Source organism: Sphingomonas flavida, from assembly GCF_036663655.1.
GTDB lineage: Bacteria > Pseudomonadota > Alphaproteobacteria > Sphingomonadales > Sphingomonadaceae > Sphingomonas.
The window spans coordinates 54658-109694 of record NZ_JAXOJH010000010.1 but is presented as its reverse complement, the minus strand read 5'-3'; the positions used below and the strand labels follow the sequence as shown (position 1 = coordinate 109694).

At 66.9% G+C, this 55037-nt stretch carries 58 protein-coding genes (2 of these 58 only partly in view); 36 read left to right on the top strand and 22 right to left on the bottom strand.

Going from position 1 to position 55037, the window contains the following annotated elements:
• The 10 genes from ctaD to U1703_RS12585 form a co-directional block, all read left to right on the top strand.
• Positions 1 to 1642: the 3' portion of a cytochrome c oxidase subunit I gene (gene ctaD / locus U1703_RS12630; protein ID WP_332785970.1), read on the top strand. 32 nt of this gene lie to the left of the window's left edge; 1642 of the gene's 1674 nt are visible here — the last part of the coding sequence; its start codon lies beyond the left edge, outside the window; it ends in the stop codon at positions 1640 to 1642.
• A 222-nt stretch (positions 1643 to 1864) separates the two neighbouring features.
• Positions 1865 to 2929 (top strand): NAD(P)-dependent alcohol dehydrogenase, encoded by a 1065-nt coding sequence (locus U1703_RS12625; RefSeq protein ID WP_332785969.1) that lies wholly within the window; start codon positions 1865 to 1867, stop codon positions 2927 to 2929.
• A gap of 264 nt (positions 2930 to 3193) precedes the next feature.
• On the top strand, positions 3194 to 4093 hold the full coding sequence (locus U1703_RS12620) for a heme o synthase (protein ID WP_332785968.1): 900 nt from the start codon (positions 3194 to 3196) through the stop codon (positions 4091 to 4093).
• Positions 4090 to 4224, top strand: coding sequence for a cytochrome c oxidase system small membrane protein (locus tag U1703_RS12615; protein WP_007406524.1), 135 nt, complete (start codon positions 4090 to 4092; stop codon positions 4222 to 4224). The genes U1703_RS12620 and U1703_RS12615 overlap by 4 nt, the downstream gene beginning before the upstream one ends.
• Positions 4224 to 4763, top strand: coding sequence for a cytochrome c oxidase assembly protein (locus tag U1703_RS12610; protein WP_320453614.1), 540 nt, complete (start codon positions 4224 to 4226; stop codon positions 4761 to 4763). Before U1703_RS12615 ends, U1703_RS12610 begins: the two co-directional genes overlap by 1 nt.
• A gap of 38 nt (positions 4764 to 4801) precedes the next feature.
• Positions 4802 to 5713 carry a cytochrome c oxidase subunit 3 gene (locus tag U1703_RS12605; RefSeq protein WP_332785967.1) on the top strand — a complete coding sequence of 304 codons (912 nt, stop codon included), beginning with the start codon at positions 4802 to 4804 and terminating at the stop codon, positions 5711 to 5713.
• Complete coding sequence (locus tag U1703_RS12600) at positions 5673 to 6113, top strand: DUF983 domain-containing protein (RefSeq protein WP_443025809.1); 441 nt, start codon at positions 5673 to 5675, stop codon at positions 6111 to 6113. The genes U1703_RS12605 and U1703_RS12600 overlap by 41 nt, the downstream gene beginning before the upstream one ends.
• Complete coding sequence (locus tag U1703_RS12595) at positions 6110 to 6730, top strand: SURF1 family cytochrome oxidase biogenesis protein (protein WP_332785965.1); 621 nt, start codon at positions 6110 to 6112, stop codon at positions 6728 to 6730. The genes U1703_RS12600 and U1703_RS12595 overlap by 4 nt, the downstream gene beginning before the upstream one ends.
• A gap of 13 nt (positions 6731 to 6743) precedes the next feature.
• Positions 6744 to 8132: a threonine synthase gene (gene thrC / locus U1703_RS12590; RefSeq protein WP_332785964.1), complete on the top strand. Its 1389-nt coding sequence runs from the start codon at positions 6744 to 6746 to the stop codon at positions 8130 to 8132.
• 9 nt (positions 8133 to 8141) lie between these two features.
• Complete coding sequence (locus U1703_RS12585) at positions 8142 to 9011, top strand: class I SAM-dependent methyltransferase (RefSeq protein ID WP_056438649.1); 870 nt, start codon at positions 8142 to 8144, stop codon at positions 9009 to 9011.
• Positions 9012 to 9102: 91 nt separating this feature from the next.
• Here U1703_RS12585 and U1703_RS12580 read toward each other — a convergent pair whose 3' ends face one another.
• Genes U1703_RS12580 through U1703_RS12565 form a run of 4 tightly spaced genes read right to left on the bottom strand, consistent with a single transcriptional unit; the run spans position 9103 to position 11501 of the window.
• Positions 9103 to 9855 (bottom strand): methyltransferase, encoded by a 753-nt coding sequence (locus tag U1703_RS12580; protein WP_332785963.1) that lies wholly within the window; start codon positions 9853 to 9855, stop codon positions 9103 to 9105.
• A gap of 4 nt (positions 9856 to 9859) precedes the next feature.
• Positions 9860 to 10498, bottom strand: a complete 639-nt coding sequence (locus tag U1703_RS12575) for a heme exporter protein CcmB (RefSeq protein ID WP_332785962.1) — start codon at positions 10496 to 10498, stop codon at positions 9860 to 9862.
• Positions 10495 to 11085 (bottom strand): heme ABC exporter ATP-binding protein CcmA, encoded by a 591-nt coding sequence (ccmA, locus tag U1703_RS12570; RefSeq protein ID WP_332785961.1) that lies wholly within the window; start codon positions 11083 to 11085, stop codon positions 10495 to 10497. Before ccmA ends, U1703_RS12575 begins: the two co-directional genes overlap by 4 nt.
• Positions 11082 to 11501: a metallopeptidase family protein gene (locus U1703_RS12565; RefSeq protein ID WP_332785960.1), complete on the bottom strand. Its 420-nt coding sequence runs from the start codon at positions 11499 to 11501 to the stop codon at positions 11082 to 11084. Before U1703_RS12565 ends, ccmA begins: the two co-directional genes overlap by 4 nt.
• 56 nt (positions 11502 to 11557) lie before the next feature.
• Here U1703_RS12565 and U1703_RS12560 point away from each other — a divergent pair, with 56 nt between their 5' ends.
• Positions 11558 to 11848, top strand: coding sequence for a 4a-hydroxytetrahydrobiopterin dehydratase (locus U1703_RS12560; protein ID WP_320453605.1), 291 nt, complete (start codon positions 11558 to 11560; stop codon positions 11846 to 11848).
• A gap of 42 nt (positions 11849 to 11890) precedes the next feature.
• Here U1703_RS12560 and U1703_RS12555 read toward each other — a convergent pair whose 3' ends face one another.
• Positions 11891 to 12892: a fumarylacetoacetate hydrolase family protein gene (locus tag U1703_RS12555; protein WP_332785959.1), complete on the bottom strand. Its 1002-nt coding sequence runs from the start codon at positions 12890 to 12892 to the stop codon at positions 11891 to 11893.
• A gap of 278 nt (positions 12893 to 13170) precedes the next feature.
• Between U1703_RS12555 and U1703_RS12550 the strand changes: the two genes are divergently transcribed.
• Entirely contained in the window at positions 13171 to 14559 is a 1389-nt protein-coding gene (locus tag U1703_RS12550) for a DEAD/DEAH box helicase (RefSeq protein ID WP_332785958.1), read from the top strand.
• Between the two features lie 197 nt (positions 14560 to 14756).
• On the top strand, positions 14757 to 15023 hold the full coding sequence (locus U1703_RS12545) for a hypothetical protein (RefSeq protein WP_320453603.1): 267 nt from the start codon (positions 14757 to 14759) through the stop codon (positions 15021 to 15023).
• Between the two features lie 129 nt (positions 15024 to 15152).
• Here U1703_RS12545 and U1703_RS12540 read toward each other — a convergent pair whose 3' ends face one another.
• Positions 15153 to 17114: a potassium transporter Kup gene (locus tag U1703_RS12540; RefSeq protein ID WP_443025812.1), complete on the bottom strand. Its 1962-nt coding sequence runs from the start codon at positions 17112 to 17114 to the stop codon at positions 15153 to 15155.
• A gap of 149 nt (positions 17115 to 17263) precedes the next feature.
• Here U1703_RS12540 and pdeM point away from each other — a divergent pair, with 149 nt between their 5' ends.
• Positions 17264 to 17926, top strand: a complete 663-nt coding sequence (pdeM, locus tag U1703_RS12535) for a ligase-associated DNA damage response endonuclease PdeM (protein WP_332785956.1) — start codon at positions 17264 to 17266, stop codon at positions 17924 to 17926.
• A gap of 131 nt (positions 17927 to 18057) precedes the next feature.
• Here pdeM and msrA read toward each other — a convergent pair whose 3' ends face one another.
• The 4 genes from msrA to pabB form a co-directional block, all read right to left on the bottom strand.
• A complete protein-coding gene (msrA, locus tag U1703_RS12530; protein ID WP_332785955.1) occupies positions 18058 to 18723 on the bottom strand; it encodes a peptide-methionine (S)-S-oxide reductase MsrA in 666 nt (221 codons plus the stop codon).
• A 165-nt stretch (positions 18724 to 18888) separates the two neighbouring features.
• Positions 18889 to 19137, bottom strand: coding sequence for a hypothetical protein (locus tag U1703_RS12525; RefSeq protein WP_320453599.1), 249 nt, complete (start codon positions 19135 to 19137; stop codon positions 18889 to 18891).
• Positions 19138 to 19282: 145 nt separating this feature from the next.
• Complete coding sequence (locus tag U1703_RS12520) at positions 19283 to 20482, bottom strand: pyridoxal phosphate-dependent aminotransferase (RefSeq protein ID WP_332785954.1); 1200 nt, start codon at positions 20480 to 20482, stop codon at positions 19283 to 19285.
• Positions 20483 to 20536: 54 nt separating this feature from the next.
• Entirely contained in the window at positions 20537 to 22294 is a 1758-nt protein-coding gene (pabB, locus tag U1703_RS12515) for an aminodeoxychorismate synthase component I (RefSeq protein WP_332785953.1), read from the bottom strand.
• An 82-nt stretch (positions 22295 to 22376) separates the two neighbouring features.
• On the opposite strand from pabB, the gene U1703_RS12510 reads away from it, so the two are divergent.
• A complete protein-coding gene (locus U1703_RS12510) occupies positions 22377 to 23060 on the top strand; it encodes an MBL fold metallo-hydrolase (protein WP_332785952.1) in 684 nt (227 codons plus the stop codon).
• A 112-nt stretch (positions 23061 to 23172) separates the two neighbouring features.
• Here the strand turns inward: U1703_RS12510 and U1703_RS12505 are convergent, their stop codons facing one another.
• Both U1703_RS12505 and U1703_RS12500 read right to left on the bottom strand, forming a co-directional pair.
• The gene (locus U1703_RS12505) at positions 23173 to 24801 is read right to left on the bottom strand and encodes a M28 family metallopeptidase (protein ID WP_332785951.1); all 1629 of its coding nucleotides are present in this window, start codon (positions 24799 to 24801) and stop codon (positions 23173 to 23175) included.
• On the bottom strand, positions 24801 to 25235 hold the full coding sequence (locus U1703_RS12500; protein WP_332785950.1) for an MAPEG family protein: 435 nt from the start codon (positions 25233 to 25235) through the stop codon (positions 24801 to 24803). Before U1703_RS12500 ends, U1703_RS12505 begins: the two co-directional genes overlap by 1 nt.
• A gap of 205 nt (positions 25236 to 25440) precedes the next feature.
• Here U1703_RS12500 and rpmF point away from each other — a divergent pair, with 205 nt between their 5' ends.
• The 5 genes from rpmF (at position 25441) to U1703_RS12475 (ending at position 28412) form a co-directional block, all read left to right on the top strand.
• Entirely contained in the window at positions 25441 to 25620 is a 180-nt protein-coding gene (rpmF, locus tag U1703_RS12495; RefSeq protein WP_042488281.1) for a 50S ribosomal protein L32, read from the top strand.
• Between the two features lie 40 nt (positions 25621 to 25660).
• A complete protein-coding gene (gene plsX, locus U1703_RS12490) occupies positions 25661 to 26689 on the top strand; it encodes a phosphate acyltransferase PlsX (RefSeq protein ID WP_320453593.1) in 1029 nt (342 codons plus the stop codon).
• Positions 26686 to 27654: a beta-ketoacyl-ACP synthase III gene (locus U1703_RS12485; RefSeq protein WP_332785949.1), complete on the top strand. Its 969-nt coding sequence runs from the start codon at positions 26686 to 26688 to the stop codon at positions 27652 to 27654. Before plsX ends, U1703_RS12485 begins: the two co-directional genes overlap by 4 nt.
• Before the next feature lie 88 nt (positions 27655 to 27742).
• On the top strand, positions 27743 to 28042 hold the full coding sequence (locus tag U1703_RS12480; protein ID WP_320453591.1) for an integration host factor subunit alpha: 300 nt from the start codon (positions 27743 to 27745) through the stop codon (positions 28040 to 28042).
• Positions 28026 to 28412 (top strand): MerR family transcriptional regulator, encoded by a 387-nt coding sequence (locus U1703_RS12475; protein ID WP_332785948.1) that lies wholly within the window; start codon positions 28026 to 28028, stop codon positions 28410 to 28412. Before U1703_RS12480 ends, U1703_RS12475 begins: the two co-directional genes overlap by 17 nt.
• A gap of 441 nt (positions 28413 to 28853) precedes the next feature.
• Here the strand turns inward: U1703_RS12475 and U1703_RS12470 are convergent, their stop codons facing one another.
• The 5 genes from U1703_RS12470 to pheS all read right to left on the bottom strand — a co-directional run bounded on the left by U1703_RS12470 (position 28854) and on the right by pheS (position 35451).
• The gene (locus tag U1703_RS12470) at positions 28854 to 29402 is read right to left on the bottom strand and encodes a hypothetical protein (RefSeq protein ID WP_332785947.1); all 549 of its coding nucleotides are present in this window, start codon (positions 29400 to 29402) and stop codon (positions 28854 to 28856) included.
• Positions 29403 to 29452: 50 nt separating this feature from the next.
• Complete coding sequence (locus tag U1703_RS12465; protein ID WP_320453588.1) at positions 29453 to 30979, bottom strand: peptide chain release factor 3; 1527 nt, start codon at positions 30977 to 30979, stop codon at positions 29453 to 29455.
• A gap of 161 nt (positions 30980 to 31140) precedes the next feature.
• Entirely contained in the window at positions 31141 to 32022 is an 882-nt protein-coding gene (locus U1703_RS12460) for an aldose 1-epimerase family protein (protein WP_332785946.1), read from the bottom strand.
• Positions 32015 to 34378, bottom strand: coding sequence for a phenylalanine--tRNA ligase subunit beta (gene pheT, locus U1703_RS12455; RefSeq protein ID WP_332785945.1), 2364 nt, complete (start codon positions 34376 to 34378; stop codon positions 32015 to 32017). The genes U1703_RS12460 and pheT overlap by 8 nt, the downstream gene beginning before the upstream one ends.
• Positions 34375 to 35451, bottom strand: coding sequence for a phenylalanine--tRNA ligase subunit alpha (pheS, locus tag U1703_RS12450; protein WP_332786016.1), 1077 nt, complete (start codon positions 35449 to 35451; stop codon positions 34375 to 34377). Before pheS ends, pheT begins: the two co-directional genes overlap by 4 nt.
• 265 nt (positions 35452 to 35716) lie before the next feature.
• On the opposite strand from pheS, the gene U1703_RS12445 reads away from it, so the two are divergent.
• On the top strand, positions 35717 to 36859 hold the full coding sequence (locus tag U1703_RS12445) for a GGDEF domain-containing protein (protein WP_332785944.1): 1143 nt from the start codon (positions 35717 to 35719) through the stop codon (positions 36857 to 36859).
• A gap of 197 nt (positions 36860 to 37056) precedes the next feature.
• On the opposite strand, the gene U1703_RS12440 is transcribed toward U1703_RS12445, so the two are convergent.
• Positions 37057 to 38268 carry an LL-diaminopimelate aminotransferase gene (locus U1703_RS12440; RefSeq protein ID WP_320453584.1) on the bottom strand — a complete coding sequence of 404 codons (1212 nt, stop codon included), beginning with the start codon at positions 38266 to 38268 and terminating at the stop codon, positions 37057 to 37059.
• 115 nt (positions 38269 to 38383) lie between these two features.
• Here U1703_RS12440 and U1703_RS12435 point away from each other — a divergent pair, with 115 nt between their 5' ends.
• From U1703_RS12435 to U1703_RS12395, 9 genes are all read left to right on the top strand, one after another.
• Positions 38384 to 40117, top strand: coding sequence for a PHA/PHB synthase family protein (locus U1703_RS12435; protein WP_443025808.1), 1734 nt, complete (start codon positions 38384 to 38386; stop codon positions 40115 to 40117).
• Between the two features lie 85 nt (positions 40118 to 40202).
• The gene (locus U1703_RS12430) at positions 40203 to 41096 is read left to right on the top strand and encodes a phasin family protein (protein ID WP_332785943.1); all 894 of its coding nucleotides are present in this window, start codon (positions 40203 to 40205) and stop codon (positions 41094 to 41096) included.
• Positions 41097 to 41394: 298 nt separating this feature from the next.
• Complete coding sequence (locus tag U1703_RS12425) at positions 41395 to 41742, top strand: hypothetical protein (protein WP_320453581.1); 348 nt, start codon at positions 41395 to 41397, stop codon at positions 41740 to 41742.
• 14 nt (positions 41743 to 41756) lie between these two features.
• Entirely contained in the window at positions 41757 to 42698 is a 942-nt protein-coding gene (ribD, locus tag U1703_RS12420) for a bifunctional diaminohydroxyphosphoribosylaminopyrimidine deaminase/5-amino-6-(5-phosphoribosylamino)uracil reductase RibD (RefSeq protein WP_332786014.1), read from the top strand.
• A 1-nt stretch (position 42699) separates the two neighbouring features.
• On the top strand, positions 42700 to 43302 hold the full coding sequence (locus tag U1703_RS12415; protein ID WP_332785942.1) for a riboflavin synthase: 603 nt from the start codon (positions 42700 to 42702) through the stop codon (positions 43300 to 43302).
• The gene (ribB, locus tag U1703_RS12410) at positions 43292 to 44443 is read left to right on the top strand and encodes a 3,4-dihydroxy-2-butanone-4-phosphate synthase (RefSeq protein ID WP_320453579.1); all 1152 of its coding nucleotides are present in this window, start codon (positions 43292 to 43294) and stop codon (positions 44441 to 44443) included. The genes U1703_RS12415 and ribB overlap by 11 nt, the downstream gene beginning before the upstream one ends.
• Positions 44443 to 44862, top strand: coding sequence for a 6,7-dimethyl-8-ribityllumazine synthase (gene ribH, locus U1703_RS12405; protein WP_320453578.1), 420 nt, complete (start codon positions 44443 to 44445; stop codon positions 44860 to 44862). The genes ribB and ribH overlap by 1 nt, the downstream gene beginning before the upstream one ends.
• Positions 44859 to 45407: a GNAT family N-acetyltransferase gene (locus U1703_RS12400; protein ID WP_332785941.1), complete on the top strand. Its 549-nt coding sequence runs from the start codon at positions 44859 to 44861 to the stop codon at positions 45405 to 45407. Before ribH ends, U1703_RS12400 begins: the two co-directional genes overlap by 4 nt.
• Entirely contained in the window at positions 45374 to 45826 is a 453-nt protein-coding gene (locus U1703_RS12395; protein ID WP_332785940.1) for a hypothetical protein, read from the top strand. The genes U1703_RS12400 and U1703_RS12395 overlap by 34 nt, the downstream gene beginning before the upstream one ends.
• A gap of 124 nt (positions 45827 to 45950) precedes the next feature.
• On the opposite strand, the gene U1703_RS12390 is transcribed toward U1703_RS12395, so the two are convergent.
• Positions 45951 to 47045: an alkene reductase gene (locus tag U1703_RS12390; RefSeq protein ID WP_332785939.1), complete on the bottom strand. Its 1095-nt coding sequence runs from the start codon at positions 47043 to 47045 to the stop codon at positions 45951 to 45953.
• Positions 47046 to 47110: 65 nt separating this feature from the next.
• Between U1703_RS12390 and U1703_RS12385 the strand changes: the two genes are divergently transcribed.
• The 6 genes from U1703_RS12385 (at position 47111) to U1703_RS12360 (ending at position 53340) form a co-directional block, all read left to right on the top strand.
• Positions 47111 to 48103, top strand: a complete 993-nt coding sequence (locus U1703_RS12385) for a DMT family transporter (protein WP_332785938.1) — start codon at positions 47111 to 47113, stop codon at positions 48101 to 48103.
• Complete coding sequence (locus tag U1703_RS12380) at positions 48093 to 48782, top strand: COQ9 family protein (protein ID WP_443025807.1); 690 nt, start codon at positions 48093 to 48095, stop codon at positions 48780 to 48782. The genes U1703_RS12385 and U1703_RS12380 overlap by 11 nt, the downstream gene beginning before the upstream one ends.
• 184 nt (positions 48783 to 48966) lie before the next feature.
• Entirely contained in the window at positions 48967 to 49218 is a 252-nt protein-coding gene (locus tag U1703_RS12375; RefSeq protein WP_414712072.1) for a FeoA family protein, read from the top strand.
• A gap of 16 nt (positions 49219 to 49234) precedes the next feature.
• The gene (feoB, locus tag U1703_RS12370) at positions 49235 to 51094 is read left to right on the top strand and encodes a ferrous iron transporter B (RefSeq protein WP_332785937.1); all 1860 of its coding nucleotides are present in this window, start codon (positions 49235 to 49237) and stop codon (positions 51092 to 51094) included.
• Between the two features lie 20 nt (positions 51095 to 51114).
• The gene (gene ssb / locus U1703_RS12365; protein WP_332785936.1) at positions 51115 to 51705 is read left to right on the top strand and encodes a single-stranded DNA-binding protein; all 591 of its coding nucleotides are present in this window, start codon (positions 51115 to 51117) and stop codon (positions 51703 to 51705) included.
• A gap of 87 nt (positions 51706 to 51792) precedes the next feature.
• Positions 51793 to 53340 carry a sensor histidine kinase gene (locus U1703_RS12360; protein WP_332785935.1) on the top strand — a complete coding sequence of 516 codons (1548 nt, stop codon included), beginning with the start codon at positions 51793 to 51795 and terminating at the stop codon, positions 53338 to 53340.
• 226 nt (positions 53341 to 53566) lie between these two features.
• On the opposite strand, the gene U1703_RS12355 is transcribed toward U1703_RS12360, so the two are convergent.
• From U1703_RS12355 to metX, 3 genes are all read right to left on the bottom strand, one after another.
• Positions 53567 to 53959 (bottom strand): response regulator, encoded by a 393-nt coding sequence (locus U1703_RS12355; protein ID WP_320453570.1) that lies wholly within the window; start codon positions 53957 to 53959, stop codon positions 53567 to 53569.
• Between the two features lie 67 nt (positions 53960 to 54026).
• Positions 54027 to 54620 carry a methionine biosynthesis protein MetW gene (gene metW, locus U1703_RS12350; protein ID WP_332785934.1) on the bottom strand — a complete coding sequence of 198 codons (594 nt, stop codon included), beginning with the start codon at positions 54618 to 54620 and terminating at the stop codon, positions 54027 to 54029.
• Positions 54617 to 55037: the final stretch of a homoserine O-acetyltransferase MetX gene (gene metX, locus U1703_RS12345; RefSeq protein WP_320453568.1), read on the bottom strand. The gene runs 740 nt beyond the window's last position; only the last 421 of its 1161 coding nucleotides appear in the window; its start codon lies off the right edge, out of view; the stop codon is at positions 54617 to 54619. The genes metW and metX overlap by 4 nt, the downstream gene beginning before the upstream one ends.

The window sequence follows — 55037 nt, the reverse complement described above, 5'->3', positions numbered from 1 at the left end:
TTTTGTCGGTCATGACGATCACCATCATGCGCATCATGACGCCGATCACAAACCCGGCTTCTTCGCGCGCTGGTTCCTGTCGACCAACCACAAGGACATCGGCACCCTCTATCTGATCTTCGCGATCGTGGCGGGCATCATCGGCGGCGGCATCTCCGGCCTGATGCGCGCCGAGCTGCGCGAGCCCGGCATCCAGTATCTGGGCCTGTGGGCCGGGATGCTGCATGGCGGTGCGCAGAGCCTCGACCAGTCGCTGCACCTGTGGAACGTGCTGATCACCGCGCACGGGCTGATCATGGTGTTCTTCATGGTCATGCCCGCGATGATCGGCGGGTTCGGCAACTGGTTCGTGCCGATCATGATCGGCGCGCCGGACATGGCGTTCCCGCGCATGAACAACGTGTCCTTCTGGCTGCTGATCCCGGCCTTCACGCTGCTGCTCGCCTCGCCCTTCTTTGGGTCGGGTGCGGGCGTCGGCTGGACCGCCTATGCCCCGCTATCCACCTTCGGCGAGCCGGGGCCGTCGGTCGACATGGCGATCCTGTCGCTCCACCTGGCGGGCGCTTCGTCGATCCTGGGCGCGATCAACTTCATCACCACCATCTTCAACATGCGCGCGCCGGGCATGACCCTGCACAAGATGCCGCTGTTCGTCTGGTCGGTGCTGGTCACCGCCTTCCTCCTGCTGCTCTCGCTGCCGGTGCTGGCCGCCGCGATCACCATGTTGCTGACCGATCGCAACTTCGGCACGACCTTCTTCGACCCCGCCGGGGGCGGCGATCCGATCCTGTACCAGCATCTGTTCTGGTTCTTCGGCCATCCCGAAGTGTACATCATGATCCTGCCGGGCTTCGGCATCGTCAGCCAGATCATCGCGACGTTCAGCCGCAAGCCGGTCTTCGGCTATCTCGGTATGGCCTATGCCATGGTCGCGATCGGCGTGGTCGGCTTCGTCGTCTGGGCGCACCACATGTTCGCCACCGGCCTGTCGGTGAACACCAAGATGTACTTCACCGCCGCGACGATGATCATCGCGGTGCCCACAGGCATCAAGATCTTCTCGTGGATCGCGACGATGTGGGGCGGCTCGCTGTCGTTCAAGACGCCGATGGTCTGGGCGATCGGTTTCATCTTCATGTTCACCGTGGGCGGCGTGACCGGCGTCGTGCTCGCGAACGGCGGCATCGACGACTATATGCACGACACCTATTATGTCGTAGCGCACTTCCACTACGTCCTGTCGCTGGGCGCGGTGTTCGCGCTGTTCGCGGGCTTTTATTACTGGTTCCCCAAGATGTCGGGGAAGATGTACAGCGAGCTGCTCGGCCAGCTGCATTTCTGGGTGTTCTTCGTTGGCGTGAACCTGTTGTTCTTCCCGATGCACTTCCTGGGCCTGCAGGGGATGCCGCGCCGCTATCCCGATTATCCCGACGCCTTCGAGATGTGGAACCGCGTCGCGACCCATGGCTATGAGATCATGGCGCTGGGCATGGTGTTCTTCTTCGTCAACCTCATCTGGTCGCTGGTCGCGGGCAAGCCCGCCGGCGACAATCCGTGGGGCGAAGGCGCGACGACGCTGGAATGGACGCTGTCCAGCCCGCCGCCCTATCACCAGTTCGAGACGCTGCCGCGGATCGACTGATCGTCCTCCATCATGCGACACAGGGCCCCGAGACCAGGTTCCGGGGCCCTTTTTCGTGGCCCCCTCCCCAACGTTACAATATAACATATTGAACTTGAGCAATTTCCCGATCGTCGTCGATCGGAAAAACTGAACGCCGCATCCCTCTGGCACGGACTTCCTACGGACCCATATGGACGCCGCGACCGTTCGGTTGCGCCACCGTTTTCCACAGGAGCTTCCATGCCCACTCCCGCCAAGGGTTATGCCGCGCAGTCGGCCGAGACCCCGCTTGCTCCCTATTCGTTTGAGCGTCGCGACTGCCAGCCCGACGATGTCGCGATCGACATCCTGTATTGCGGCGTCTGCCACTCCGACCTTCACACCGCGCGCGGCGAGTGGGAAGGTACGCTTTATCCTTGCGTACCGGGCCACGAGATCGTCGGCCGCGTGACCGAGGTCGGCGGCGAGGTCACCAAGTACAAGGTCGGCGATCTGGTCGGCGTCGGCTGCATGGTCGACAGCTGCGGCCACTGCCCGTCCTGCCATGACGGCGAAGAGCAATATTGCGAGACGACCGGTTTCGTCGGCACCTATAACGGCCCCGACCCCGTGCTGGGCGGCCATACGCTGGGCGGCTATTCCGACCATATCGTGGTCAAGGAAGACTTCGTCCTGAAGATCAACCATGACGAGGCCGATCTGGCCGCCGTCGCGCCGCTGCTGTGCGCCGGGATCACCACCTATTCGCCGCTTCACCACTGGATGGTCGGGCCGGGCCAGAAGGTCGGCATCGTGGGGCTGGGCGGCCTGGGCCATATGGGCGTGAAGATCGCCGCCGCGATGGGGGCCGAGGTCTATGTCTTCTCGACCTCGCCGAACAAGGCCGAGGATGCCAAGCGACTCGGCGCGAAGGAACTGATCGTGTCGAAGGACGCCGATCAGATGGCCGAGCACGCCAACAGCTTCGACTTCATCCTGAACACGGTCGCCGCGCCGCATGACCTGGATGCGTTCATGATGCTGCTGAAGCGCGACGGCACGATGACGCTGGTCGGCGTGCCCGATTCGCCGCACCCGTCGCCCTCGGTCGCCAATCTGGTCTTCCGCCGCCGTTCGCTGGCGGGCTCGCTGATCGGCGGCATCGCCGAGACGCAGGAAATGCTGGACTTCTGCCACCAGCACGGCCTGACCGCCGATATCGAGATGATCGCGATGGACGAGGTCAACACGGCCTATGACCGGATGCAGAAGAGCGATGTGAAGTATCGCTTCGTCATCGACATGGCGACGTTGAAGCAAGGCTGAAGCTGCTGAGTCCCACGCGCCTCCCGCTTGCGAGTTTCAGGTCGGTCATGCCCCCGGCATGACCTAAACGATGCGGGGGCATCGTTTACCTGAAACTGGGATGGGGGAGGGAATGCCACGGGCGATAGTCTCGGTGAGACACCCTGCCCTCCCCCCAGCCCCCTCCCGTTTACGGGAGGGGGTGCGCGTGTGGCGGCCGGTGTGCTTCTACTTCACCCACTTCGATTGCCCCACCTTTCCGCACGGCCTATATGCCGGACATCCATGTCCAGCATTCCCTCATCCGTCTTCGTTCCCGCCGACTGGCGCGACTTTCTGGCGCTCACCAAGCCGCGGGTGATGACGCTGGTGGTGTTTACCGGCCTGTGCGGGATGCTGGCCGCCCCGGTGGGGGTCGATCCGGTCATCGGTTTCACCGCGATCCTGTGCATCGCGCTGGGCGCAGGTGCCGCGGGGGCGCTGAACCAGTGGTATGAGGCGGATATCGACGCGCTGATGCGCCGCACCGCCAAGCGGCCGCTGCCGGCGGGCCGGATGAGCCGCGAATCGGCGCTGCATTTCGGCGTGGGCCTCGCCTGTTTCTCGGTCCTGCTGATGGGATTGGCGGTGAATTATGTCGCCGCGGGCATCCTGACGATTTCGATCCTGTTTTATGTCTTGGTCTACACCGTCTGGCTGAAGCGGCGGACACCGCAGAACATCGTCATCGGCGGCGCGGCAGGGGCGTTTCCGCCGCTGATCGGCTGGGCGGCGGCGACGGGTGAGGTCGCCCTGCTGCCCTTGCTGCTGTTCAGCCTCGTCTTTCTGTGGACGCCGCCGCATTTCTGGGCGCTCGCACTGTTCGTGAAGACCGATTACGCCAATGCGGGCGTGCCGATGCTGCCCGTAGTCGCGGGCGAGCGGATGACGCGCACGCAGATCGGGCTCTACACCATTCCGATGGCGATCGCCGCCGTCGCGCCCTGGCCGCTGGGGCTGACCGGCGCGATCTACGGCATCATCGCCACCGCCGGGACCGCGTTGTTCGCCGCCTATGCCGCCATCGTTGCGTTCCGCCACACCCAGGCGGACGACGCGATGAAGCCCGAGAAACGGTTATTCAAATACTCGATTCTCTATCTTTTCCTTCTCTTTGGCGCGCTGGTGGTGGATCGTTGGGCATGACGCCTGACGATTCGAATCGGATTCGCGCCAAGCAGCGCGCCCGCGCCACCGTGATGGCGCTGCTGCTCGGCTTCCTGGTGGTGCTGATCTTCTTCATCACCCTGTCGAAGATCCGGTCGGGCATGCACTGATGCGGCTGACCCGCCAGGGTAGGACGGTCGCCCTTGCGGTGTTCGGCGTGGTGTTCATGACCGGCCTCGCCTTTGCCAGCGTGCCGCTCTACCGCATGTTCTGCCAGGTGACGGGCTATCAGGGTACGACCCAGCGCGGAAGCCAGGCACCGGGCAGCGTCCACCGCCAGATCACGGTGAATTTTGACGCCAACGTCTCCTCGCGCCTCGCTTGGACGTTCAAGCCCGAGAACCCGCACGAAACCGTTGATATCGGCGCGCGCGACATGGTGTTCTTCACCGCGACCAACAATGCGAAAGTCCCGGTCACCGGCACCGCGACCTTCAACGTCACGCCCGACCAGGCGGGCCGCTATTTCACCAAGATCCAGTGTTTCTGCTTCACCCAGCAGACGCTGAAACCCGGTGAGACGGCGCGGATGCCGGTAATCTTCTTCATCGACCCGAAGATCCTGAACGACCCCGATGCCAGGGACATCGAGACCATCACCCTGTCCTATACGTTTTACCCGGTGGATTCGGGGAAGAAAGCGGGTTAGCCTGCCCTCAAAATAGCAAAAAGCTAAGGGACGGGATCATGGCTGGCGCAAAGAACCACGACTATCACATCCTGCCGCCGAGCCCCTGGCCGCTGGCCAGTTCGATGTCGGCGCTGCTCATGGCCTCCGGCGCGATCATGTGGATGCACAGCGTGTCCGGTGGCGGCTGGGCGTTCCTGGCGGGTTTGGCGGCGGTGCTGTTCTGCATGGGCAGCTGGTGGGCCGACGTGATCCGCGAGGCGCATCATGGCGACCATACGCCCGTCGTCCAGCTGCATTTCCGATACGGCATGATCCTGTTCATCGCGTCGGAGGTGATGTTCTTCGTCGGCTGGTTCTGGGCGTTTTTCGACTTCTCGCTGTTCCCGACTGCGATGAGCATCGTCGACGGACAGGTCGAGCGCGCGGCCGAGGGTGCCGCCGCCATCGCCGCGACCTGGCCGCCCAAGGGGCTGGAGGTGATCGACGCCTTCAAGCTGCCCTTGCTCAACACGCTGATCCTGCTGACCAGCGGCACCACCGTCACCTGGGCGCACCATGCGCTGATCCACAACCAGCGCGGCGGCGAGAAGCGCGGCCTGTGGGGTGCGCTGGGCGTCGGCGACCGTGACGGCGTGCTGAAGGGCCTGTGGCTGACCGTGGTGCTCGGCCTGATCTTCAGTGGGATCCAGGCGTATGAGTATATGCACGCGCCCTTCCCCTTCAAGGGCATCAACTATGGCGCGGCCTTCTTCATGGCGACCGGGTTCCACGGTTTCCACGTCATCGTCGGCACCATCTTCCTGATCGTCTGCCTGATCCGCGCCTATCGCGGCGACTTCACCCCGCGCCAGCATTTCGGGTTCGAGGCGGCGGCCTGGTACTGGCATTTCGTCGACGTGGTGTGGCTGTTCCTGTTCGTCACCATCTATGTCTGGGGTGGCTGGGGCGCGCCGGTTCATAGTGGCTGATCCGACGCCTCCCACCATCGCACAGGCGGCATTTCAGGGGCTGTGTTCGCGTTGCGGCCAGCCCCATTTGTTTGCCGGGCCGCTCTTGTCGAAGCATCTGGTGACCTTTGCCGATCGCTGCACGGCGTGCGGGCTGGACTTCACCCGGTTCAATGTCGGCGATGGCCCTGCGGCCTTCCTGACCCTGATCCTGGGTACGGTCATCACCATCGCCGCGATCACGGTCGAGCTGACGCTGCATCCGCCGCTGTGGCTGCACATGCTGATCTGGCTGCCCCTGACCGCGATCGCAGTGGTCTATTCCCTGCGCGTCGCCAAGGGCGCGCTGATGGCCGCCGAATATCGTAACGAGGCGCGTGAGGGGGCGATCGCCCGTCCCGAGGACGACGCCGAGCTATGACGCGCATCCCCGTCCTGCCCACCCTGATCGTCGGCCTGGCGGTCGCGGCGATGATCGCGCTCGGCCTGTGGCAGCTGCTCGACCGGTTGCCGCAGAAAGAGGCGTATCTGGCGCAGCTTGCCGCCAACCCGGCGCGCGCCGTGATCGCCTTTCCGCTCCAGCCCGACGAGAGCCTGCTCTTTCGCCGCGCGGTCGCCGAATGCCACCCGCCCGTCACCCTCCGCCGCGCAGGCGCGGGTGCGGCGGGCTTCCGGCTGATCGCGACCTGTTCGGTGCCGCAAGGCGCGATGCAGGTCCAGCTGGGCACCACCCATGATCCGCGCAAGCAGATCAGCTGGACCGGCGGCCGGGTCGGCGGCTATGTCGCCCATGCGCCCGACAGCCGATCGCTGATCCAGTCGGCCTTCGACCACCGGCCCCAGGCGATGCTGCTGGTCGCGGATGCGCCGGTCGCCGGGCTCGAACCCAATGCGAGCCCGGACCTGGACGCGGTGCCCAACAACCATCTAGCCTATGCCATCCAATGGTTCCTGTTCGCCGCCATCGCCGCAATTATCTATGCTTTGGCGGTCTTTCGACGCAATCGAATGGTTGTCGCGAAGCCTTCACCCCGTTAAGCCGCAGCGCATCATGCGCTATATCAGTACTCGCGGCTCTGCCCCCGTCCTCGATTTCCGGGGCGCGACCCTGGCCGGTCTCGCCAGCGACGGCGGACTTTACGTCCCCGAAACCTGGCCGTCCCTGACCCCCGAAGAGATTGAGGGGCTGGCGGGCCTGTCCTATGCGCAGACCGCCGCGAAGATCATGGCGCCCTTTATCAGCGACAGCCTAGGCGCCGACGAATTGCAGGCGCTGTGCGACACCGCCTATGGCCGCTTCTCGCACGCCGCCGTCACGCCCCTGGTCCAGCTCGACCATGACCAGTGGCTGCTCGAACTCTTCCACGGCCCGACGCTGGCGTTCAAGGACGTCGCGCTGCAGATGCTCGGCCTGCTGTTCGAGCGATTCCTGCGCGGCACCGACACCCGCCTGACCATCGTCGGCGCGACCAGCGGCGACACCGGATCGGCGGCGATCGACGCGGTGGCGGGGCGCGCCAATATCGACATCTTCATGCTTCACCCGGTGGGCCGCGTGACCGAGATCCAGCGTCGCCAGATGACGACGGTGCTCGCCCCCAACGTCCACAACATCGCGGTCGAAGGCAATTTCGACGATGCCCAGGCGCTGGTGAAGGCGATGTTCAACGATCGCGCCTTTGCCGATCGCCATACCCTGTCGGCGGTCAACTCGATCAACTGGGCGCGGTTGATGGCGCAGGTCGTCTATTATTTCTACGCCGCCGTCCGGCTGGGCGCGCCGGGCAAGCGCGTCGCCTTCTCGGTCCCGACCGGCAATTTCGGCGACGTCTTCGCCGGTTACGTCGCGGCGCGCATGGGCCTGCCCATCGAGCGGCTGATCGTCGCGACCAACGTCAACGACATCCTCCACCGCGCGCTGTCCTCTGGCGATTATTCCAAGGGGCAGGTCCAGGCGACGGCCACCCCCTCGATGGATATCCAGGTCAGCTCGAACTTCGAACGCCTGTTGTTCGACGCCAATGGCCGCGACGGCAACGCCCTGGCCGCGCAGATGAAGGGTTTCGAGGCATCGGGCGCGATGCGGCTGACCAATGCGCAGAGCCAGGCCATCGCCCCGCTGTTCACCAGCACCCGCGTCGATGCCGACGACATGAGCCGGGCGATGCGCTGGGCGGCGGACGAGGCGGGGCAGATCCTCGACCCGCATACCGCCATCGCCCTGTCCGCCGCACGGGCGAGCGAGTTGACCGTTCCCGTGGTCACGCTGGCCACCGCGCACCCGGCCAAGTTCACCGACGCGGTCGAGCGCGCTACCGGCAGCCGCCCTTCGCTGCCCCGCCGCGTCGGCGACCTGTTCGAGCGCGAGGAACGCTATACCACCCTGCCCGCCACCTTCGACGCGGTGACGGCCTTTATCGACGGGCATGGTTTGCGCTAACGCATCCCCATGAAACTCGAAACGATGATCGGCGAGCCCTGGGCGGATTACGGGCTGGTCGACTCCGGCCATGGTCGCAAGCTGGAACGCTATGGCCGGTTCCGCTTCATCCGCCCCGAACCGCAGGCGATGTGGGCCCCCGCGACCGAGGACTGGCGCGCGGCGGCCGAGTTCGTTCCCGGCTCGGACGAGGATGGCGGCGGCCGCTGGAATTTCAACGAGCCGGTGCCGCGCGACGGCTGGCCGCTGAAGTGGAACGAGGTGCGCTTCACCGCGCAGAACACGCCGTTCCGCCATCTGGGCTTCTTCCCCGACATGGCGCCGGTGTGGAGCTGGATGCGCGAGCAGGTCGACGGGATGGCCGAGCCGGAGTGCATGAACCTGTTCGGCTATACCGGCGTTGGCACGCTGGCGATGGCCAGCGCAGGTGCGAAGATGGTGCATGTCGACGCCTCCAAGAAATCGGTCGAGGCGGCGCGTGGCAATGCGATGCTGTCGGGCCTGGGCGATGCGCCGGTGCGCTGGATCATCGACGATGCCGCCAAGTTCGTCGCGCGCGAGGTTCGGCGCGGGCGGCGCTATGACGGCATCCTGCTCGACCCGCCCAAATATGGGCGCGGGCCGGAGGGCGAGGTGTGGCGGCTGGAGGAAGACCTGCCCGGCCTGATCGCGAACTGCCGCCAGTTGCTGGATGCCGATTCGCGCTTCCTGTTCCTGACCGTCTATGCGGTGCGCATGTCGGCGATGGCGATCGGCGAGATGATGCGCCAGGTGATGGCCGACCTGCCCGGCAAAGTGGAATGCGGCGAACTCGGCGTGCGCGAGGAAGCGCGTGGACTCACCCTGCCGACCGCCATCTGGGCGCGGTGGAGCCGGTAGGGCCCGACAGCCCTACCCAACCTCCGTTCAGCCTGCGCGAAGTCGAAGGCCACGCCCGATCATGGCGGCGGGGCGTGTGCTTCGACTTCGCTCAGCACGAACGGGGGTTGCGGATTTCGATCAACGCCACCTCATAGGTCGCGACCGCCCCGCCCGCTTCGAACGCCCGCGCAATCCGCCGCATCGCGCCGGGCGGGATCGGCCGGTGCCCCTCACGCGGCGTTCCCGCCCCGATCGCCCGGAGCGCGCGCATGAAGTCCGCCGCTGATTCGTGCCGCTGCTCGAAGCGCCGTGTCTCGACCGACCACCCCAACGCCTCGACCGGCGGATAGGCCGGGCTCCCCGCCACATATCCTTCCGCCCGGTGCGCCTCGTGCCACGCTGCGAAGGTCCCCTCGACCAGCGTCGTCACCAGCAACCGTCCGCCCGGTGCCAGCAATGTCGCCAACCGCCGCAAGCCGCTTTCCAGATCGGCGAACCACTGCACCGCCAGGCTGCTGACGATCAGGTCGAACGGCGCTTCGCCCGGCAGGTGGGGATGTTCGCCGTCCATCACCCGCCCGCGCACGCCCGTATGCTTGGCCATCCCGCGCTCCAGCATGGCGGGGGCGATGTCGGTCATCAGCCAGTCGGGCCGCACCAGCCGGGGCAGCACCGCCCCGGTCAGGAAGCCGGTCCCGCATCCCACCTCCAGCACGCGCGGCGCGGGCGGGGCGACCGCCACGACGCGATCGGCCAGCCAGTCGGCGACCTGCCGCTGGACCACGGCATGTGCGTCATAGGCCGCCGCCGCATCGAAGGCGTGCGCGATCCGCGCCGCCGCCATGGCCGTGGTTTCGCGCATCGGCTCAGTCGCGCACCGAACGGATCGCCGCCGCCGCGATCCACGGCGCGCCCGCGACCAGCATCAGCGACACCGCCGCCAGCAGCTTGAGCGCGCCCATGTCGCCGCTTCCCGCGCCGAAGATCAGCAGCGGCAGCGCCAGCGGCAGCAGCAGCAGCCCGGCCAGCCCGCCCGCACCGCGCAACCCCGCCGTCAGCGCGCCCGTCGCCACCGCCAGCGCGGCCAGCCCCGGCGTACCGAGCAGCAACCCCGCCTCGACGCGGCCCACCGCCGCCGGATCCAGGCCGAACAATCCGCCCGCGACCAGCGCCGCCAGCATCAGCGGCGGCGCAAAGGCGATCCAGTGCGCGACGATCCGCAGCGCCATGACCAGGGGCAGCGACAGGCCATGGACCCGAATCTGGTCGAACCACCCCGATTCGGCATCGGGCGCGACCAGCCGCTCGACCGGCAGCAGCGCCGCGAGCAGCGCCGCGACCCAGATCGCCCCCGCGCCGACACGCATCAACACCGCCCGGTCGGGCCCGATCGCGAAGGGAAACAACACCACCGCCAGCAGGAAGAAGCCGCAGACCAGCCCCGCCCCGCCCCCGGCATAACCGCGCCGCACGTCGCGCGCGATCAGGGTGAGGGCGACGCTCATGCGGGCACGAACCCGTCCAGCGCGAGCGTCCGGGCGTCGGGCACCCCGAGCGGCTGATGCGTGGTCAGCAGCACCGCGCCGCCCGCCGCCCGATGCTGCGCGATCACCCGCTCCAGCATCGCGACGCCCCGGGTATCGAGCCCGTTGCCGGGCTCGTCGAGCAGCCAGAGCGGGGCATGCGCGGCCAGGACGCGCGCCAGCCCGGCGCGACGCCGCTGGCCGGTCGACAACAGGCGCACCGGCACCTCGGCCAGCGCGCCCAGCTCCACCATCGCCAGCGCAGCGGTCACCCGCGCCTGCGCATCGGCACCGGCATTCAGCCGCGCCCAGAATGTCAACGCATCGCCCAGCCGTCGTTCGGCGTCGAGCGCGAGGTCTTCGGTCATCAGCGCCATCGGCTCCGCACGCGTGACAATCCCCTCGAACGGCGCGATCAGCCCGGCGGCAAGCCGCAACAGGCTGGATTTGCCGATCCCGTTGGGGCCGGTGACGACCGCCGCCTCGCCCCGGTCGAGCGACAGCGACAATCCAGCGAACAACAGCCGCCCGCCGCGTGCGCAGGCGACCTGGGACAGTGAAAGGATCACGTCGCCGGGCCGTCCATCGCCTCTTCCAGGACATGCATGTCCTCGTCGGACAGGCCGAAATGATGGCCGATCTCGTGGATCGTCACATGCACGACCAGATCGTCGAGCCGCACCCCGGTCTCGATCCACTCCTCCAGTATGGCACGGCGATAGAGGTGGATGCGGTCGGGCAATGCCCCGGAGTCCATCGAACTTTTCTCGCCCACGGGGCGGCCATTATAGAGCCCGCTCAGGTCGAGCGGATGCTCGATGCCCAACGCCGCCAGCGTCTCGTCATCGGCATGTTCCTCGACGATCAGGACGACATCGCCCAGATGCGCGGCGAACGCGGCGGGCAGGCGTGCGATCGCATCCCGCGCAATCCGCTCGATCACGTCGGCAGTCGGCGCTTCACCGATCGCATCTTGCCCGCTCATGCGCGTCGTCATACCGCTGTGCCGGCCAAAAGAACAAGAGAAGCAAAGGGACGGCTATGGTGGAGCGGCTGAGCGAACTGGACCGGGACGAGGCACTGGACGGCCTCATCGAATGGGACTGGGACGAATCACGCGATGCGATCAGCCGCCGTTTCGTCTTTGCCGATTTCAACGAAGCGTTCGGCTTCATGACCCGCGTGGCGCTGCTGGCGGAAAAGGCGGATCATCATCCCGAATGGTCCAATGTCTGGAACCGGGTGGATATCGTGCTGACCACCCATGACGCGGGCGGCCTGTCCGCGCGCGACATCGACATGGCCGAGGCGATCGACGCGCTGGTGGAGTAAAATCCCAATCCTCCCCATCTTCGATGGGGAGGAATAAGGGGTTCAGCCGACCGTCTGTTCGATCGCACCGAAGATCGGATGGTGGCGATCGTCCTCCATCCAGATGCGCACCGTGTCGCCCTTCTTCAGGAACGGCGTCACCGGCTCACCGCCACGGATCGTCTCGATCATGCGCAGCTCGGCCAGGCAGCTATAGCCGACGCCGCCCTCGGCGACCGGCTTGCCCGGGCCGCCGTCCGAATCGCGATTGGACACGGTGCCAGAGCCGATGATCGTCCCCGCCCCCAGCGCGCGGGTCTTCGCCGCATGGGCGACCAGCGTGCCGAAGTCGAAGGTCATGTCCTGCCCCGCATCGGCGCGGCCGAAGGGCTGGCCGTTCAGGTCGACCTTCAGCACCCGGTGCAGCTTGCCGTCCTGCCACCAGTCACCCAGCGATTCGGGGGTGACGAACACCGGCGAAAAGGCGGAGGCAGGCTTGGACTGGAAAAAGCCGAAGCCCTTGGCCAGCTCGCCGGGAATCAGGCCACGCAGCGACACGTCGTTGGTCAGCCCGACCAGCCGGATCGCCGCCAGCGCTTCCTCGCGACTGGCGCCCGCGGCCACGTCGCCGGTGACGACGACCACCTCGCCCTCCAGGTCGCAGCCCCAGCTTTCGTCGGCCAGCGGGATCGCATCGCGCGGCCCCAGGAAACCGTCCGATCCGCCCTGATACATCAGCGGATCGTGCCAGAAGCTTTCGGGCAGTTCCGCCCCGCGCGCCTGCCGGACGAGCGCGACGTGATTCACATAGGCCGAGCCGTCCGCCCATTGATAGGCGCGGGGCAGCGGCGAGGCGGCGTCATGTTCGTGGAAGCGCGCGCGCGGGATCGCCTCATGGTCCAAATCGGTCGCCAGATTGGCGAGCGCGGGGGCGATGGCGTCCCAGTCGTCGAGCGCGGCCTGGAGCGTCGGAGCGATATGGCCCGCATCCGCATACCAGGCCAGGTCGCTCGACACGACGACCAGCTTGCCGTCACGACCTTCTTTGAGACTGGCGAGTTTCATGCAGGGCTCCTCTTGCCTATTTGGTATCGGATGTAACCATCCGCCCGCGATTGTCACGCGACCGCGTGGCCGATCCTGCCCGAAACTTGACTTTTCGCAATGGGCAGCGCACATGCCCGCCCGTCGAAGGCGTCCACTTGCAGCGTGAACGGACTTTCCAGTCCCGGCTCCGCCCCGACCCTGTCTCCAGGCTTCCCTTGTCACGCGGGGTGTCATCAACCCCGGCGCCGCTCTTCGCGGCCCTCCGTGACACGTGCGCCATGTCTGAAAGTATTTCCATGTCCTTTTCCGAACTCGGTCTTGCCGAGCCGCTCGTCCGTGCGCTCGAAGCCAAGGGCTATTCCGAGCCCACCCCGATCCAGCGCGATTCGATCCCAACGCTGCTGGAGGGCCGCGACCTGCTCGGCATTGCGCAGACCGGCACCGGCAAGACCGCCGCGTTCGTCCTGCCGTCGATCCAGCGTCTGGTCGAGGCGAATAAGCGCGTCCTGCCGACCCATTGCCGGATGCTCGTCCTGGCCCCGACCCGCGAACTGGCCAGCCAGATCGCCGAAAATGCCAAGGGCTATGCCAAGTTTTCCAAGCTGGCGGTCGCGACCGTCTTTGGCGGCACCAGCCTGAACAAGAACCGCCAGGACCTGTCGCGCGGCGTCGACATCCTGGTCGCCACGCCGGGCCGCCTGATCGACTTGGTCGAGCAGGGTTTCCTGAACCTATCGATGATCGAGATCCTGGTGCTCGACGAAGCCGACCAGATGCTCGACCTGGGCTTCATCCACGCGCTGCGCCGCATCGTGAAGATGATCCCGCGCAAGCGCCAGACCCTGTTCTTCTCGGCGACCATGCCCGCCGCGATCCGCGACCTGGCCGACAAGTTCCTCGACAATCCGGCGACCGTCACCGTCACCCCGGTGGCGACCACCGCCGAGCGTGTCGACCAGTCGGTGACGTTCGTCACGCAACAGGAAAAGCAGGCGCTGCTGACCATCTTGCTCGCCGATCCCGCGATCGAGCTGGCGCTGGTCTTCACCCGCACCAAGCATGGCGCAGACCGCGTCGTAAAGCTGCTGGCGGGCAACGGCATCGCCGCCAACGCGATCCACGGCAACAAGAGCCAGGGCCAGCGCGAGCGGGCGCTGGGCGAGTTCCGCTCGGGCCAGACCCGCGTGCTGGTGGCGACCGACATCGCCGCGCGCGGCATCGACATTCCGGGCGTCAGCCACGTCTTCAACTTCGAACTGCCCAACGTCGCCGAGCAGTATGTCCACCGCATCGGCCGCACCGCGCGTGCGGGTCGCTCGGGCATGGCGATCGCCTTCTGTGCCGAGGACGAGCGCGCCTATCTGAAGGATATCGAGAAGCTCACGCGGCAGAAGGTCACCGTCGTGCCGCTTCCCGCCGACTTCGTGAAGCGCGCCGAGACGATCAAGTCGCAGCGCGTGAAGGCGATCGGGGCCGACCCCGCCCCGCGCGTCGACCGCCCGCGCGATCCGGCGCGTCCGCGTGCCACGCATTCTCCGCGCGCGACCGATGCCCGCGCGCCCCAGGGTCGCCAGCCGCGCCGTCGCAGCGGCGGTGGTGGTGCCCCCGGTGGTCCGGGCGGCGGCGGTGGTCGTGGTCGCGGTGGCCGCCCCGGCGGCGGTGCCGGTCGCGGCGCACAGGGCTGATTCCTTCTTAAGCCCCTCCCGTAAACGGGAGGGGTTTGGGGAGGGTAATGGGTCTCACAGAGACCAACGCTTGCGGCATGCCCTCCCCCATCCCCTCCCGTCTACGGGAGGGGCGTGCTGGTGGCACCCGCATGAACCCCAAAGCCCCTCTCCCGCGTTGATCGCGTAACGACACGCGAGCTTCTGGAGAGGTTGCCATGGATATTGCCCACACCCCCGCTGCCGAACGCATTGCGCGTGTGCTCTGCGGCCAGCGGCTGAGCGCCAACGCCAAGGGTGATTCCGAATCCGCCGCCAAGCTGGTCGACGACCATTGGCGCGATCATATGTCCGACGCGCTGGCGGTGCTGCGGACGTTGCGCGAGCCCGATCAGGCGATGGCCGATGCGGGCGATCCCGCCATTTGGGAAAAGATGGTGCTGGTCGCGGTCGAGGCCGCCAAGCCGCCCAAGGTTACGCTGTAAATCCTCCCCGGCTCGGGGAGGGGGACCAGCAAAGCTGGTGGAGGGGGTGGGCCACCAAGAGATGCCCCTGGTGGAAGCTCCCCCTCCGTCAGGCTTCGCCTGCCACCTCCCCTAGCAGGGGAGGATTTTCTACACCGTGACCTGCTCGCCCAGTTCGAGCACCTTGCCCGGCGGGATGCGCAGGAAGTCGGTCGGGTCGCTGGCATTGCGCTGAAGGAACATGAACAGGCGATCCTGCCAGGGCGGCATGCCCTTTTCCGCCTCGGGCTTCAGCGTGTTGCGGCCGATGAAGAAGCTGGTCTTCATCGGGTCGAGCCCGTTGGGCCGTTGCTCCAGCCCGAAATTGCGCGGCAGGTCGCGCGGCACGTCGGGCGTTTCCATGAAGCCATAGGTCAGCACGACGGTCGCGAAATTGTCGTCCACCCGCTCGACATGCGCGCGGCGCTCGGGAAGCACGACGGGGCGATCGGCGGTGCGGATCGTCACGATCAGATTCTGTTCGTGCAGGATCTTGTTGTGCTTGAGATTGTGCAGCAGCGCGCCCGGTGCCGAGGCCGGGTTGGCGGTCAGGAAGACGGCGGTGCCCGGCACGCGCTCGGGTGGGCGTTTGGTCAGTGCGGCGGCCAGGTCCGCCAGCGGGATCGCCTGCCGCTTCTCGAACGCCGACACGATCCCGCGCCCGCGTACCCAGGTGTGGATGGTCATGCCTACGCCAGCCCCGACCAGCAGCGGCACCCAGCCGCCTTCGATCACGCGCAGGATGTTCGCGCCGAAGAAGACGAGGTCGAGCGTCAGGAAGGGCAGGATCGCCGCCGCCGCAAGCCACCGCGACCAGCCCCAGCGGTGACGCACCACCAGATAGGCCAGGCAGGTGGTGACGACCATCGTCCCCGTCACCGCGATGCCGTACGCCGCCGCCATCGCCGAGGACGTCTTGAACTGGATCACCAGCACCAGCACGCCGAACAGCAACAGCCAGTTGATCGCGGGAAGGTAGATCTGCCCCTGGAAATCGGCGGAGGTCTGGCGGACGCGCAGGCGCGGCAACAGGCCCAGTTGGATCGCCTGCTGGGTCAGCGAGAAGGCGCCGGTGATGACCGCCTGCGCCGCAATGACGGTGGCCAAGCCCGCCAGCACGATCAGCGCGGGGCGAAGCGGCTCGGGCGCCATCAGGAAGAACCAGTCCTGGTTGGTGAAGGGCTTGCCGCTCGCCGCCGCCGCCTCCAGCGACGAAAGCGCGAACGCACCCTGCCCCAGATAGTTGAGCGCCAGCGAGGGCAGGACCAGCGAGAACCAACCGATACGGATCGGCAGCCGCCCGAAATGCCCCATGTCGGCGGTCAGCGCCTCCGCGCCGGTCACGGTCAGGAACACCGCGCCCAGCACGAACAGCCCGACGACGCCGTGGCTGATCAGGAAACTGACCCCGTATCCCGGCCAGATCACCCGCGCGATCGAGGGTTCGTCGGCGATGTGCCAGATGCCCAGACCGCCGATGACGAAGAACCAGAGGATGCAGATCGGACCGAACAGCTTCGACACCTGCGCCGTACCCCGCGACTGGATACAGAACAGCGCGACCAGGATGACGATGGTGCACATCCGGATCACGCTTTCATCGAAGATCGTCGCGGCCGCAGGAATGGTGCGCAGCCCCTCCATCGCCGACAGGACCGACAGCGCGGGCGTGATGATCGCATCGCCGTAGAAGAGCGAGGCACCGATCGCGCCCAGCACCAATGCGACGCGCGATCGGACCCCCGCCGCGCGCCGGGCCAGTGCGGCCAGCGCCAGCACGCCACCTTCACCCTGGTTGTCGGCGCGCATCAGGAAGATGACGTATTTGACGGTCACGACCAAGATCAGCGACCAGAGCGCCAGGCTCAGGACGCCAAGGATCTCGGTCGGATCGATGCCGTCCCCGGCCGACTGCGACAGGGCCTCGCGAAAGGCATAGAGCGGACTGGTGCCGATATCGCCGAACACCACGCCGATGGCACCGATCGTCAGCGCGACCAGCGCCGGATGCCGCTGAACGCCCGTCTTGTCCCCTGTCTTATCACTGTCGCCGGATGAGGAATCCTGGCCCATAATCTCGGTTGCCGTGCCCGTCATGCCCGCCGGAACCCCCTGTGCCAAAATGACGGCGCGCTTTACGCTTCTGCGCGCCCGACGCAAGGGCTTTCCACCGGCCCATGCAAACGCTTGATATTGCCGAGCGTCAAGCGCATGGACGGCAAATGGTTCCCTTTTCGTTCGGTGGCCACGACTTTACCGCCCTGTCCGATGGCGCGCTGTTCTGGCCCGCCCGCGCCGCCTTGCTGGTGGCCGACCTGCATCTGGAAAAGGCCAGCTGGTATGCGGGCAAGGGACAGATGCTGCCACCCTATGATTCGCTCGCCACGCTGACCGAGCTCACCGACGTCGTCGCCCGCACCGGCGCGCGCGAGGTCTGGTGCCTGGGCGACAGTTTCCACGATGCCGAGGGATGCGACCGGCTGCTGCCCGAAGCACGCGCGATGCTGCTGCGGCTGACGGGCGCGACCGCGTGGACCTGGATCACCGGCAATCATGATCCGGTGATGCGTGACCGGTGCGGCGGCGCGGTGACCGACGAGGCGCTGGTCGACGGGCTGGTCCTGCGCCACGAAGCCGACCGGGCCGAGACGCGGCCCGAATTGTCGGGCCATTTCCATCCCAAGTTGCGAGTCAGGGTACGGGGAAAGCTGGTCGCGCGACGCTGTTTCGTCGGCACCGCGCACAAGCTGATCCTGCCCGCCTTCGGGGCGCTGACCGGTGGCTTGGACGTCGATCACCCCGCGCTGCGCCAGGCGGTGGGCCGTCCGGCCGAGGCGCTGGTGCCGGTGCGCGACCGGATGTTGCGATTTCCGGTGGCGGCGTGATCGCTGCCTGATCCTACCCCTCCAAGCTAGGGAAACCGCCGCGAACCGGTGGTGGAGGGGGTGTCGCTCCACCCCTGCGTCGGGGCTAGGCCCCGCCACCTTACCTTGCAGGGGAGGACCAGAAAGGACCGTTATCCCGCTCGCGCCAGATCGGGGAACCCCGCACGGAAGCCCGCCACCTTGGGCTTGTCCCAATGCACGATGTACGGATGCGTCGGGTTGCGGTCGTAGAAATTCTGGTGCTCGGCCTCGGCCGGGAAGAAACTGCCTTGCTCGATCCGGGTGGTGATCGGCCGGGCAAAGGCATGGCCGCGGCTCAACTGCGCGATATAGGCGCGGGCGACGCGGGCCTGGTCGGGCGTCTGCGCGAAGATGGCCGAGCGGTAGCTGGGACCGCGATCGGGGCCCTGCCCACCGACTTGGGTCGGATCATGCGCGATCGCGAAATAGACGCGCAGCAGCGTCGCATAGGACACTTGCGCGGGGTCATAGGTGATGCGGATCGCCTCGGCATGGCCGGTACGCTCGGTCGAGACCGCGCCGTAATTCGCATCCTCTCGCCGCCCACCGGCATAGCCCGCGGTGACGCTGCGCACGCCCTTCACCCGCTCGAACACCGCCTCCATGCCCCAGAAGCAGCCGCCTGCCAGCACCGCGACCTGCCGACGCTGCGTGGCGGTCACGTCGAGCGTGGCCTTGGGCAGGGGCACCGCGCGTTCGGCGGCGGCGGGGAGGGAGGACAGGGCGATCGCGCCGAATGCGGTCGCTGCCAGGGCGAGGCAGAGGGAGTTGCGCATCGCCCTAAGATGGGGTGGGTCTAGGGGTTCGGCTAGGGGTGAGCGTCGGGCGTGGGCTTCGACTTCGCTCAGCCTGAACGGCTATTGTGCAATGGCCGATTTGCCAACCTCCATTCCGCCTGAGCGAAGTCGAAGGCCACGGCAATCAGCCTGCTCAGCAGCGCCTTAGCGAACCGCCTCGATCGGCGCCGAGCCATAGCGGCTGGGTGCTTCGGCCGGGTGAAGGACCACGAGACCCAGGGCTCCCAGCGCAAATCCGCCGGCGAACTGCCACACGAAACTGGACTTGAAGAGGGCACGCATCGTCACTTCACCTGTTTTAGCGGGTCGCTCCCCGGTGGGGCGAGCGATCATCCGGGCGCCATCTGGTCGATCGGCGCCGTTCCGACAATGACGTTTATAGAAACGCTGCATTAACGGCACGTGGACGTGTCGTTCATGCCACAGTTAAGCCATATTGCTGCGGCGCACAGGAGGATATGAAAAAGCCAGCCGATCCGGTGGCTTGACCGGATCGGCTGGCTTTCGCGCCGCACCATGCTGCAGCTCGTTTCCCGATTTATTTCAGCGCGGCGCAGGCCGTCTGGATACGGGTGCATGCTTCCTTGAGCAGCGAATCAGAGGTCGCATAGCTGATTCGCATCGCGGGCGAGAGGCCGAACGCCGCACCCTGCACCGCCGCCACCTTCGCATCGTCGAGCAGATAGCCGACGAACGCCTCGTCGCTGTCGATCAACCGGCCCGAGGGTGTGGTCTTGCCGATCAGGGGCGCGAAGGACGGATAGACATAGAAGGCGCCCTCCGGCGTCGGGCAGGTCATGCCGGGAATCGCGTTTAGCATCGCCACCACCATGTCGCGCCGCGCCTGGAAGGCCAGGTTGCGCTCGGCCAGGAATCCCTGGTCGCCGGTCAGCGCGGCGGTCGCGGCCGCCTGCGCCACCGAACAGGGGTTGGAGGTCGACTGCGACTGCAGCTTGGCGATCGCCTTGATCAGCCAGGGTGCGCCGCCCGCATAGCCGATGCGCCAGCCGGTCATGGCATAGGCCTTGGAACAGCCGTTCACGGTCAGCGTGCGCTCGTACAGTTCGGGGCAGACCTGCGCGATGGTGGCGAAGCGGAAGCCGTCATAGACGATATGCTCGTACATATCGTCGGCGAAGACCCAGACATGCGGGTGGCGAAGGATCACCTGACCCAGCGCCTTCAACTCGTCGGCGGTATAGCCAGCACCCGTCGGGTTGGACGGCGAGTTCAGGATCACCCACTTGGTCTTGGGCGTGATCGCCGCGTCCAGCGCCTCGGGGGTCAGCTTATATCCCTGTTCGGGACCCGCCTTGACGATCACCGGCACACCGCCCGCAAACTGGACGACATCCGGGTAGCTGACCCAATAGGGCGCGGGGATCACGACCTCGTCGCCCGCGTCGATCGTCGCGACCATCGCGTTGAACAGGGTGTGCTTGCCGCCGACATTCACGCTGATCTGATCGGCCGTGTAGGTCAGGCCGTTGTCGCGGGCGAACTTGGCCGCGATCGCCGCCTTCAACTCGGGCGTACCGTCGACATTGGTGTACTTGGTCTTGCCGTCGCGGATCGCCTGGATCGCGGCCTCTTTGACGAAGTCCGGCGTGTCGAAATCGGGCTCGCCCGCGCCCAGCCCGATCACGTCGACACCGGCGCGCTTCAGCTCCATCACGCGGCTGGTGATGGCGAGCGTGGGGGACGGGCTGATACGGCCGAGCGCGGCGGAGGGCTGCATGAAACGGAACCTTTGCGTCAGGAGAATGCGCGTCGCCCTTAGCCGGTCAGCGCCTCAATCCGCAACCATTCGTGCACGAAACAATCCGCGAAGCGCGTTGCCAAGCAAGAATCCATCGCGAAGGTCGCCGCGAGCCAGCCGTCCCTCGACCGCCTGGCCGCCGTCGATCAGATGGCGGCGCAGCACACCGGGAAGCAGGCCCGTCGCCAGCGGCGGCGTGACCAACCGGCCATCCCGCTCGACGAACAACGAGGTATAGCTGCCCTCGGTCAGTGCGCCGTCCGGTGCCTCGAACACCACCTCGGTGGTGCCCGCCCCGATCCGGGCCGCGTCGTAAAAGCCACGCGCGCTGGTCTTGTGGCGCAGGCGCAGGTCGTCGGGCGACACCGGCAGCGGCACGATCCGCACCGGCACGACATCGGCGAAAGGGACAGGCGCAGGCCCCACCTCGACCACCACCGCGCCGCTGCGCGCGAGCAGAAGGCGGATGCGCCGGGCATCGCGCAGGCGAAAGGTTGCCGCCTGCAACTCGTTGCGCGCATCATGCCGGTCGAACCGGAAGCCGAGCGCCGCCGCACTCGCCTTCATCCGCGCCAGATGCGCCTCCAGATGCTGGATACCCTCGACGGGATCGAAGGCCATGGTCTCGATCAGGTCGAAATCCGGCCGCCCGCCGTTCAGGAACGTCCCCTTGGCCAGGCACTCGTCCCATTCGGCCTCGGCAACCGAATCGGCCACCACGCCCGACCCCAGGCCCAGCACCGCATGGTCGGCCCCGACCGGCCAGGTCAGCGTGCGGATCGCGACATTGAACATCGCATCGCCATGGGCATCCAGCCGCCCGATCGCGCCGGTATACAGGCCGCGCGGCGAATCCTCGATATCGCGGATCGCCTGCATCGCACGGATCTTGGGCGCGCCGGTGATCGAGCCGCAGGGGAACAGCGCGGTCAGCACATCGACCGCGTCGCGCCCCTCGGCCAGTTCGGCGGTGACGGTCGACACCATCTGATGCACCGTCGGATAGGGTTCGACCGCGAACAGCGCGGGCACTGCCACGCTGCCCGCACGCGCGACCCGCGACAGGTCGTTGCGCATCAGGTCGACGATCATCAGGTTTTCGGCGCGCTGCTTGGGGTCCTCGCACAATGCCTTGGCGGCGCGCGCGTCGGCGGCGGGATCAGCCTCGCGCCGGGCGGTGCCCTTCATCGGCCGCGCGGTCAGGCGCCCCCCCTCGAGCGCGAAGAACATCTCGGGCGACAGCGACAGGATCGTCGCCTGCCCCGTGGCGACCACCGCGCCCCAGCCCGCCTTCGACCAGGCCCGCAAGCCCGCATAGAGCGCCAGCGGATCGCCCGAAACCGGCACGCTCGCCCGGAAAGTCTGGTTGACCTGATAGAGGTCGCCCGCCGCGATCAGCGTCTGGACCGCAGCGAACTGCTCGCCGTGACGCTCCGGGCCGACCTCGGGCACCAGGTCGCCGATCATCGCCCCGGCGGGATCGGGAAGGAACGCATCGACGTCGATCGTCGCATAATCCTCGAACAGCCCGAACCAGAGCAACGGCGTCGCAGGTGCCGCATCGGGCCGCGGGGCCACCCCAGGCTCGAACGCGGTGCCCGCTTCATAGCTCAGATAGCCGACCGCATGCAGCCCTTGCCGCTGTGCCCGACGCAGCGTCGCCAGGGCGGCAAGCACCTCTTCCGGGCGGTGCGCGACCACGATATCGACCGGCCGCGTGTACAGGCGCGCCGCCGCTCCCCCGTCACGGGCGTCGTCGAGCAGGACGAAAGGAGGGACGGGCCGTTGCATGAAACACGATCCATGCACGGCGCGCGGGGAGGCTGGCAAGTAAGGATTGGCCCCGGCTGCGCCAGCCCCTATCTCCTGCGCCATGACCGATGCGAACCAGACCCAAGCCAACCCGCCGCTGCGCGCCGCGATCGTGCCGGTAACCCCGCTCCAGCAGAACTGTTCGATCGTGTGGTGCACCGCGACGATGAAGGCGGCGGTGGTCGACCCCGGCGGCGACCTGCCGCGCATTCACGACGCGATCGCCAAGACGGGCGTCAGGGTCGAGAAAATCCTGCTGACTCATGGCCATATCGACCATGCGGGCGGGGCCAAGGCGCTGTCCGACGCGCTGTCCGTGCCGGTCGAGGGGCCGCAGGAGGAGGACCGTTTCTGGCTCGCCCGGCTGGACGAGGACGGCCAGGCCTATGGCATCCCGGCGCAGGTGCTGGAGCCCACCCGCTGGCTGTCCGAGGGCGACACGGTGACGATCGGCGACCTGACTCTGGACGTGTACGAGACGCCGGGCCATACGCGCGGCCATGTGATCTTCCACCACGCCCCGTCGCATTTCGCGCTGGTCGGCGACGTGCTGTTCCAGGGATCGGTCGGGCGATCGGACCTGCCCGGCGGGGATCACGACACGCTGATTCGCTCGATCGTCGAGAAGCTGTGGCCACTGGGCAACGAAACCGCGTTCATTCCGGGCCATGGCCAGCCCAGCACCTTCGGCCATGAGCGGCAGAGCAATGCGTTCGTGGCGGACCGGGTACTGGGCCTGGGGTGAGGCGTGGGGCGGTGAGGTTGGGGGTGTGGGCTTCGACTTCGCTCAGCCTGAACGGAAGTGGGTATGCGTTACCAAACCCCGTTCAGCCTGAGCGGCGTCGAAGGCCAAGGGATTACTTCCGCTCCGCAGCGCTCTCTGCCCGAATTGCCTTGAACTCCGAGCCTGCCCGCCACTCCGGCCAGTCGCGCCCATCGGCCAGATCCCGCCCGATCCGATAGAACAGCCCGACATCCGCCGCGGCCCCGCGCAAGTCCCATTTTGCGTCCCAGGCATCACAGGTCTGGTGATAACAGCGCATATAGCCGTCGAGCCACGCCTGCCCCGCAGGACGTCCGCCCGCGACCAGATCGGGCGCGCCGCTGATCGCCATCAGCAGCAGCGTCGGCACGCCGCGCCGCGCGACCGAGAAGTGATCGGCCCGGTAGAACAGCCCACGCTCGGGGAGAGCCTCGGGCGTCACCATGCGCCCTTGCGCGGCGGCGGCGGCCTTCAGCCGGTCCTCAAGGTCGTTCTGCCCGTCACCGACCAGCATCACATCCTTCGACGGTCCCGCCGTCTGGAGGATGTCGAGCGTCAGGTTCGCGACCGTCTTGGCGAGCGGATAGACCGGCTTCACCGCATAGGTCTCCGACCCCAGCAGCCCGCGCTCCTCGCCGGTCCACAGCGCGAAGACCAGGCTGCGATCGGTCGGGGGTGCGGCCTTGTAGGCGCGCGCCAGTTCCAGCACGCCCGCCACGCCCAGCGCGTCGTCATTGGCGCCGGGGCGGATCGTCCGCCCCTGCGCATCCGCCTTGCCCTTGCCATACGCATCCCAATGCGCGCCGAACATCACGACTTCGTCGGGTCGCGTCCTGCCGGGCAGCCTCGCGAGCACGTTGCGGCTCTCGGCACGAACGGTGGTGACGGGCAGGTCGGCGGAGAAGGTCTGGCCCTTCAATTCGACGGGCCGGAAATCGGCGCGGCGCGCAAGCGCGCGCTGCTGCGTCAGGTCCAGCCCGGCGGCGGCGAACAGCTTGCCCGCCGACCCGCCCGACAGCCAGCCTTGCAGCAGGATGCGCGAGCTCGGGTCGCTGCGCACGATATCGTAATTCTCGCCCGCCGGAGCCGTGACCGTCGCCCAGCCATAGCCGGCCCCTGCGGTATCATGGACGATCAGCGCCCCGATCGCGCCCTGCCGCGCCGCTTCCTCATATTTATAGGTCCAGCGGCCATAATAGGTCATGCGCCGGTCGCCGAACTTGCCCTTGGCGTCGTCGCCCGCGACCGCCTCGAAATCGGGGTCGTTGACCAGGAAGACCGCGATCTTGCCCTTCAGGTCGACGCCCTTGAAATCGTCCCAGCCGCGCTCGGGCGCGTGGACACCGTAGCCGACAAAGACCATCGGTGCATTCTGGATGGCGACCCGGTCGACGGGGCGCACGGTCGAGACATAGATGCCCTGCCCCTGCACCAGCGGCATCGCCCCCGCCCGCATCGTCCCCTGCCCGATCTGGGTGCGGATCAGCGGCACGGCCTGCGTCCACTGGCCGTTCGGGCCGCCGGGTTGCAGGCCCATCGCCTTGAACTGCGCGACCAGCCAGTCGACCGTCTTCGCCTCACCCGGCGTGCCGGGCGCGCGCCCTTCGAACGCGTCGGAGGCAAGGGTCTTCACGTCCGCCGACAGCCGCTGCGGCGAAATGGGGTCGGGCGCGGCGGCGGTCAGCGTGACGGCGGCCAGCGCGATCAGGGGCAGGCGAATCATCAGCGGTCGATCCTCACGATGGTGGTGGTCGCCACAGGCATCGCCTGCGCGGTATAGACGATGCCGATCGCCCAGCCTGCCAACAAGGCCAGGATGGCCCAGGTTCCGATCGCGCCGCCCGCGCGCCCGATATTGGGCGCCGGGCGCATCATGCCCCAGCCATGGCCGATTCGCGCCAGGATGAACGCACCGCCCAGCACCCACAGCCAGAAGGCCGAGCCCCCGGCCAGTTCGACCAGGCCCATCAGGATCAGGACGAAGGGCGCATATTCCACGAAATTGGCCTGGGCGCGCATCCCCGCCCCGAGTCGCGAATCGCCGCCGTCGCCGATCATCACCTTGCCGCGCACCCGCCCGACGACGATTCGCAGGGCAAGCCACAGGTTGACCAGCGCGGCGGCCGCCGCGATGCTGAGCGTGACGGGCAGTATCATAAGCGCCGTATTCTTTCGTGAATTGAACCTGGGCACGGCGTGCCATCCTGCGCCCGCGCTTGCAACATCGGCAAAACTCGCTATAGGCGCGGGGCTTCGCGATGCGTCCGGCTGGGTGCTCACGCGGCCGGGTCTTCGATCCGGGCGCGCAATGGGTGCTGATCGTGACGTATTCCACCCATTGTTCGATTGATAAGGTGCCGCAATGGCCGTCCCCAAGAGAAAGACTTCGCCCTCCAAGCGCGGCATGCGCCGTGGCCACGACTCGCTGACGGTCGCGGCGTTCCAGGAATGCCCGAACTGCGGCGAACTGAAGCGCCCGCACAATCTGTGCACCGCCTGCGGCCATTATAACGGCCGTGAGGTCGTGTCGGTCGAGGGCTGATCCCCTCTTCCTGACTAGATAACGACCGTTAGAGGAACGCATGGCCGATAACGCCTGGATCGCCGTCGATGCGATGGGCGGCGACGACGGGTTGGCCGTGATGCTGGCCGGCGTCGCCAGAGCGCGACGCCGTTTCGAGGGCATGCGCTTCTTCCTGGTCGGTGACGAGGCGCAGATCGCGGAGGGGTTGAAGACCCATCCCAATCTGTCCGCCGCGTCCGAGATCGTGCACGCACCCGAGGTCGTCGGTTCGAGCGAAAAGCCGAGCCAGGCGATCCGGCGTGCGCGCGTCACGTCGATGGGCATCGCCATCGACCTGGTGAAGCAGCGCCGCGCCGCCGCCATGGTGTCGTCGGGTAATACCGGCGCGCTGATGGCGATGGCCAAGCTTTCGCTTCGCACCCTGCCCGGCATCGACCGGCCTGCGCTGGCGGCGCCGCTGCCGACGCTGGGCGACAATGACGTCGTCATGCTCGACCTGGGCGCCAACACCGAATGCGATGCGCGCAACCTCGTGCAGTTCGCGGTGATGGGCGCGGCCTATGCCCGCACGCTTCTCGAACTCGACAATCCGCGGGTTGCCCTCCTCAATATCGGGTCCGAGGATCAGAAGGGCACCGACGAGATTCGCGACGCGGCCGCCGTGCTGCGCGGACAGAATCACCTGCCGCTGAACTTCACCGGCTTCATCGAGGGCAACCAGCTGGCCCGCGGCGAGGTCGACGTGATCGTGTGCGACGGCTTTGCCGGTAATATCGCGCTCAAGACCGCCGAGGGCACGGCCCGTTTCGTCGGCGACCTGCTGAAGCGCGCCTTCCGCTCGTCGACCCGGTCGAAGATCGGCTTCCTGATCTCGCGCCCCGCCACGCAGCTGCTGCGCGATCACCTCGACCCCAATAATCACAACGGCGCCGTATTCCTCGGGCTGAACGGCTTGGTGGTCAAAAGCCATGGCAGCGCCAATGAACTGGGCGTCGCCACCGCGATCGGCAATGCGGCCAAGATGGTGCGCGCCGACCTGACCCGGCGTATCGCCGAGGATCTTCTGAACTTCGAGGACGCCGCATGATTCGCTCGATCGTCACGGGTACGGGTTCGGCCCTTCCAACCCGGCGGGTGTCGAACGAGGAACTGGCGCAAGAGGTGGACACGTCCGACGAGTGGATCGTCGAGCGGACGGGCATTCGTTTCCGCCATATCGCGGGGCCGGAGGAAACGACCGCGACGCTGGCCGCCGACGCCGCCAAGGCCGCGATCGCCGCCGCCGGGCTGTCGGCGCAGGATATCGACCTGATCGTGCTGGCGACCGCCACCCCGGACCAGACCTTTCCCGCCACCGCCACCAAGGTCCAGGCGATGCTGGGCATCAACGACTGCGTCGCGTTCGACGTGGCCGCCGTCTGCTCGGGCTTTCTCTATGCGGTGCAGGTCGCCGACGCGATGCTGCGCTCGGGTGTGCAGCGCCGCGCGCTGGTGATCGGCGCCGAAACGTTCAGCCGCATCCTCGACTGGGAGGATCGCACCACCTGCGTCCTGTTCGGCGACGGCGCGGGCGCCATGGTGCTGGAGGCGCGCGAGAGCGACGATACCACCGGGCGCGGCATCCTGGCCACCAAGCTGCACGCCGATGGCCGCCACAACAGCCTGCTCTATGTCGATGGCGGTGTCTCGACCACCGGCACCGTCGGCAAGCTGCGCATGAAGGGACGCGAGGTCTTCCGCCACGCCGTCGTCAATCTGGCGCAGGTGATGGAGGAGTCGCTGGGCCTGGCGGGTCTGACCTCGGCCGATGTCGACTGGGTCGTGCCGCACCAGGCCAATGCCCGCATCCTCGACGCGACCGCGCGCAAGCTGAACCTGGCACCCGAGAAGGTCGTCGTCACCGTCGACCGCCATGCCAACACCTCGGCCGCCTCGGTTCCGTTGGCGTTGGACACCGCGGTGCGCGACGGACGGATCAAGGAAAACCAGCTTGTCGTGCTGGAAGCGATGGGCGGCGGCTTCACCTGGGGCGCTGCGGTGATCCGGTTTTGAACAATCGATTGACATTAACCGAGATAAATCCCTTTCGGTCCCAATCCCTGCTATGGTAGGCGACCCCTTCACACCATTGGGGGATGGAATGACCAAGGCTGGAACGTTGACGCGCGCTGATCTCGCCGAATCGCTGCATCAGGAGGTGGGACTTTCGCGGTCCGATTCCGCCGAAGTGGTCGAACAGATCCTCGTCGAAATGTGCGAAGCTCTGGGGCGGGGCGAGAACGTCAAGATTTCCGGGTTCGGAACCTTCGTGCTGCGTGACAAGGGCGAGCGGATCGGCCGCAATCCCAAGACCGGGATAGAGGTGCCGATCGCACCGCGCCGTGTCCTGACCTTCCGCGCCAGCCAGATGATGCGCGATCGCATTGTCGCGGCAGGATAGACCGGAACGCCCCCTCGACGGCGGCAAGGCCGATGGTGCGCTGCGCACCATCGGGGAAGTGTCGCGCGAGACGGGGGTGGCGCAACATGTCCTGCGCTATTGGGAAAGCCGCTTTGCCCAGCTCAAGCCGGTCCAGCGTGCGGGCAACCGCCGCTATTACCGGCCGGAGGACATGACGCTCATCCGGCGCATCGACCAGCTGCTCAACCAGCAGGGCTATACCGTGCGCGGCGTCCAGCAGCTGTTCGACGGCGAAGCCCGCGCCAAGGACGATCCCGCCACGATGCTGCGCGGCATTCGCGATTCGCTGGTCGAGGCGCTGGCCTGGGACGATCGGGCCGAGCGACGGGAAGCACGACCGGCGGTTTGAGGTTGCCGGGCGGAGGACGTCGCGCAGGCTATCCTACAGCATTCGCGATCGTCCACCTTCCCTCTTCCCTCGACGCGGGGAGAATGTTGCAGATGCGGAGCGCGCACGAGCCGAAGGCGCGCTCGATCCCTATGAGACTTTGGGTCCACCCGACCTAGACTACCACCCCGGCGAAGGCCGGGGTCCAGTTGGGGGTACGGCTGTTATGGTTTTCAGCACGCTCCCTCCATGAAGCCTTCGCGACTGGACCCAGGCCTCCGCTGGGGTGGTGCTTCACCTGGGCTAGATCCAACTTTGAGCTGCGCTCTTCAAAGGGGAAGAAGAGCCATTGGCGAGTTTGCCCCTTGGCCTTCGACTTCGCTCAGGCTGAACGGGGTTTTGGAATACCACGAAACCACCAACCCCGTTCAGCCTGAGCGAAGTCGAAGGCCACGCCCCACCTCAGACCGAGGCAGGCTGCACCACCCCGCCCTTCTCGGCGAGCAACAGATCGCGGCATGCCCGGTTATAGGCATGCGCCTTCCACCAGAACCAGCCGCCATTACCGACGCCCCAAGCCGCCACGCCCAGCGCCGCCCAGGGCAGGCCGCGCGCGGCACGGCCGCCACGCGCCGCGACCCGGCCCGCCGCCAGGCCTCCCTGGCCGATCTTGCGGGCCGTCTTGGCCAGCCGTCCGGCCGCGCGCGCCTGCGACAACAGGCCCGATCCACCACGCAGGTCTTGCAGCAGCGCGGCGGGCCCGACAAAGCCCTTCAGCTTGCCTGCCAGTTCCTGTGCCTCGATGGCCATGCCGGGTTCCAGCTGGCGACGCTGCGCGCCGGTCAGGCCATAGGCATCGGCGATGGCGTCGATCGTATCGACCAGTTTTTCGGTGCCGATGGTCAGCGCCTTGGCCCCGGCCTTCAGCGCGCGGCGGCGGATCAGCTTTTCATTGGCTTCGAAGGTGGCGTCGATCGCGGCGCGGTCCATGGCAAGTCCCTGTTCGGTCATCCGCCATGAAGCCGCGACAAGGGCCTCCGGTTCCGTGACGGGTCCGCGAACTACCGTTCGCGAGTCGCGACGAAGCGGACCTTCGGATATCGATCGGCGACATAGCCGACTTCCCAGGCGCTCTTGGCGAGGAAGACGGGGTTGTCGTCGCGGTCCTTGGCCATGGCGGCGCGGTTCAGGTCCATGAAGGCCTTGAGGTCGGCAGGGTCCTCGGCGGTGATCCAGCGCGCGGTGTCGAACGGAGCGGGCTCCAGCCCGGCCGCGACCTTATATTCCGCGTCCAGCCGCGAGAGCAGCACGTCGAGCTGCAGCTGCCCGACGACGCCGATGATCCAGTTCGAGCCGATCTCCGGGTAGAACACCTGGGTGACCCCCTCCTCGGCCATGTCGTCCAGCGCCTTGCGAAGCTGCTTGGTCTTGGTCGGGTCCTTGAGGGCCACGCGGCGCAGGATTTCGGGCGCGAAATTGGGCAGGCCGGTGAAGCGGATATCCGCCCGCTCCGACAGGGTGTCGCCGACGCGCAGCGTGCCGTGATTGGGGATACCGATGATGTCACCCGGAAACGCCTCGTCCGCGACTTCGCGATTCTGCGCGAAGAACAGGATGGGCGAATGGACCGCGATCGGCTTGCCATGGCCCGTGGGGGTCAGCTTCATGCCGCGCTTGAACGTGCCCGAGCACAGCCGCATGAACGCGATGCGGTCGCGATGCTGCGGGTCCATGTTCGCCTGCACCTTGAACACGAAGCCGGTGACTTCCTTGTTTTCCGGCGACACCGGGGCGGGCTCGGCAGGCTGCGGGCGCGGGGGCGGCGCGTGGCGGCTAAGCGCGTCGATCAGTTCGGCGACACCGAAATCCTTCAGCGCGGAGCCGAAATAGACCGGCGTCAGGTCGCCGTTGCGATACGCCTCGCCATCGAATGCCGCATACCCCGCCTGCGCCAGTTCGACCTCTTCGGCGATGTCGGCGGGCAGCGTCGCATCGGCGTCGACCTTGCCCAGGAACGCGCGGCTGTCGCCTTCCGGACGGCTGACCTTGCCGGTGGTCAGGTCGAGGATGCCCTCGAACAGCCCGCCCATGCCGACCGGCCAGCTCATCGGCGCGACGTCGAGCGCCAGGATGTCGGCGATCTCGTCGAGCAGTTCGAAGGGCGGGCGTCCCTCACGATCGACCTTGTTGACGAAGGTGATGATCGGCACCGAGCGCAGGCGGCACACCTCGAACAATTTCCGCGTCTGCGCCTCGATGCCGCGCGCCGCGTCGATGACCATCACCGCCGAGTCGACGGCGGTCAGCGTGCGATAGGTGTCCTCCGAGAAATCCTCGTGGCCCGGCGTGTCGAGCAGGTTGAAGGTCACGCCGTCCTTTTCGAACGTCATGACCGAGGACGTGACCGAGATGCCGCGCTGCTGCTCGATCTTCATCCAGTCCGACCGCGCGCGCCGGTTCTGGCCGCGCGCCTTGACCTCGCCCGCCAGATGGATCGCGCCGCCGAAATAGAGCAGCTTCTCGGTCAGCGTCGTCTTGCCGGCGTCAGGGTGCGAGATGATCGCGAAGGTACGGCGGGGGGAAGTCATGGGCGGCTCTGTCGAATAGGGAAATGGCGCATCCGAGCGCCCGAGATGCTGCGCCTGTTACAGCAAATTGCGGCACAAGACAGGCCCCGGATTGCGACCCGCCTATGCGTCGAGGCGCCTTCTCATTCCCCTCCCGTTCAGGGGAGGGGAATGAGAAAGGATCATCCCGCCAGCGTCACCGTCATCTGCATGACCTTCTCACCGCCGACCGGCACGACGAACACACCGGGCTTGTCGAAGAAATCGCCGTCATATCCTTCGGGATCGGCGATGCCGTGCCAGGGCTCGACGCAGACATAGGCCGCGCCCGGCTTGGTCCAGATGCCGAGCTTGTCGGTATCGGGGAAGGCGATGCGAAGCTGCGGCGCACCGTCCGCGCCGTAAGTGACGCTATGGCTCTCGACCGGGTCCCAGACCAGCGCGTCCTCGGTAAACAGATCGTCCGCCAAGTGCAGCACCCGGCCGTCGAGCGGGCTGTCCCGGCGGTCCTCGGCGATCAGGCCGTCGGGCGCGATCTTGCGCAGGCGGGCGGGTTCGTTCTTCTCGAAGACGATCCGGTGATCGGCACGCGCTTCGCCATAAGGCAGCGGCCATGCAAAGGCGGGGTGGAAGCCGAAGCTGGCGGGCATCGGCTCTTCGCCCCGATTGAGGACGCGGATTTCCATCACCAGCGTCGCCTCTTCCAACCGGAACTCCGCCTCCAGCCGGAAGGCGAAGGGATAGGAGGTGCGCGTCTCCTCGCTGTCGCCCAGCGAGAAGACGGCGCGAGTGGCCTCGTGCGTCACCAGCTCGAACATCGAGTGGCGGGCAAAACCGTGCTTCGCCATCGGATAATGCCGCCCGTTCAGGCGGATGCCGTCACGGGTCACGCCGATCACCGGAAACAGCAAGGGCGCACGGCCGGTCCAGAAGGCCGGGTCCGCATCGGTCATCAGCTCGCGGCCCTCGGCGTCCTTCAGCGAGGACAGTTCGGCCCCGAACGGATTGATCGCCGCCGACAGATGGTCGTTGCCGATACGGACCCAGTTTTCCTCATTAGCCACGGAGTTGCGCTCCCTGCTTGGCGGCGGCGGCGACGATCTTGTCGGCGATGGCCTTGAGTTCCTCGTCGGTGAAGCTCTTCTGCGACGGTTGCAGCAGGACCTCGACCGCGACCGACTTGTGGCCCTCGGGCACGCCCTGACCGGCGAACACGTCGAAGACGCGCGCGGCGGTGATCATGGCCTTGTCCGCCCCCCGCACGGCACGGATCAGCATGTCGGCGGCCAGCGTGTCCGGTACCAGGAAGGCGAAGTCGCGGCGGACGGACTGCAACGCCGGGGGCGTGTAGGCCGGGCGCATGAAGCCCGTCGCCCGCTTGGGCGGGATGGCGTCGAGATAAATCTCCACCGCCGCGACCGCGCCGTCCAGGTCGAACGCCTTGAGGACCGAGGGGTGGACCATGCCGAACGCCGCCAGCACCGTCTTCGGCCCCAGCCGCAGCGTACCCGACTGGCCGGGATGCCAGGCGTCGCCCGCCTCGCCCATCACCTGGAGGTTGTCCACCGGCGCACCGGCCTGGGCGAGCAGCGCGATCGCCTCCGCCTTGGCATCATATGCGTCATAGCCCTGCGCCTTGCCCGAGCGCCAGTTGCGGGGGCTCTTGTCGCCCGCCAGCACCACGCCCAGCGTCGGCCGCTCGGCCTCTTCCAGATAGCGGCGGCCGATCTCGAACAGCCGCACGCTGGTCGCGCCGCGCTTGATGTTGCGCTCGGTCGCGGCGAGCAGGCCGGGGAGGAGCGAGGGCCGCATGACCTTCAGATCCTCGCTGATCGGGTTGGCGAGCGTGAACGCGCCGCCGCCGAAGGGCGCGGCCTGCGCCTCGCTGATGAAGCTCCACGTCACCGCTTCGTCCAGCCCGCGTGCGGCGGCGGCGCGGCGGGCGCGACGCTCCAGCTTCTGCTGCGGCGTGGCGGTGGGACGCGCGACGCCGGGGGCGCGGGGAAGCGCCACCGGGGGAACATGGTCGATCCCCTCGATGCGAATGACTTCCTCGACCAGATCGGCGGGGCCGTCCACGTCGCGACGCCAGCTCGGCGCGGTCACTTGCCAGTCGGCGGTGACGGTGAAGCCCAGCGACTCAAGGATCGCCTTCTGCCGCGCAGGCTCGATGGCGAGGCCACCCAGCGTTTCCGCCAGGCTCGGATCATAGACGATGGTCTTGCCGACGACCGGCGGCTCGCCCGCCCGCGTCACGCCGCTCGCCGTACCGCCGCAATATTCCAGAACGAGGAAGGTCGCGATAGCGAGGCCGTCGTCCAGGAAGGCCGGGTCCACCCCACGCTCGAACCGGGTGCGCGCGTCGCTGGTCAGGGCGAGCTTCTGGCCGGTGCGGGCGATCGCCTCGGGCGCGAAATAAGCGCATTCAATAATGACGTCGGTGGTCGTCTCCGACACGCCCGAATGCTCGCCGCCCATGATGCCGCCGATGTCGTGCACGCCCGCATCGTCGGCGATGACGGTCATGCCGTGCGCGAGCTTGTAGGTCTTGCCGTTCAGCGCCTCGACCGTCTCGCCGTCCTTTGCCTTTCGGGCGACCAGACCGCCCGACAGCTTGGCCTTGTCATAGACGTGCAGCGGGCGACCCAGATCGACCGTCATGTAGTTGGTGATGTCGACCAGTGCCGAAATCGGCTTCTGCCCGATCGCGGTCAGGCGCTGGCGCATCCATTCGGGCGCCTCGCCATTGGTCAGGCCCGACACGGCTTGCGCGTAGAAGGCCGGGCATCCTTCGGCATCCTCGATCCGCACATCGGGACCGGGGCCTTCGCCCGCGACCGACGGTACGGTCGGCGCGATCAGCGTACCCAGCCCGGCGGCGGCAAGATCGCGCGCGATGCCGTGGACGCCCATGCAATCCTGGCGGTTGGGCGTGATCGACACGTCGATGACCGGATCGTTCAGGCCCGCATAATCGGGGAACGACGTGCCGATGACGGCATCCTCGGGCAGTTCGATGATGCCGTCATGGCCCTCGCCGATCTGCAACTCGCGCGCCGAGCACATCATGCCGTTCGATTCGACACCGCGAATGGCGGCGACCTTCAACGTCACGTCGAGGCCGGGGACATAGGCTCCCGGCGCGCCGAACACGCCGACCAGGCCCGCACGGGCATTGGGTGCGCCGCATACGACCTGCATGGGGCCATCCCCCGCATCGACCGACAGCACCTGCAGCTTGTCGGCCTGCGGATGCCGCTCGGCCGACAGGATGCGCGCGACGCGGAAGGATGCCAGCGCCTCGCCCGGATTGTGCACGCCCTCGACCTCCAGGCCGATGCGGGTCAGCCCCTCGACGATGGTGTCGAGATCGGCGTCGGTGTCCAGATGGCTCTTCAGCCAGCCCAGGGTGAACTTCATGCGCCGACTCCTCCCGACAGCGTGGGTACGTCGAGGCTCGCGAACCCGTAATGCTTCAACCAGCGGATATCGCCGTCGAAAAAGGCGCGCAGATCGTCCATCCCGTATTTCAGCATGGCGAGGCGATCGATGCCGCAGCCAAAGGCGAAGCCCTGCCACTCGTTCGGATCAAGACCACAGGCCTCGATGACCTTCGGGTGGACCATGCCGGAGCCGAGCACCTCCATCCAGCCGCCGCCGGAACCACCGATGACGCGCTTGCCCTTCTCGATGGTGTAGCCGACATCGACCTCGGCGCTCGGTTCGGTGAAGGGGAAATAGCTGGGGCGCAGGCGCAGGACGATATCGTCGCGCTCGAAGAACGCCTTGAGGAAGGTCTCCAGCGTCCATTTCAGATGGCCCAGCGTGATGCCCTTGTCGATCACCAGCCCCTCGACCTGGTGGAACATCGGCGTGTGCGTCGCATCCGAATCGGAGCGATAGGTGCGGCCCGGCGCGATGATGCGGATCGGCGGTTTCTGGTCCAGCATGGTGCGGATCTGCACCGGCGAGGTGTGGGTGCGCAGCACGCGGCGCACCGTGCGCTCGTCGCCGCCCGCCTCGACACCCGCCAGGTAGAAGGTGTCGTGCATCGCGCGCGCCGGATGCGTCTCCGGAATGTTGAGCGCGGTGAAATTGTGCCAGTCGGTCTCGACCTCCGGGCCTGTCGCGACCGCGAAGCCCAGATCGGCGAAGATCTCGGCCAGTTCGTCCATCACCTGGGACACCGGATGGACGGTGCCGAAGGCGGTGGTGTCGACCGGCAGGGTCATGTCCAGCCGTTCCGACGACAGTCGCGCGTCGAGTGCCGCCTGCTCCAGCCCGGCCTTGCGCGCGGTCAGCGCCTCGGTCACGGCCTCGCGCAGGCCATGGATGCGCGGCCCCTCGATCTGGCGTTCCTCGGGGCTCATCTTGCCCAGCGTCTTGAGCAGCTGGGTGATACGGCCCTGCTTGCCCAGCGCATCGACGCGCACCGTCTCCAGCGCGTCCAGCGCGGGCGCGGCGGCGATGGCAGCGAGCAGATGCTCGCGCATATGGTCTACTTCGTTGCTCACTCTTCACTCCGTCGGCCGCCGCACGCCCCCGAAAGGAGGAGACCCGGCCGGTTTGCGGGTCTGACCCCGCCGTAGCGTTTAGGGACGCCCCGGATCAATCCTTGAGACGCATCGGCCATCACGTGGCGCAGACCGGCACAAGGTGCCGGATCATGGCCAATGCGAAACCAAGTCGTAACATATATTATATTACAGCACTGTGCGCCGGTCCCGGAGACCTGCTGCTCGTGCGAGATCCGCGATCATGATACTAAATATTGCCAGTCTACAGGTCGTCGCCGCAATCGGCAGCGTCCTGTCCGGACTGCTCCACTTCTTTCCCGGACTGACAAGCCGCGATTCCGGTCGCTGGCCCTATTGGTGGGGGACCGGCAAGATCATCATCGGCGTGACCAACGCCGCGGGACTGTGTTTCGACGGCACCCGGCTATCCATGCTGGAGCGGGCGACCGATGTCCTGCTGTTGGTCGGGCTGTGCCTTTGCGTCCACGCCATGGCGATCTTCGCCCGTCGCCGGCCGCCCACACCATTGCTGGTCCTGCTTGCCGTCATCGTCGTATTGACCGTGCCGTTCATCCTGCTGGGTGACCCCGACATGCGGCTGACGATCATCTTGCTGGGCGGCACGCGCACGCTGTTCAATTTCACCGCTGCCTGGATGCTGATCCATATCGCGCGGACCGAGCATGTCCGGACCGCCTGGGTCATGGCCATCATGTTCGCGGCCTCGGTGCCGCTGTTCATGACGCGCACCGCCTTGCTGATGGTGACCTGGAGCGATCCCGTGTGGGAAAACGCCGCGCAGGTCACCGCCGACTGGAGTGTGTGCATCGCGATCATCCTGGTATCGCTCTGCCATCTGGCACTGCTGCTGATCGATGCCGAACGCGTCCAGCGCGCCCTGTCCGAACAGGCCAGCCGCGACCATCTGACCGGCGCGCTCAACCGTTTCGGGTTGCAGGGGATCGAGGCAGACTTGCGCGGCCCGGTCACGCTGCTGCTGATCGATATCGACCGGTTCAAGGCATTGAACGACGGGCAGGGCCATGGTGTCGGCGATACGGTGCTGCGGTTGCTCGCCGACCTGGCGCAGCGCGAGATGGCTGATCGGGGGACGCTGGTCCGGATCGGCGGCGACGAGTTCCTGTGCGTGCTGCCCGATTGTCCCGAGGGCACGGCGCGGGGGATCGCGGCGGCGCTGTCGGACCGGTTCGACCGTGCGGTCCCGGCGCTGGTCGACGGACCCTGCTATCCCGGGCTCAGCATCGGATTGTCGTGCGGCGCGGTTACGGGATCGCTGAACGCGCTGGTCGCGGAGGCGGACGACGCGATGTACGCGATCAAGCGCCAGCACCATCTGCGCGAACGGCACGCCAAGGCGGCGTGAAGCCGCCGCCTGTTGATCGCCGCCACGGGGCGGGGGGACCGGGTCGCCCACACCACGCTGGCCGACCGATTTAGGCCTGGGCAAAGCTGCGACCCTAGACGACGCGTATTTTTACCAACTCCTCCCCTCGAAGAGGAGGAATTGGTGTCGTGCTGCTTGGGGGCGATCGCTCGCGAACGCCACCGCCCCCGATCGGATCACAGCGCCTTGGCCGATCCCGGCGTGTTGACGCCCATCGACTGGAGGTAGCGCTTGATGTTGCGCGCCGCCTGGCGAAGCCGCTGCTCGTTCTCGACCAGCGCGATGCGGACGAAGCCCTCGCCATTCTCGCCATAACCGACGCCCGGCGCGACCGCGACCTTGGCCTCGGTGAGCAACTGCTTGGAAAATTCCAGGCTGCCCAGATGCGCGAGCGCCGGGGGCAGCGGGGCCCAGGCGAACATCGAGGCCTTGGGGCTGGGAATGTCCCACCCCGCCCTGCCGAAGCTCTCGACCAGCACGTCGCGGCGCTTGTGATAAAGCTGGCGGTTCTTCTCGACGATATCCTGCGGCCCGTTGAGCGCGGCGCACGCCGCCGCCTGGATCGGGGTGAAGGCACCGTAATCGAGATACGACTTCACCCGCGTCATCGCCGCGATCAGCTTCCGGTTGCCGACCGCGAAGCCGATCCGCCAGCCCGCCATCGAATAGGTCTTGGACAGCGAGGTGAACTCGACCGCCACGTCCTTGCCGCCCTTGACCTGCAGGATCGAAGGGGTCGGATTGCCGTCATAATAGAGCTCGGAATAGGCGAGGTCGCTCAGCACCCACAGTTCGTGCTTCTTCGCGAAGGCCACGAGGCGTTCGTAGAATGCCAGGTCCACCGTCTCGGCGGTCGGATTGGACGGATAATTGACCACCAGTACCGAGGGGCGCGGCACGGTGAAGTGCATCGCCCGCTCCAGGCTCTCGAAATAGGCCTCGTCGGGGGTCGTCGGCACCGCGCGGATCGTCGCGCCCGCGATGATAAAGCCGAAGGTGTGGATCGGATAGGAGGGATTGGGGGCCAGGATCACGTCGCCCGGCGCGGTGATCGCGGTGGCGAGGCTGGCCAGCCCCTCCTTCGACCCCATGGTGACGACGACCTCGGTCTCCGGGTCCAGATCGACGCCGAAACGACGGCCATAATAATTGGCCTGGGCACGGCGCAGACCGGGAATCCCCTTCGACTGGGAATAGCCGTGCGCGTCGGGCTTCTGGATCACCTCGATCAGCTTTTCCAGGACGTGGGGCGGCGGCGGCAGGTCGGGATTGCCCATCCCTAAGTCGATGATGTCCTCACCGCCCGCGCGCGCCGCCGCCCGCATCGCGTTGACTTCGGCGATGACATAGGGCGGCAGGCGCTTGATGCGGTAGAACTCTTCGGACATGGGTCCCTCAATGTAACGATTTGGGACCCGGACCTTAGCGTCTTTCGTTTGGCAACGCGACCCGACATGATGGCGCAATATCCTGACGCCAATATGGCGCACGACGAACGAGAGGATGCGGATGACCCCCGGCGAGACGAAAGCCCCCAATGCGGCCGGCACCCTCCCCACGCTGGAGGAGTTGCAGCACTGGACCTGGGTGATGGGCCGCGCGCAACAGATGATGATGGAGGCCGCGCTGACCCCTCCGCCCGAGGGGGTGCCGGTGGTGCCGGGCTTCAACGATCCCGCGACGATCGGGCGCGTGCGCGACTTCTGGTCCGATTCGATGAAGCTGTGGCAGCGTTTCGTCGACCCCGCAGCAGAGCCCAGCGTGCCCCCCAAGCCCGACCGCCGGTTCAAGGCCGAGCAGTGGCAGTCGCCGCTCTTCGACTGGATACGGCAAAGCTATCAGATGGTCTCTGACCATATGCTGCGCGGTGTTGATGCGCTGGAGGGCGTCGACCCCAGGCAGAAGGAGCAGATCCGCTTCGCCGCGCAAGGCTTTATCGACGCGATGAGCCCGACCAACTTCCCCGCGACCAACCCGGAAGTGCTCGACAAGATCGCCGAGACGCGCGGCGAGAACCTGCTGAAGGGTTTGCAGAACATGCTCGCCGACATGGGGCGCGGGCAGCTGACCCACAGCGATTCGAGCGCGTTCGAGGTCGGCCGCAACCTGGCCGCCACGCCGGGCAAGGTGGTGAAGCGCAACTATTTGTACGAACTGATCCACTATACCCCGACCACCGAGCAGGTGGCGGCGGTGCCGATCGTGATCTTTCCGCCCTGGATCAACCGCTTCTACATCCTCGACCTCGCGCCCGAGAAAAGCCTGATCAAATGGCTGGTCGACCAGGGATTCAGCGTCTTCATGGTGTCGTGGAAATCTGCCGACGCGACGATGAAGGACGTGATGTGGGACGATTATGTCGCGGCCCAGGTCGATGCGATCGACACGGTGCGCGAGCTGCTGGAGGTCCCATCGGTCCACACTGTCGGTTATTGCGTGGCGGGCACGACGCTGGCCGCGACGCTGGCCTATCTGTCGGCCCAGAGCCAGGCGGAGAAGGTCGCCAGCGCCACCTTCTTCACCGCGCAGGTCGACTTTTCCAAGGCGGGCGAACTGCTCCACTTCATCGATGACGAACAGTTGAAGATGATCGCGACGCTGTCGCCCGACGGCTTTCTCGACGGGCGCTATCTGGCGATGACCTTCAACCTGCTGCGCGGGCGCGACCTGATCTGGAACTACGTCACCAACAACTATCTGCTGGGGCGCGATTATGTGCCGTTCGACCTGCTCCACTGGAACGGCGACGTCACCAACCTGCCCGCCAAGTGGCACCTCGCCTATCTGACCGACCTGTACCGCGACAATCTGTTGATGCAGCCCGGCGCGATGACGATCGGCGACGTGCCGCTCGACCTGACCAGGGTGGCCACCCCCGCCTATGTCCAGGCGGGTCGCGAGGATCATATCGCGCCGCCCGAAAGCGTGTGGAAGATCACCGAGGCGTTCACCGGGCCCTTGCGCTTCGTGCTGGCCGGATCGGGGCATATCGCGGGCGTGGTGAACCCGCCCGCCTCGGGCAAATATCAATATTGGACCAACGACCAGCCCGCCGCGAACCTGACCGAGTTCGTGGCGGGCGCGACCGAAACCAAGGGGAGCTGGTGGCCGGACTGGGCCGCCTGGCTGCGCCAGCGCGACTCGGCCACCGTGGCGGCGACGGGCGCGCGCATACCGGGCGAGGGCAGCCTCGCAGCACTCGACGAAGCGCCCGGACGCTACGTCCGACAGCGTTAGTTTCGGTTTTGTTGCACTGCACAATAGACTTGATTTTGCACCTGCGAATCGCTATTGTGCAGCGCAACAAATCGGGAGAGCGCTCTTGGACAAGAACAAGCCGACCGTGCCTGCTGCCAAGGCGCCAGCCAAAGCCGCGCCCAAGGCCAGCCGCGCGACGAAACCGGTCGCGGCCAAGACGTTGCCGGGCCTGCCCTCCAATCCCGTGCCTTCGCCCAAGGCCGCCGCTCCGACCGCGCCGCTGACCCCGCCCGCCGCGGAGCCGGTCGCGGCCAAGGTGGCGGCAGAAGCACCGAAGGTTGCCGTTGCGGCAAAGCCCGCACCGGTCGCCAAGGCACCTGCGGCCAAGGCCCCCGCCCCCAAGGCGGACCCCGCCAAGCCGAAGGTCGAGGCGGCGGTGGAGCCCGAGGTGAAGGCCCCGGCTCCGCAGCCCGCGCCCGAACCCGCTGCCAAGGTGACGGCCCCCGAAGTTTCTTCCCCGACCGCCGCGGTTTCGGCGGACTCAAAGCCCAAGGACAAGATCATGGACGCCACGAGCACCATCGAAAACGCCGCCAAGGATACCGCCGCCAAGACCCAGGCGATGTTCGGCGAGGCCCAGGCCCGCACCCAGGCCGGCATGGAAAAGAGCGCCAAGCTGTTCGAAGACATGATTGCCTTCAACAAGGACAATCTGGAAGCCGTGGTCGAATCGTCGAAGATCGCCGCCAAGGGCGCCGAGACGCTGGGCCACAGCGCCGCCGACTATGCCAAGCGCTCGTTCGAAACCGCCAGCCAGACGCTGCAGACCCTGTCGTCGGTCAAGTCGCCGACCGAGTTCATGAAGCTGCAGTCGGACTTCGCCCGCTCGGCCTTCGACTCGATGGTCGCCGAGACCTCGCGCTCGACCGAGCATATGATGAAGCTGGCCGGCGAGATCGCCCAGCCGATCAGCAACCGCTTCGCGGTCGCCGCCGAGAAGATGAAGACCGTCGCGTAAATCGCTGACGTTTTCCTTCGCGGAAATGAAAGGGGGCGGTCACTGCGGTGGCCGCCCTTTTTCTATGGGGTGGGTGAGGCACACTGAGCGACTCGCCCGTGGCCTGCCCTCCCCCATCCCCTCCCGCCTGCGGGAGGGGAGCGGCAAGATCGGACGGTTTGAATAATTCTCAACCGCGCTCCTTGGCACGCCCCTCCCGCAGGCGGGAGGGGATGGGGGAGGGCATGGTGTCTCACCGAAACCAACACGCGCCAACACCCCACTGGCATCCCGCCCCCTTCGCGCCTACATTCCCACCATGTCGTTCTTCGGCCGCTTCTCCCCCGTCCGCGCGATCCGCGACCTGCGATTCTTCCTGTCGCAGCGCCATCCCTATGAGCTCGTCTTCCTGATGATCGCGGTCGGGATCACCGGCTTCTTCATCTACGCCTTTGCGCGGGACGATTATGTGCCGGTGCCGTACCGGCCCGACATCATCTATGTCGAACAATGGCCCGCCGATCGCACCGATGCCCAGATCCGTGCGCAGCAGAAGATCGACTATGTGAAGAAGAAGCAGGAGCTGGCCGAGGTGAAGGCTGCCGAGGAGCAGCGCCGCGCCGAGTTCAAGAAGGTCGACGATGCGCTGACCAAGTGGGGCTTCTGACCGATCAGCGATGGATGGGCGTGGCGCTGGCGCTGGCGGATCGCGGCGTCGGGCGGACCGCGCCCAATCCCAATGTCGGCTGTGTCATCATTCGTGACGGCCGGGTCGTCGGTCGCGGTTGGACGCAGCCCGGTGGTCGTCCCCATGCCGAGGCGATGGCACTGGCCCAGGCGGGCGAGGCGGCACGCGGCGCCACCGCCTATGTCACGCTGGAGCCTTGCGCGCATGTGTCGACTCGCGGGCCCGCCTGCTCCGACCTGCTGATCGCGCATGGGATCGCGCGCATCGTCGCGGGCGCGGGCGACCCCGATCCCCGCACCAACGGCCGGGGGTTCGCCCGCGCCCGCGCCGCCGGGATCGCGGTCACGACCGGGGTGCGCGAGGCGGAGGCGCGCGCGATGATCGCGGGCTTCCTGACCCGCCGGGCCAAGGGTCGCCCCTTCGTCACGCTGAAACTCGCCACCTCGCTCGACGGCAAGATCGCACGGCCCGATGGGACAAGCCGCTGGATCACCGGACCGGAGGCGCGCGCGCATACCCATTTGGAGCGCAGCCGCCACGAAGCGATCCTGGTCGGGCGCGGCACGCTGGAGGCCGATTCGCCCAGGCTCGACGTTCGCCTGCCCGGCCTCGAATCGCGCGCGCCCCGCCGTATCCTGCTGTCCCGCACCGCCGAACCCGGTTGGGAGACCATCGGCGATCCCGCCGCCATCGCCGATCTGGCGGGCGTCGACCGGCTGATGATCGAGGGCGGTGCGAAAACAGCTTCCGCTTTCTTGGCCGCCGATCTGGTCGATCGGCTGTTGCTCTACCGCGCGCCGATCCTGATCGGCGAGGGTCGCGCGGCGCTGGGCGATATCGGCTTGCACCGGCTGGCCGAGGCGCATGGTCGCTGGCGGCTCACCGACTCGCGGATGCTTGGCAGCGACCGGTTGGAGGTCTACGAGCGCGACTGATATGTTTACCGGGATCGTCACCGACATCGGCTCCGTCACCGCCGTGGAAACGCGCGGCGACACGCGAGTCGTCATCGCCACCGCCTATGACACGGGCTCCATCGACCTGGGCGCGTCGATCGCCTGTTCGGGCGTCTGCCTGACCGTGGTCGAGAAAGGCCCGAACTGGTTTGCGGTCGACGTCTCGGCCGAGACGATCGGGCGCACCGCCGACCAGTGGACCATGGGCCGCCCCCTCAACCTCGAACGCGCGATGAAGCTGGGCGACGAGCTGGGCGGGCATATCGTGACCGGCCATGTCGACGGCGTCGGCCATGTCGTCTCGGTCGCCGAGGAAGGCGGATCGCACCGGGTCTTCGTGACCGTGCCCACCGACCTTGCCCCGTTCATGGCGACCAAGGGTTCGGTGACGGTCGACGGCGTCTCGCTGACCGTCAACAGCGTCGAAGACCGTGCCGACGGGACCGTCATCGGCCTGAACATCATCCCCCACACCGCCGCCGTCACCACGCTGGGCGGCATCACCCAAGGCCAGCGCGTCAATATCGAGATCGACGTGCTCGCCCGTTACCTGCAGCGCATGGAGCATTATCGTGGCCGCTAATCCCGACGCCCTGGCCGGTCTGCGGCGCGGTTTCCTGTCCAGCCCCGAAGAGATCATCGACGAGGCGCGCAACGGCCGCATGTTCATCCTGGTCGATGACGAGGACCGAGAGAACGAAGGCGACCTGGTCATCCCCGCCCAGATGGCGACGCCCGAAAAGGTCAACTTCATGGCGCGGCACGGGCGCGGGCTGATCTGCCTGGCGATGACGCGCGAGCGGGTCGACACGCTCGGCCTGCCACTGATGAGCCCGAAGAACGGGACGCGGCATGAAACCGCCTTCACCATCTCGATCGAGGCGCGCGAGGGCGTGACGACCGGCATTTCGGCGGCCGACCGGGCGCGGACCATCGCGGTGGCGATCGATTCGAACCACGGTGCCGATGCGCTGGTGACGCCGGGCCATGTCTTCCCGCTGGTCGCGCGCGACGGCGGCGTGCTGGTGCGCGCAGGCCATACCGAGGCGGCGGTCGACGTCGCGCGGCTGGCCGGCCTGAACCCCTCGGGCGTGATCTGCGAGATCATGAACGAGGACGGGACGATGGCGCGGATGGACGACCTGGTGTCGTTCGCGCAGCTCCACAATCTGAAGATCGGCACGATCCGCGACCTGATCGCCTATCGCCGCCGCTACGACCATCTGGTCGAGTTGCAGTCGGAGGCCACCTTCGAAAGCGAATGGGGCGGCACCTGGACCGCGCGCGCCTATCGCAACAAGGCGACGGGCACCGAGCAGGTGGCGCTGGTCAAGGGCAAGCTCGACACCACGCAACCCGTGCTGGTGCGGATGCACGCGCTGTCGCCCTTCGCCGACGTGTTCGGCGAGGCAGGCGCGCGCGGCGCGCTGCTCGCCAAGTCGATGCGCATGATCGCCGAGGAAGGCGCGGGCGTGATCGTCGTCATCAACCGCCCGCGCACCGACGCCTTCACCACCGCTGTCCGCCTGAAGGCGGGTGAGGAGGTGCAGATCGATATGGAGGAACTGCGCGATTACGGCGTCGGCGCGATGATCCTCGCCGAAATGGGCGTGCAGGACATGGTGCTGCTGACCAACACCCACCACACGCTGATCGGGCTCGACGGCTATGGCCTGTCGATCGTCGGCGAACGTCGCATCGAGAATTTTGAGGGAGACGCCTGATGGCGCATGTGTTGATCGTCGAGGCGCGTTTCTACGAGCATCTGAACGACCTGCTGCTGGCGGGTGCGCGTGCCGCGATCGAGGAAGCGGGCCACAGCCATGAGACGATCACCGTCCCCGGCGCGCTGGAGATTCCCGGCGCGGTGGCGATGGCGGCCGATACCGGACGCTATGACGCATTCGTTGCGATCGGCGTGGTGATCCGCGGCGAGACCTATCATTTCGAGATCGTGTCGAACGAGAGCGCGCGCGGCCTGATGGCGCTGACCATGGACGGCCTGCCGATCGGCAACGGCATCATCACCACCGAGAACGAGGCGCAGGCGCTGACCCGCGCCCGCCCGGACGAAAAGAACAAGGGCGGCGAAGCGGCCAAGGCGGCGCTTGCCATGCTGGCGCTGAAGGGCCGGTTCGGATGACAATCCCCGTCCTCCAGACCGAGCGGTTGACCTTGCGGCCTCCCTCGGCGGAGGATTTCGAGGCCTGGGCAGCCTTTCATACCGAGGAGGACACGATGCGCTTCCTCGGCGGCGTGCAGAAACGCGGGGCGGCGTGGCGCAATATGTGCACCATGGTCGGCGCGTGGCATGTGCGCGGCTTTGCGATGTTCTCGGTGATCGAACGCGACACCGGCCGCTGGGTGGGCCGGATCGGCCCGTGGCAGCCAGAGGGCTGGCCGGGGCGCGAGGTCGGCTGGGGCATCGCTCGCGCGTTCGCCGGGCGCGGCTATGCCTATGAGGCGGCGTGCGCGGCGATGGACTATGCCGTCGACACACTCGGCTGGGATCATGTGATCCATACCATCGACCCGGACAATAGCGGCTCGATCAAGCTGGCGCAGCGGCTGGGTTCGGTGAATCAGGGGCCAGTCAGCCTGCCCGCGCCGCTCGAGGATTTCCGCGTCGACGCCTGGGGCCAGAGCGCCGACCAGTGGCGCGCAAGACGGGCGCGCACCACCGCATGACCGACATGCCGCCCACCCGCTTTCGCGTCGTCGAGCGGGGGCGGCGGCTGGAGGTGATCGACACCCAGGCGGGCCAGACGCCGCCTGCGCGTCGGGCGGAAGCACCGCGCCCGATGGAGGGCGGCAAGCCCCGGTTCAGGCTGCCCGAGAAGATACGCTTCGACGGCGGCGGTTCCTGGGCGACCGACAGTTTCTACGACACGAAGGGGCCGCGTACCCTGACGTTGGACGCGGGCGCTATGCGCAAGCTGCGCTATGCGGGGGCCGGGCTGGTGGCCTTGGTGATCGTGTGGGCGCTGCTGGCCGCGATCCTGCCCGCTCTGTGGGGGGCACCGCTGCTGCTGATCAATTCCAAGGTGCGCGACACGCTGCGGGAGCAGGCGACGACATTCATCGACGGGCTGGATAGCGACGAATAGCGCGCACCTCCGTTTTTGCTGATCGCGATGATGTCTGCTCGTGCAAAGGGTCCACCCCGGCGGAGGCCGGGGTGGTCGCCGTAAGAATGCGGGGCGGGAAGCGATATGCCCCCGCCCCCTCACCTCACGCCGCGCGATTCTGCTCGGCGAGCGTCGGGTAATCGATATACCCCTCCGGCCCCTGGCTGTACCAGGTCTTCATATCGCTCTCGTTGAGCGACGCGTCGGTGCGCAGCCGCTCGGGCAGGTCGGGGTTCGCCAGGAAGGTGCGGCCGAACGCGATGCCGTCCGCGACACCCGAATCGAGCGCCTTTTGCGCCTTTTCGCGGCTGTCATAGTCGCTGTTCAGGATCAGCGGCCCCTTGAAGACTTCGCGGATCTGCGGCGAGAGCTTGGGCACGTCGGTCTTGCCGAACGTCCCGTCAGGTCCCGGCTCGCGCAGTTCGAGGAAGGCGATGCCCAGGTCCGACAGCATCTTGGCCGCGGGCACGAAGACCGAGGCGGGATCGCTGTCGTCCACACCCTGGCTGTCACCATTGGGGGACAGGCGAACGCCGACCCGCTCCTTGCCCGCGACGGCGATCACCCGTTCGGTGATTTCGCGGAGCAGGCGGATGCGGTTTTCGGGGCTGCCGCCATATTCGTCCTCGCGGGTATTGGCCCCGTCGCGCAGGAATTCGTCGACCAGATAGCCGTTGGCGGCATGGATCTGCACCCCGTCGAACCCGGCGGCCAGCGCATTGCGCGTCGCCCGCTCGTAATCCTCAAGCAGACGCGGGATTTCCGAGAGTTCGAGCGGCCGAGCCGTCTCGAAGTCCTTCTTGCCCTCATAGGTATGCGCCTGCCCCTCGGTACGGGTGGCGGAGGATGAAACCGGCTGCGTGCCCGTCACCGAGCTATGTACCTGACGGCCCATATGCCAGAGCTGGGCGACGATCCGGCCGCCCGCCTTGTGCACGGCGTCGGTCACGGGCTTCCATGCCTCGACCTGCTCGTCACTCCACAAGCCCGGCGCATAGGGCCAGCCCAGGCCCTCGCGGCTGATACCGGTAGCCTCCGAGATGATCAGGCCCGCACTGGCGCGCTGGGCGTAATATTGCGCCATGATCGGCGTCGGCACCGCTTCCCGTGTGGCGCGGGCGCGGGTGAGCGGCGCCATCAGGATACGGTTGGGGGCGTGGATCGCCCCGAGATCGATGGGGTCGAAGAGCGTTGGCATCAGAATGCAATCCTTTCGCGGCCTTTCCGGCCTGACGCAACGCAGATAGGGCGTTAAGGGACCCCATGCCCGTGTCCGCCCCCCCAAGAAAAAATGAGCGCGTTGAAAGCGCTGGTCTATCGGGCCGGAGCGGAACCAACCCATTGCCTTCGACACCGCCGCTCGCTTTCGCGGCGGTCATCCTCGCCAATGTCGCGCTCGCCTTCGGACCGCTGCTGGTCCGCATGGCCGATACCGGGCCGGTCGCATCGGCCTTCTGGCGGATCACCCTGGCCGCCCCGGTACTGGTGCTGATCGCGCTGGTCGGGCGTGCGAGACCGCGAATGCCGGGCAAGGGACAGGCGGGGTTGTGGGCGCTGCTGCTGATCGGCGGGATCGCCTTTGCGGGCGATCTGGGCACCTGGCACATCGGAATCCGCCAGACGACGATGGCCAACGCCACGCTGTTCGGCAATTCGGCGACCTTCATCTTTCCGCTCTATGGCTTCCTCGTCGCGCGGGCCTGGCCGTCGCGCACCCAGGGTCTTGCCCTGATCCTGGCCGCGATCGGTGCCGGGTTGCTGATGGGGCGCAGCTATCAGGTCGATCCGCGCCATCTGGTCGGTGACCTGCTGTGCGTGCTGGCGGGCATCCTCTATGCGCTGTATTTCATCCTGATGTCGCGGGTGCGGGTGTCCATGCCGCCGGTCGCGGCGCTCGCCTGGTCGACCATGGCCAGCATCGTGCCGCTGTTCGTCTTCGCCACGCTGCTGGGCGAGCGGGTGTGGCCCGGTCACTGGAGCGCGCTGATCCTGCTGGCACTGGGGAGCCAGATCATCGGCCAGGGGTTGATGATCTATGCGCTGGGCCTGCTCAGCCCATTGGTCGTCGGCCTCGCGCTGCTGGTGCAGCCGATCGTGGCGACGGCGATCGGCTGGGTGGTATATGGCGAGACGCTGGCGCTGCCCGATCTGGTCGGCGTGGCGATGGTCGCCATCGCGCTGGTGATGGTACGGCGCGGATCGAGCGGGACGGTTGCCAAGCCGGGCGCCAAAGCCGAACGACAGGATGACGGGTAAGATGATGACCGAGGCTGCCATGACCGATGTTCAGGACCTGACTCTCGACGAGGTGCGCGTGGCGCTGGCCGAGGGGATCGCCGCCAATGCCGCGTTCGACGGCTGGGGCGACGATGCGCGCGACATGGCGGCGGATGCGGCCGGGATCGACCGCGACATTGCGCGACTCGCATTCAAGGACAGCGCCGTCGCGATGATCGACGCCTGGTTCGCGCAGATCGACGCGGCGATGGTCGAGTCGGTGCCCGTCGAACGGGCCGCGCAGATGAAGATTCGCCAGCGCATCACCGCGCTGGTCGAGGCACGGCTGGCCGCCGTCGCCCCGAATCGCGAGGCGTTGCGCCGCGCGCTGACGATCCTGGCGATGCCGCAGAACGCCGCGAGCGGCGCGCGACTCGGCTGGCGGACGGTCGATACGATCTGGGCACAGGCCGGCGACACCGCCACCGACTATAACCACTATACCAAGCGCGCGACGCTGTTCGCGGTCTATGCCTCGACCATCGCGGTGTTCCTGAACGACGAGAGCGAGGATCATGCCGATACGCGCGCCTTCCTGGCGCGTCGGATCGACGGGATCATGCGGTTCGAGAAGTGGAAGGCGGGCATGGCCAAGCGGGGCGAGAACATGCCGAGCCTGTCGCGGTTTATCGGGCGGTTGCGGTATCCGGCGGTGTAAGGGTCGGGCGCTCCCCTGGCCTTCGACTTCGCACAAACTGGACGGAGCGAGGCAATGGGGCCTGGCATAGACATCCGTTCGCACCGAGCGAAGTCGAAGTGCACGCCCCGAACCCGCCCAAACCCGTCATCCATTTCACCAGCGGGTAATTGATAATCAATCGCACTGTGGTTATGTACACCCCATGGCGATGCTCAGCAGTCTCGAAACCCTTCCCCGGCGGCAACCGGCGACCGTGGCCGCGATCGACTGGACGCAGCTGGCGCTGCCCGAGGCGCGGCGCCTGCGCGAACTGGGTTTCGACGAGGGCGTCGGGATCGAGGTGTTGCACCGCGCGACCCTGGGCGGCGGGCCGATCGCCTGTCGGATCGGCCGGATGACCGTGGCGTTGCGTCGCCGAGTCGCGGCCTCGATCCGCGTCGCGACGGGCGCTTGAGGTCCAACCGACCATAATGAACGCCGCACCGCTGGTCGCGCTCGTCGGCAACCCTAATGCCGGCAAAAGCGCCCTGTTCAACGCGCTCACCGGCGCGCGACAGAAGGTGGGCAACTATCCCGGCGTCACGGTCGAGCGGCATTCGGGCCGACTCGTGCTGGACGATGGCCGCCCGATCGAACTGGTCGACCTGCCCGGCGCCTATAGCCTCGACCCCGGCAGCCTGGACGAGGAGGTCACGCGCAACGTCGTCATGGGATCGCAGGCGGGCGAGCGTCGCCCCGACGCGATGGTCGTCGTGGTCGATGCCGCCAATCTCGACAACCACCTGCGCTTCACGCTTCAACTGATCGCGCTCGGCCTGCCGGTCGTGGTCGCGCTCAACATGGTCGACCTGGCCGAGCGCGACGGCCTGACACTCGACGCCGACATCCTCGCGCGTGAGCTGGGCGTGGCGGTCATTCCCACCGTGGCGGTGCGCCGTCGCGGCCTGGACGCACTGAAGGCCGAGATCGACCGGCTGGTCAGCCAGCAGCGCGGGCACGCCGTCGCGGCCGCCGACAAGATCGACGACATCGTCACGCTGCAACGCCGCGCGCGCCAGATCGCCGCGACCGCGACGGTGGCCGAGACGCCGACCCGCCGCTGGACGCACATGCTCGACTCGGTCGCGCTGCATCCCGTGGTCGGGCCGATCCTGCTGGTCGGCCTGCTCTTCATCATGTTCCAGGCGGTCTTCGCCTGGTCCGAGGCGCCGATCGGCTGGATCGAACAGGGCTTCGTCTGGCTGGAGGCGCAGGTGGGCGCCGCCTTGCCGGAAGGCTGGGTCCGCAGCCTGATCACCGACGGCCTGATCGCCGGTGTCGGTGCGGTCATCGTTTTCCTGCCGCAGATCCTGATCCTGTTCCTGTTCATCCTGGTGCTGGAGGCGACCGGCTATATGGTCCGCGCCGCCTTCCTGATGGACCGGCTGATGGCGCAGGTGGGCCTTTCGGGCCGTGCCTTCATCCCGCTGCTGTCGTCCTTCGCCTGCGCGGTGCCGGGGATCATGGCGACGCGGACGATCGATGACGAGAAGGACCGGCTGACCACCATCCTGATCGCGCCACTGATGACCTGCTCGGCGCGACTGCCGGTCTATACGATCATCATCGGTGCGTTCATTCCCGACCGGCAGGTGCTGCCCTTCGTGGGGTTGCAGGGACTGGTGCTGCTCGGCCTCTATCTGATGGGCATCGTCGGCGCGTTCTTCGCGGCGCTGCTGCTGCGCCGGACGGTCACCAAGGGTGCGTCGTCGGGCTTCATGATGGAAATGCCCAAATATCAGTGGCCGCATATCCGCGACGTGGCCCTGGGCCTGTGGAGCCGCGCGCTGATCTTCCTGAAGCGCGCCGGGACCACCATCGCGTTGACCACCGTCATCCTGTGGGCGCTGCTGTCCTTCCCCAAGCCGCCGGAAGGCTCGGGGATCTCGCCGGTCAATTACTCGATCGCAGGCCGCATCGCGAGCGGGATCGAGGTCGTGGTCCGCCCGATCGGCTTTAATCGCGATATCGCCCTGGCCCTCGTCCCCGCCATGGCGGCCCGCGAGGTCGCGGTCGCGGCGATCGGCACCGTCTATGCCATCGACGATACCGAGCATGAGGGCGGGCAGAAGGCGATGACCGACAAGCTCAAGCGCAACTGGTCGATCCCCACCGCGCTCGCCTTCCTGATGTGGTTCGTCTTCGCGCCGCAGTGCATCTCGACCATCGCGGTGACACGCCGCGAAACCAATGGCTGGAAATGGCCCGCCTTCATGGTGGGCTACCTTTTCGTGACCGCCTATGTCATGGCGGGCATCACATATTGGCTGGCCGTATTCGCCGGCCTTTAGACCAAGCACAGGACTGATACATGGCGGGCAGCGTCAACAAGGTGATTCTCGTCGGCAATCTGGGACGCGATCCCGAGAGCCGCTCCTTCCAGAATGGCGGCAAGGTGGTCGAACTGCGCATCGCCACGTCCGAGTCGTGGAAGGACCGCAACAGCGGCGAGCGCAAGGAAAAGACCGAGTGGCACACGGTCAAGATCTTCAACGAAGGTCTGGCCAATGTCGCCGAGCGTTTCCTGCGCAAGGGCTCCAAGGTGTACATCGAAGGCGCGCTGACCACCCGCAAGTGGCAGGACCAGCAGGGTAACGACCGTTACTCGACCGAGGTGACGCTGCAGGGCTTCAACTCGGTGCTGACCATGCTCGACGGCCCCGGCGGCGGCCAGGGCGGCGGCGGCGGTCGTGGCGGCAGCGACTTTGGCGGCGGTGACGATTTCGGCGGCGGCGACTTCGGTGGCGGGTCGAGCGGCTATGGCGGCGGGAGCGGCGGCAACCGTGGCGGCGGCGCGGGCAGTTCCGGCGGCACGGCGCCGAGCGGGAACGGCGGCAATCGTGGCGGGTTCGGACAGGGCGGCGGTTTCGCCGACGATCTGGACGACGACGTTCCGTTCTGATCGGGCGCGTCCCATCAGGTAAAGAACATGCAGGATACGGGGTTACACGAGGATCGGGGCGCAGATCATGGGAATGGGGGGATGGACATGCTCGACCCCCTGACCATCCCCGAGGAGACGCGGGCCGCGATAATCCAGGCCTATGACCTGTCGGGCTATCGCGACAGCGGTTGCCTGGACGATTTGGCGGCGTTTGCGGCCGAATTGTGCGGCACCCCCGTCGCGCTCATCAGTCTGGTCGAGGAAGAAACTCAGCAATTCCTGGCGGCGATCGGCTTTGACGAGGCTCGAACGCCACGCGATACCTCGTTCTGTGCCCATGCCATGGTCGCGGGCGACCCGGTGATGGTCATCCCCGACGCCAGCACGGACCCGCGTTTCCTCGACTTCCCACTGGTGTCGGGGCCGCCCCATATCCGTTTCTATGCGGGCGCGCGTCTCGTGTCGCGCGAAGGCGTGCCGCTGGGCGCGATCTGCGTCATATCGCCCGAGCCCCGGCCGGAGGGGCTGACCCATTTCCAATATTGCGGACTGGAAATCCTGGCGACCGCCGTCATGGGCCGGTTGCAGGATCGTCGCGCCCAGCTGGAATATGAGCGCACCGTCGAGGCGTCCGAAGCGCGCGTCGCCGACAGCGAGCAGCGCTTCCGCACGCTGGCCGATACCATGCCGCAAATGGTCTGGTCGACGCTGCCCGACGGTTTCCACGACTATTACAACGCCCGCTGGTATGATTTTACCGGCATGCCCGATGGTTCGACCGATGGCGAAGGCTGGAGCGGCATGTTCCATCATGACGATCAGGACCGGGCCTGGGCGCGCTGGCGACATAGCCTGACAACCGGCGAGCCCTATCAGATCGAATATCGCCTGCGCCATCGCGACGGCACCTATCGATGGGTCCTGGGGCGCGCATTGCCGATCCGCGACGCCGAGGGGCGGATCATCCGCTGGTTCGGCACCTGCACCGACATTCACGAGCAGAAACTGGCGCTGGAAGAACGCGAGATCGTCAGCCAGGAACTCAGCCACCGGATCAAGAACATCTTTGCGGTGATCTCGGGCCTGATCGCCTTTGCCGCGCGCAGCCATCCGGACTTTTCGGTAATCGCGCGCGATCTGCGCGACCGGATCACCGCGCTGGGCCGCGCGCACGACTTCGTCCGCCCGCATAGTGCCCAGTCACGGCCCAAGGCGCGGCAGGACTCGCTGCATGGATTGCTCGGCGACCTGTTCGAACCTTACCGCGATGGCGAGGCCAGCTTGCGTATCCATGTCGCGGGTGACGATGTGCCGGTCGACGACCGCTCGGCAACGCCGTTGGCGCTGCTATTCCATGAACTGGCGACCAATGCCGCCAAATATGGCGCGCTGTCGGCGATCAACGGCCATGTCACACTGTCGAGCCATTGCCGGGGCGAGATGGTCACGCTCTGCTGGCAAGAACGTGACGGCCCGCAGCTGGAGGCCACGCCCGCCCATGCCGGTTTCGGCTCGCAACTGGTCGAATTGTCGGCGGTTCGCCAGCTGGGCGGAACGGTACGGCGTGACTGGCAGCGCGAGGGGCTGGTCGTGACGATCGACGTGCCGCTGGCCGCCTTCAGCCGACCGCCCGGAACAGGCCCCTGTCGCTAGAATTTGATCCATCCAATTCGAAGCGCCACCCCGGCGGAAATAACGCTACAGGTCTGGTCCGGTGGATCAAACTCTGGGGACAGCCGCCCCTTTCCATGCCTCGCATCGCACCCCTTCCCTTGGCGGGAAGGCGTAGAGACCAAATAGTCTGAAGCGGGTTATTTCGGGAAACGGGCGGAACCATGCGTTCCGGCCAACATCAGAATTCAACGGCCCGCCGGGGCGCTCACATCACCATACCGAGCGGGATGACGTCCTCGTTCGGGGCCGCCGACTGGCCCGCCGCCATTGCGGCTGCGGCCAGGATCGCGCGTTCGCTGAACGGCTTGCGGATATAGCCCAGCGCCTTGATGTCCGATCCGATCTGCGACGGGTTGGCGGTCACGAACACGATCGTCACGCCGAAATCATCGGCCAGCCGACGCGCGATCTCGGGCCCCGTCGCACCGTCGCGCAGGTTCACGTCGACAAAGGCAAAGGAGCAGCCGGGCGCGGTTTCAAGAGCGGTGCGGCTATCCGCCGCGATCCCGGCCACGTTATAGCCGGCATCGGTCAGAATGCGCTCCAGATCGAGGGCTACGAATATCTCGTCTTCCACGATCAGGGCGGTTTGGCTCATGTCAAATTCCCGTCACTTTCGTCCTCAACAGTCTTGATCCAAATAAAGTTCCGCAACTGTCGCCGTTTCAGCGACGTAACAGGAAAACGGCATGTTCGGCGCGGAAATTGGCCGCCGCCGCGCTGGTCGGGCGGCCACGCGACAGGAACCAGCTGCCCTCGACGGTGATCCGGCGCTCGCGGACGAAGGCCCGGAAATCGTCGATCGTCACATGGTGGATGTTGGGCGTGTCATACCATTGTTCGGGCAGCAGCGGCGTCACCGGCATCCGCCCGCCCCACAGCAGCGACAGCCGCACCCGCCAATGCGCGAAGTTGGGGAAGGAGACGAAGGCGCGGTTGCCGATGCGCAGCAGGTGATCGAGCACATGGTCGGGTGCACGCGCGGTCTGCAACGTCTGGCTGAGGATCGCATAGTCGAACCCCTTGTCGGGATAGCCCGCCAGGTCGATGTCCGCGTCCCCCTGCACCACCGCCAGCCCGCGCCCGACCGCCGAGGCGACATTGGCCGGATCGATCTCCAGCCCGCGAGCGTCCACGCCCGCACCGTCGCGCAGCGCCGCCATCAGCTGGCCGTCGCCACAGCCGATATCCAGGACGCGCGCGCCGCGTGCGACATGCCGCGCGATGATCGCCAGGTCGGGGCGAAGCGGCTCGCTCATGGCTCGGCCCGCAGGAAGCCGTCGATCACCCGGTTCATCTCGGGCGCTTCGAGCAGGAAGGCGTCATGGCCGTAGGGACTGGACAGCTCGACGAAGCTCGCCGCCGCGCCCGCCGCGTTCAGCGCCTGCACCACGGCGCGCGACTCGGCGGTGGGATAGAGCCAGTCGGTGTCGAAGCTGACCAGGCAGAAGCGCGTGGCCGTCCCCCGGAAGGCGTTGGCGAGCAGCCCGCCATGCTCCTCCGCCAGATCGAAATAATCGAGCGCGCGGGTGATATAGAGGTACGAGTTGGCATCGAACCGATCGACGAAGCTCAACCCCTGGTGCCGCAAATAGCTCTCGACCTGGAAATCGGCGTCGAAGCCGAAGCTCTTGGCGCCGTCCGGCCGGTCGGGCCGCGCCTGGAGCCGCCGCCCG

Excerpts from the sequence above, each read along its gene's own strand:
- ribH (WP_320453578.1), top strand. The coding sequence starts at position 44,443 with ATGGCGCATGTGTTGATCGTCGAGGCGCGTTTCTACGAGCATCTGAAC.
- metW (WP_332785934.1), bottom strand. The coding sequence starts at position 54,620 with ATGAGCGAGCCGCTTCGCCCCGACCTGGCGATCATCGCGCGGCATGTC.
- pheT (WP_332785945.1), bottom strand. The coding sequence starts at position 34,378 with ATGAAGTTCACCCTGGGCTGGCTGAAGAGCCATCTGGACACCGACGCC.
- msrA (WP_332785955.1), bottom strand. The coding sequence starts at position 18,723 with ATGCGCAACTCCCTCTGCCTCGCCCTGGCAGCGACCGCATTCGGCGCG.
- U1703_RS12440 (WP_320453584.1), bottom strand. The coding sequence starts at position 38,268 with ATGTCCGAAGAGTTCTACCGCATCAAGCGCCTGCCGCCCTATGTCATC.
- U1703_RS12595 (WP_332785965.1), top strand. The coding sequence starts at position 6,110 with ATGACGCGCATCCCCGTCCTGCCCACCCTGATCGTCGGCCTGGCGGTC.
- U1703_RS12525 (WP_320453599.1), bottom strand. The coding sequence starts at position 19,137 with ATGCAGCGTTTCTATAAACGTCATTGTCGGAACGGCGCCGATCGACCA.
- U1703_RS12425 (WP_320453581.1), top strand. The coding sequence starts at position 41,395 with ATGTCGTTCTTCGGCCGCTTCTCCCCCGTCCGCGCGATCCGCGACCTG.
- U1703_RS12510 (WP_332785952.1), top strand. The coding sequence starts at position 22,377 with ATGACCGATGCGAACCAGACCCAAGCCAACCCGCCGCTGCGCGCCGCG.
- U1703_RS12485 (WP_332785949.1), top strand. The coding sequence starts at position 26,686 with ATGATTCGCTCGATCGTCACGGGTACGGGTTCGGCCCTTCCAACCCGG.
- U1703_RS12505 (WP_332785951.1), bottom strand. The coding sequence starts at position 24,801 with ATGATTCGCCTGCCCCTGATCGCGCTGGCCGCCGTCACGCTGACCGCC.
- U1703_RS12500 (WP_332785950.1), bottom strand. The coding sequence starts at position 25,235 with ATGATACTGCCCGTCACGCTCAGCATCGCGGCGGCCGCCGCGCTGGTC.
- U1703_RS12380 (WP_443025807.1), top strand. The coding sequence starts at position 48,093 with ATGACGGGTAAGATGATGACCGAGGCTGCCATGACCGATGTTCAGGAC.
- rpmF (WP_042488281.1), top strand. The coding sequence starts at position 25,441 with ATGGCCGTCCCCAAGAGAAAGACTTCGCCCTCCAAGCGCGGCATGCGC.
- U1703_RS12555 (WP_332785959.1), bottom strand. The coding sequence starts at position 12,892 with ATGAAACTCGCCAGTCTCAAAGAAGGTCGTGACGGCAAGCTGGTCGTC.
- U1703_RS12465 (WP_320453588.1), bottom strand. The coding sequence starts at position 30,979 with ATGACTTCCCCCCGCCGTACCTTCGCGATCATCTCGCACCCTGACGCC.
- U1703_RS12600 (WP_443025809.1), top strand. The coding sequence starts at position 5,673 with ATGTCTGGGGTGGCTGGGGCGCGCCGGTTCATAGTGGCTGATCCGACG.
- U1703_RS12560 (WP_320453605.1), top strand. The coding sequence starts at position 11,558 with ATGGTGGAGCGGCTGAGCGAACTGGACCGGGACGAGGCACTGGACGGC.
- U1703_RS12575 (WP_332785962.1), bottom strand. The coding sequence starts at position 10,498 with ATGAGCGTCGCCCTCACCCTGATCGCGCGCGACGTGCGGCGCGGTTAT.
- U1703_RS12540 (WP_443025812.1), bottom strand. The coding sequence starts at position 17,114 with ATGGGCCAGGATTCCTCATCCGGCGACAGTGATAAGACAGGGGACAAG.
- U1703_RS12625 (WP_332785969.1), top strand. The coding sequence starts at position 1,865 with ATGCCCACTCCCGCCAAGGGTTATGCCGCGCAGTCGGCCGAGACCCCG.
- U1703_RS12355 (WP_320453570.1), bottom strand. The coding sequence starts at position 53,959 with ATGAGCCAAACCGCCCTGATCGTGGAAGACGAGATATTCGTAGCCCTC.
- U1703_RS12550 (WP_332785958.1), top strand. The coding sequence starts at position 13,171 with ATGTCCTTTTCCGAACTCGGTCTTGCCGAGCCGCTCGTCCGTGCGCTC.
- U1703_RS12360 (WP_332785935.1), top strand. The coding sequence starts at position 51,793 with ATGCTCGACCCCCTGACCATCCCCGAGGAGACGCGGGCCGCGATAATC.
- U1703_RS12605 (WP_332785967.1), top strand. The coding sequence starts at position 4,802 with ATGGCTGGCGCAAAGAACCACGACTATCACATCCTGCCGCCGAGCCCC.
- U1703_RS12415 (WP_332785942.1), top strand. The coding sequence starts at position 42,700 with ATGTTTACCGGGATCGTCACCGACATCGGCTCCGTCACCGCCGTGGAA.
- pdeM (WP_332785956.1), top strand. The coding sequence starts at position 17,264 with ATGGTTCCCTTTTCGTTCGGTGGCCACGACTTTACCGCCCTGTCCGAT.
- U1703_RS12610 (WP_320453614.1), top strand. The coding sequence starts at position 4,224 with ATGCGGCTGACCCGCCAGGGTAGGACGGTCGCCCTTGCGGTGTTCGGC.
- thrC (WP_332785964.1), top strand. The coding sequence starts at position 6,744 with ATGCGCTATATCAGTACTCGCGGCTCTGCCCCCGTCCTCGATTTCCGG.
- U1703_RS12390 (WP_332785939.1), bottom strand. The coding sequence starts at position 47,045 with ATGCCAACGCTCTTCGACCCCATCGATCTCGGGGCGATCCACGCCCCC.
- feoB (WP_332785937.1), top strand. The coding sequence starts at position 49,235 with ATGAACGCCGCACCGCTGGTCGCGCTCGTCGGCAACCCTAATGCCGGC.
- U1703_RS12400 (WP_332785941.1), top strand. The coding sequence starts at position 44,859 with ATGACAATCCCCGTCCTCCAGACCGAGCGGTTGACCTTGCGGCCTCCC.
- U1703_RS12565 (WP_332785960.1), bottom strand. The coding sequence starts at position 11,501 with ATGAGCGGGCAAGATGCGATCGGTGAAGCGCCGACTGCCGACGTGATC.
- U1703_RS12385 (WP_332785938.1), top strand. The coding sequence starts at position 47,111 with ATGCCCGTGTCCGCCCCCCCAAGAAAAAATGAGCGCGTTGAAAGCGCT.
- ribD (WP_332786014.1), top strand. The coding sequence starts at position 41,757 with ATGGGCGTGGCGCTGGCGCTGGCGGATCGCGGCGTCGGGCGGACCGCG.
- U1703_RS12620 (WP_332785968.1), top strand. The coding sequence starts at position 3,194 with ATGTCCAGCATTCCCTCATCCGTCTTCGTTCCCGCCGACTGGCGCGAC.
- U1703_RS12615 (WP_007406524.1), top strand. The coding sequence starts at position 4,090 with ATGACGCCTGACGATTCGAATCGGATTCGCGCCAAGCAGCGCGCCCGC.
- U1703_RS12585 (WP_056438649.1), top strand. The coding sequence starts at position 8,142 with ATGAAACTCGAAACGATGATCGGCGAGCCCTGGGCGGATTACGGGCTG.
- U1703_RS12480 (WP_320453591.1), top strand. The coding sequence starts at position 27,743 with ATGACCAAGGCTGGAACGTTGACGCGCGCTGATCTCGCCGAATCGCTG.
- plsX (WP_320453593.1), top strand. The coding sequence starts at position 25,661 with ATGGCCGATAACGCCTGGATCGCCGTCGATGCGATGGGCGGCGACGAC.
- U1703_RS12520 (WP_332785954.1), bottom strand. The coding sequence starts at position 20,482 with ATGCAGCCCTCCGCCGCGCTCGGCCGTATCAGCCCGTCCCCCACGCTC.
- U1703_RS12580 (WP_332785963.1), bottom strand. The coding sequence starts at position 9,855 with ATGCGCGAAACCACGGCCATGGCGGCGGCGCGGATCGCGCACGCCTTC.
- pabB (WP_332785953.1), bottom strand. The coding sequence starts at position 22,294 with ATGCAACGGCCCGTCCCTCCTTTCGTCCTGCTCGACGACGCCCGTGAC.
- ssb (WP_332785936.1), top strand. The coding sequence starts at position 51,115 with ATGGCGGGCAGCGTCAACAAGGTGATTCTCGTCGGCAATCTGGGACGC.
- pheS (WP_332786016.1), bottom strand. The coding sequence starts at position 35,451 with ATGCGCGAGCATCTGCTCGCTGCCATCGCCGCCGCGCCCGCGCTGGAC.
- U1703_RS12470 (WP_332785947.1), bottom strand. The coding sequence starts at position 29,402 with ATGACCGAACAGGGACTTGCCATGGACCGCGCCGCGATCGACGCCACC.
- U1703_RS12545 (WP_320453603.1), top strand. The coding sequence starts at position 14,757 with ATGGATATTGCCCACACCCCCGCTGCCGAACGCATTGCGCGTGTGCTC.
- U1703_RS12435 (WP_443025808.1), top strand. The coding sequence starts at position 38,384 with ATGCGGATGACCCCCGGCGAGACGAAAGCCCCCAATGCGGCCGGCACC.
- U1703_RS12375 (WP_414712072.1), top strand. The coding sequence starts at position 48,967 with ATGGCGATGCTCAGCAGTCTCGAAACCCTTCCCCGGCGGCAACCGGCG.
- U1703_RS12445 (WP_332785944.1), top strand. The coding sequence starts at position 35,717 with ATGATACTAAATATTGCCAGTCTACAGGTCGTCGCCGCAATCGGCAGC.